Annotated in this window: 50 protein-coding genes and 1 pseudogene; 32 read left to right on the forward strand and 19 right to left on the reverse strand. The window is 63.9% G+C overall.

Annotated features, from left to right (window positions below; genetic code table 11):
* Both V3H18_RS09460 and V3H18_RS09465 read left to right on the forward strand, forming a co-directional pair.
* A partial coding sequence (locus V3H18_RS09460; RefSeq protein WP_332081779.1) for a L,D-transpeptidase family protein occupies positions 1–772 on the forward strand: 772 nt, incomplete at its 5' end.
* Between the two features lie 109 nt (positions 773–881).
* Positions 882–1259, forward strand: a complete 378-nt coding sequence (locus V3H18_RS09465) for a hypothetical protein (protein ID WP_332081780.1) — start codon at positions 882–884, stop codon at positions 1257–1259.
* Positions 1260–1318: 59 nt separating this feature from the next.
* On the opposite strand, the gene V3H18_RS09470 is transcribed toward V3H18_RS09465, so the two are convergent.
* Together V3H18_RS09470 and V3H18_RS09475 are read right to left on the reverse strand one after the other, a co-directional pair.
* Positions 1319–1651, reverse strand: coding sequence for a Kazal-type serine protease inhibitor family protein (locus tag V3H18_RS09470; protein WP_332081781.1), 333 nt, complete (start codon positions 1649–1651; stop codon positions 1319–1321).
* A 51-nt stretch (positions 1652–1702) separates the two neighbouring features.
* Complete coding sequence (locus V3H18_RS09475) at positions 1703–2026, reverse strand: Kazal-type serine protease inhibitor family protein (RefSeq protein WP_332081782.1); 324 nt, start codon at positions 2024–2026, stop codon at positions 1703–1705.
* A 268-nt stretch (positions 2027–2294) separates the two neighbouring features.
* Here V3H18_RS09475 and rplU point away from each other — a divergent pair, with 268 nt between their 5' ends.
* The 6 genes from rplU to V3H18_RS09505 all read left to right on the forward strand — a co-directional run bounded on the left by rplU (position 2295) and on the right by V3H18_RS09505 (position 5935).
* The gene (rplU, locus tag V3H18_RS09480) at positions 2295–2606 is read left to right on the forward strand and encodes a 50S ribosomal protein L21 (protein ID WP_332081783.1); all 312 of its coding nucleotides are present in this window, start codon (positions 2295–2297) and stop codon (positions 2604–2606) included.
* 66 nt (positions 2607–2672) lie between these two features.
* On the forward strand, positions 2673–2939 hold the full coding sequence (rpmA, locus tag V3H18_RS09485) for a 50S ribosomal protein L27 (protein WP_332081784.1): 267 nt from the start codon (positions 2673–2675) through the stop codon (positions 2937–2939).
* A 191-nt stretch (positions 2940–3130) separates the two neighbouring features.
* Positions 3131–3733: a GNAT family N-acetyltransferase gene (locus V3H18_RS09490; protein ID WP_332081785.1), complete on the forward strand. Its 603-nt coding sequence runs from the start codon at positions 3131–3133 to the stop codon at positions 3731–3733.
* A 7-nt stretch (positions 3734–3740) separates the two neighbouring features.
* A complete protein-coding gene (gene obgE, locus V3H18_RS09495; RefSeq protein WP_332081786.1) occupies positions 3741–4796 on the forward strand; it encodes a GTPase ObgE in 1056 nt (351 codons plus the stop codon).
* Positions 4797–4903: 107 nt separating this feature from the next.
* Positions 4904–5302: a hypothetical protein gene (locus V3H18_RS09500; RefSeq protein ID WP_332081787.1), complete on the forward strand. Its 399-nt coding sequence runs from the start codon at positions 4904–4906 to the stop codon at positions 5300–5302.
* Between the two features lie 186 nt (positions 5303–5488).
* Positions 5489–5935: a hypothetical protein gene (locus V3H18_RS09505; RefSeq protein WP_332081788.1), complete on the forward strand. Its 447-nt coding sequence runs from the start codon at positions 5489–5491 to the stop codon at positions 5933–5935.
* Positions 5936–5975: 40 nt separating this feature from the next.
* Here the strand turns inward: V3H18_RS09505 and V3H18_RS09510 are convergent, their stop codons facing one another.
* Positions 5976–6641, reverse strand: a complete 666-nt coding sequence (locus V3H18_RS09510; RefSeq protein WP_332081789.1) for an O-methyltransferase — start codon at positions 6639–6641, stop codon at positions 5976–5978.
* Between the two features lie 202 nt (positions 6642–6843).
* Here V3H18_RS09510 and V3H18_RS09515 point away from each other — a divergent pair, with 202 nt between their 5' ends.
* Positions 6844–7224, forward strand: coding sequence for a hypothetical protein (locus V3H18_RS09515; protein ID WP_332081790.1), 381 nt, complete (start codon positions 6844–6846; stop codon positions 7222–7224).
* Positions 7225–7287: 63 nt separating this feature from the next.
* Here the strand turns inward: V3H18_RS09515 and V3H18_RS09520 are convergent, their stop codons facing one another.
* A complete protein-coding gene (locus tag V3H18_RS09520) occupies positions 7288–9123 on the reverse strand; it encodes a M3 family oligoendopeptidase (RefSeq protein ID WP_332081791.1) in 1836 nt (611 codons plus the stop codon).
* Positions 9124–9431: 308 nt separating this feature from the next.
* Here V3H18_RS09520 and V3H18_RS09525 point away from each other — a divergent pair, with 308 nt between their 5' ends.
* The gene (locus V3H18_RS09525; RefSeq protein WP_332081792.1) at positions 9432–10214 is read left to right on the forward strand and encodes a hypothetical protein; all 783 of its coding nucleotides are present in this window, start codon (positions 9432–9434) and stop codon (positions 10212–10214) included.
* Between the two features lie 22 nt (positions 10215–10236).
* Here V3H18_RS09525 and mtnA read toward each other — a convergent pair whose 3' ends face one another.
* Positions 10237–11325 (reverse strand): S-methyl-5-thioribose-1-phosphate isomerase, encoded by a 1089-nt coding sequence (mtnA, locus tag V3H18_RS09530; protein WP_332081793.1) that lies wholly within the window; start codon positions 11323–11325, stop codon positions 10237–10239.
* 125 nt (positions 11326–11450) lie between these two features.
* On the opposite strand from mtnA, the gene V3H18_RS09535 reads away from it, so the two are divergent.
* From V3H18_RS09535 to V3H18_RS09545, 3 genes are all read left to right on the forward strand, one after another.
* Positions 11451–12644, forward strand: a complete 1194-nt coding sequence (locus V3H18_RS09535) for a GNAT family N-acetyltransferase (RefSeq protein WP_332081794.1) — start codon at positions 11451–11453, stop codon at positions 12642–12644.
* A gap of 452 nt (positions 12645–13096) precedes the next feature.
* Positions 13097–13855 carry a peptidase gene (locus V3H18_RS09540; protein WP_332081795.1) on the forward strand — a complete coding sequence of 253 codons (759 nt, stop codon included), beginning with the start codon at positions 13097–13099 and terminating at the stop codon, positions 13853–13855.
* Entirely contained in the window at positions 13852–14817 is a 966-nt protein-coding gene (locus V3H18_RS09545; RefSeq protein ID WP_332081796.1) for an L-threonylcarbamoyladenylate synthase, read from the forward strand. The genes V3H18_RS09540 and V3H18_RS09545 overlap by 4 nt, the downstream gene beginning before the upstream one ends.
* 72 nt (positions 14818–14889) lie before the next feature.
* Here V3H18_RS09545 and V3H18_RS09550 read toward each other — a convergent pair whose 3' ends face one another.
* The gene (locus tag V3H18_RS09550) at positions 14890–15930 is read right to left on the reverse strand and encodes an Ntn hydrolase family protein (RefSeq protein ID WP_332081797.1); all 1041 of its coding nucleotides are present in this window, start codon (positions 15928–15930) and stop codon (positions 14890–14892) included.
* Between the two features lie 173 nt (positions 15931–16103).
* Between V3H18_RS09550 and pgi the strand changes: the two genes are divergently transcribed.
* Positions 16104–17744, forward strand: a complete 1641-nt coding sequence (gene pgi / locus V3H18_RS09555; protein ID WP_332081798.1) for a glucose-6-phosphate isomerase — start codon at positions 16104–16106, stop codon at positions 17742–17744.
* A 10-nt stretch (positions 17745–17754) separates the two neighbouring features.
* Here the strand turns inward: pgi and V3H18_RS09560 are convergent, their stop codons facing one another.
* Positions 17755–18969, reverse strand: a complete 1215-nt coding sequence (locus tag V3H18_RS09560; RefSeq protein WP_332081799.1) for a lytic murein transglycosylase — start codon at positions 18967–18969, stop codon at positions 17755–17757.
* Between the two features lie 133 nt (positions 18970–19102).
* On the opposite strand from V3H18_RS09560, the gene irrA reads away from it, so the two are divergent.
* Together irrA and V3H18_RS09570 are read left to right on the forward strand one after the other, a co-directional pair.
* The gene (irrA, locus tag V3H18_RS09565; protein WP_332081800.1) at positions 19103–19585 is read left to right on the forward strand and encodes an iron response transcriptional regulator IrrA; all 483 of its coding nucleotides are present in this window, start codon (positions 19103–19105) and stop codon (positions 19583–19585) included.
* Positions 19582–19944, forward strand: coding sequence for a hypothetical protein (locus V3H18_RS09570; RefSeq protein ID WP_332081801.1), 363 nt, complete (start codon positions 19582–19584; stop codon positions 19942–19944). The genes irrA and V3H18_RS09570 overlap by 4 nt, the downstream gene beginning before the upstream one ends.
* Positions 19945–19949: 5 nt before the next feature.
* Here the strand turns inward: V3H18_RS09570 and V3H18_RS09575 are convergent, their stop codons facing one another.
* Positions 19950–20501: a peroxiredoxin gene (locus V3H18_RS09575; protein ID WP_332081802.1), complete on the reverse strand. Its 552-nt coding sequence runs from the start codon at positions 20499–20501 to the stop codon at positions 19950–19952.
* A gap of 157 nt (positions 20502–20658) precedes the next feature.
* Between V3H18_RS09575 and V3H18_RS09580 the strand changes: the two genes are divergently transcribed.
* Complete coding sequence (locus V3H18_RS09580) at positions 20659–22539, forward strand: PHA/PHB synthase family protein (protein ID WP_332081803.1); 1881 nt, start codon at positions 20659–20661, stop codon at positions 22537–22539.
* Positions 22540–22545: 6 nt separating this feature from the next.
* On the opposite strand, the gene lpdA is transcribed toward V3H18_RS09580, so the two are convergent.
* Positions 22546–23982 (reverse strand): dihydrolipoyl dehydrogenase, encoded by a 1437-nt coding sequence (gene lpdA, locus V3H18_RS09585; RefSeq protein WP_332081804.1) that lies wholly within the window; start codon positions 23980–23982, stop codon positions 22546–22548.
* A 133-nt stretch (positions 23983–24115) separates the two neighbouring features.
* On the opposite strand from lpdA, the gene V3H18_RS09590 reads away from it, so the two are divergent.
* The gene (locus V3H18_RS09590; protein ID WP_332081805.1) at positions 24116–24256 is read left to right on the forward strand and encodes a hypothetical protein; all 141 of its coding nucleotides are present in this window, start codon (positions 24116–24118) and stop codon (positions 24254–24256) included.
* A 280-nt stretch (positions 24257–24536) separates the two neighbouring features.
* Here V3H18_RS09590 and rplT read toward each other — a convergent pair whose 3' ends face one another.
* Together rplT and rpmI are read right to left on the reverse strand one after the other, a co-directional pair.
* The gene (gene rplT / locus V3H18_RS09595; RefSeq protein WP_332081806.1) at positions 24537–24902 is read right to left on the reverse strand and encodes a 50S ribosomal protein L20; all 366 of its coding nucleotides are present in this window, start codon (positions 24900–24902) and stop codon (positions 24537–24539) included.
* A gap of 45 nt (positions 24903–24947) precedes the next feature.
* Positions 24948–25148: a 50S ribosomal protein L35 gene (gene rpmI, locus V3H18_RS09600; RefSeq protein WP_014890449.1), complete on the reverse strand. Its 201-nt coding sequence runs from the start codon at positions 25146–25148 to the stop codon at positions 24948–24950.
* Positions 25149–25441: 293 nt separating this feature from the next.
* On the opposite strand from rpmI, the gene V3H18_RS09605 reads away from it, so the two are divergent.
* Entirely contained in the window at positions 25442–26557 is a 1116-nt protein-coding gene (locus V3H18_RS09605; RefSeq protein WP_332081807.1) for an amidinotransferase, read from the forward strand.
* Between the two features lie 51 nt (positions 26558–26608).
* Here the strand turns inward: V3H18_RS09605 and V3H18_RS09610 are convergent, their stop codons facing one another.
* Both V3H18_RS09610 and V3H18_RS09615 read right to left on the reverse strand, forming a co-directional pair.
* Complete coding sequence (locus tag V3H18_RS09610) at positions 26609–26932, reverse strand: DMT family transporter (RefSeq protein ID WP_332081808.1); 324 nt, start codon at positions 26930–26932, stop codon at positions 26609–26611.
* Positions 26933–27131: 199 nt separating this feature from the next.
* Complete coding sequence (locus V3H18_RS09615) at positions 27132–28670, reverse strand: YifB family Mg chelatase-like AAA ATPase (protein WP_332081809.1); 1539 nt, start codon at positions 28668–28670, stop codon at positions 27132–27134.
* 211 nt (positions 28671–28881) lie between these two features.
* Here V3H18_RS09615 and V3H18_RS09620 point away from each other — a divergent pair, with 211 nt between their 5' ends.
* The gene (locus V3H18_RS09620; RefSeq protein WP_332081810.1) at positions 28882–29703 is read left to right on the forward strand and encodes a DUF3800 domain-containing protein; all 822 of its coding nucleotides are present in this window, start codon (positions 28882–28884) and stop codon (positions 29701–29703) included.
* A gap of 202 nt (positions 29704–29905) precedes the next feature.
* On the opposite strand, the gene V3H18_RS09625 is transcribed toward V3H18_RS09620, so the two are convergent.
* Complete coding sequence (locus tag V3H18_RS09625) at positions 29906–30853, reverse strand: IS1595 family transposase (RefSeq protein ID WP_332081811.1); 948 nt, start codon at positions 30851–30853, stop codon at positions 29906–29908.
* 222 nt (positions 30854–31075) lie between these two features.
* Between V3H18_RS09625 and V3H18_RS09630 the strand changes: the two genes are divergently transcribed.
* Together V3H18_RS09630 and V3H18_RS09635 are read left to right on the forward strand one after the other, a co-directional pair.
* Positions 31076–31327, forward strand: coding sequence for a GCG_CRPN prefix-to-repeats domain-containing protein (locus tag V3H18_RS09630; protein ID WP_332081812.1), 252 nt, complete (start codon positions 31076–31078; stop codon positions 31325–31327).
* Between the two features lie 144 nt (positions 31328–31471).
* Positions 31472–32281: a lytic murein transglycosylase gene (locus V3H18_RS09635; RefSeq protein ID WP_332081813.1), complete on the forward strand. Its 810-nt coding sequence runs from the start codon at positions 31472–31474 to the stop codon at positions 32279–32281.
* Positions 32282–32308: 27 nt separating this feature from the next.
* Here the strand turns inward: V3H18_RS09635 and V3H18_RS09640 are convergent, their stop codons facing one another.
* On the reverse strand, positions 32309–33040 hold the full coding sequence (locus V3H18_RS09640) for a hypothetical protein (protein ID WP_332081814.1): 732 nt from the start codon (positions 33038–33040) through the stop codon (positions 32309–32311).
* A gap of 549 nt (positions 33041–33589) precedes the next feature.
* On the opposite strand from V3H18_RS09640, the gene V3H18_RS09645 reads away from it, so the two are divergent.
* From V3H18_RS09645 to smbP, 6 genes are all read left to right on the forward strand, one after another.
* Positions 33590–34357, forward strand: coding sequence for a Bax inhibitor-1/YccA family protein (locus V3H18_RS09645; protein ID WP_332081815.1), 768 nt, complete (start codon positions 33590–33592; stop codon positions 34355–34357).
* Between the two features lie 125 nt (positions 34358–34482).
* Positions 34483–35211, forward strand: a complete 729-nt coding sequence (locus V3H18_RS09650) for a cytochrome c biogenesis CcdA family protein (RefSeq protein ID WP_332081816.1) — start codon at positions 34483–34485, stop codon at positions 35209–35211.
* Complete coding sequence (locus V3H18_RS09655) at positions 35208–36401, forward strand: DUF1624 domain-containing protein (protein ID WP_332081817.1); 1194 nt, start codon at positions 35208–35210, stop codon at positions 36399–36401. Before V3H18_RS09650 ends, V3H18_RS09655 begins: the two co-directional genes overlap by 4 nt.
* Positions 36402–36553: 152 nt before the next feature.
* Positions 36554–39151 (forward strand): MMPL family transporter, encoded by a 2598-nt coding sequence (locus V3H18_RS09660; RefSeq protein ID WP_332081818.1) that lies wholly within the window; start codon positions 36554–36556, stop codon positions 39149–39151.
* A 95-nt stretch (positions 39152–39246) separates the two neighbouring features.
* A complete protein-coding gene (locus tag V3H18_RS09665; RefSeq protein ID WP_332081819.1) occupies positions 39247–39849 on the forward strand; it encodes a DUF2147 domain-containing protein in 603 nt (200 codons plus the stop codon).
* Positions 39850–40053: 204 nt separating this feature from the next.
* A complete protein-coding gene (gene smbP / locus V3H18_RS09670; protein WP_332081820.1) occupies positions 40054–40416 on the forward strand; it encodes a small metal-binding protein SmbP in 363 nt (120 codons plus the stop codon).
* On the opposite strand, the gene V3H18_RS09675 is transcribed toward smbP, so the two are convergent.
* On the reverse strand, positions 40409–40534 hold the full coding sequence (locus V3H18_RS09675) for a hypothetical protein (RefSeq protein ID WP_332081821.1): 126 nt from the start codon (positions 40532–40534) through the stop codon (positions 40409–40411). The two genes, smbP and V3H18_RS09675, sit on opposite strands and share 8 nt — an antisense overlap.
* Before the next feature lie 412 nt (positions 40535–40946).
* Here V3H18_RS09675 and V3H18_RS09680 point away from each other — a divergent pair, with 412 nt between their 5' ends.
* Genes V3H18_RS09680 through V3H18_RS09695 form a run of 4 tightly spaced genes read left to right on the forward strand, consistent with a single transcriptional unit; the run spans position 40947 to position 50045 of the window.
* Positions 40947–42521 carry an efflux transporter outer membrane subunit gene (locus V3H18_RS09680; protein WP_332081822.1) on the forward strand — a complete coding sequence of 525 codons (1575 nt, stop codon included), beginning with the start codon at positions 40947–40949 and terminating at the stop codon, positions 42519–42521.
* Complete coding sequence (locus V3H18_RS09685; protein ID WP_332081823.1) at positions 42518–43792, forward strand: efflux RND transporter periplasmic adaptor subunit; 1275 nt, start codon at positions 42518–42520, stop codon at positions 43790–43792. Before V3H18_RS09680 ends, V3H18_RS09685 begins: the two co-directional genes overlap by 4 nt.
* Before the next feature lie 17 nt (positions 43793–43809).
* A complete protein-coding gene (locus V3H18_RS09690) occupies positions 43810–46941 on the forward strand; it encodes an efflux RND transporter permease subunit (protein ID WP_332081824.1) in 3132 nt (1043 codons plus the stop codon).
* Positions 46938–50045 carry an efflux RND transporter permease subunit gene (locus tag V3H18_RS09695; RefSeq protein WP_332081825.1) on the forward strand — a complete coding sequence of 1036 codons (3108 nt, stop codon included), beginning with the start codon at positions 46938–46940 and terminating at the stop codon, positions 50043–50045. Before V3H18_RS09690 ends, V3H18_RS09695 begins: the two co-directional genes overlap by 4 nt.
* Before the next feature lie 86 nt (positions 50046–50131).
* Here V3H18_RS09695 and V3H18_RS09700 read toward each other — a convergent pair whose 3' ends face one another.
* The 3 genes and pseudogenes from V3H18_RS09700 to V3H18_RS09710 form a co-directional block, all read right to left on the reverse strand.
* The gene (locus tag V3H18_RS09700; RefSeq protein ID WP_332081826.1) at positions 50132–50410 is read right to left on the reverse strand and encodes a hypothetical protein; all 279 of its coding nucleotides are present in this window, start codon (positions 50408–50410) and stop codon (positions 50132–50134) included.
* 234 nt (positions 50411–50644) lie between these two features.
* Positions 50645–51385 carry a 5,6-dimethylbenzimidazole synthase gene (gene bluB, locus V3H18_RS09705; RefSeq protein WP_332081827.1) on the reverse strand — a complete coding sequence of 247 codons (741 nt, stop codon included), beginning with the start codon at positions 51383–51385 and terminating at the stop codon, positions 50645–50647.
* Positions 51375–51566, reverse strand: a pseudogene (locus tag V3H18_RS09710) (threonine-phosphate decarboxylase); the annotation flags it as partial. The pseudogene V3H18_RS09710 and the gene bluB, both read right to left, overlap by 11 nt.

The following is a 51566-nucleotide window of genomic DNA, read 5'->3' on the forward strand; positions in this document are numbered from 1 at the left end:
AGCCGCGCCAGAGGCGGCGCAGGCCCCGCAGGCCGAAGCCGCCCCCGCGCCGACGCAAGTGGCGCGCGCGGTCGAACCCACGCTGCGCCCCGCGCCGGACGACGCCTTCGATCAGCAGGCGCCGATCCGCTTCGGCATGGGCGATCAGGTCTTCGTGCGCATCTTCAAGAAGGAAGGCGAACTCGAACTCTGGCTGCGCAAGGGCGGCGCCCGCTTCTCCCTCTATAAAAGCTTCCCCATCTGCAAATGGTCGGGCCGGCTCGGGCCGAAGTTGCAAGAGGCGGATTATCAGTCGCCGGAAGGCTTCTACAGCGTCTCGGCGCGCCAGCTGCATCCGCGCTCCAACTATTATCGCGCCTTCAACGTCGGCTATCCCAACGCCTTCGACCGCCAGAACGGGCGCACCGGCGGCCTCGTCATGGTGCATGGCGCCTGCAAGTCGGTGGGCTGTTTCGCCATGACCGACCGGGGCATCGCGGAAATCTACGGCTTCGTCGAGGCGGCATTGCGCGCGGGACAGAAGGAAGTGCAGGTGCACATCTTCCCCTTCCGCATGACCGAGCAGATGATCGCGCGCGAAACCGGCGGCGGCTGGCTCGCTTTCGTGGCCGGCGGCGGAAACTACGCCCAATGGGCCGGCTTCTGGCGCAATCTCAAGGAAGGCTACGATATTTTCGAGCAGACCGGCGAACCGCCCGTCGCCTTCGCCTGCGGCGACCGCTACGCCTTCGGCGGCGGCGACTCCTCCTGCCGACGCATCGCCGGCTGGTAAAAGCCGCTCGATATCGCCGCGCCGTTCATCGCTCTTTCAGTCGCCGCGCGCGACCATCGGCGCGGTTAAGGCGCGACCCCCGCGCCGGTCGATAGGAAACAGCCCAGCCATGCGGCCAGCGATCCGTCTGTTCGTTCTCGCGGCTTTCGCCGCGTCCTTTTGCGCGCCGTCACTCGCCGAAGCGGCGAATGCGCCGCTCTGCTTCGCCATCGCGGAGAATTACAACAAATGCCTGCGCCAGCATCAGCGCGGCTGGCATGGCGGGCCTCCGGGCTTTGACGGCCCCCGCTATGACCACGACTATGACGATGACGGCGGCGGCCATTATGACGGCTATAACGGCGGTTATGGCGGCGGTTATGGCGGTCCTGGCGGTCCTGGCGGATATGGCGGTTACGGCGGCGGCTACGGGCGGCGCAATGGCCAGGCGCAGGCCCAATGCGCCATTTGGCTCGCCCAAATGCAGGCCAGCGGCTGTTTCAATTAAGCTCGAAATTTGCGTTTGAGACGGAAGCGCCTTCGCGCTCCGCCTCAAACGATCCAGCTTTAGCGGTAATGGCGCCTGCAGGCGCCATTGTGCTTTTTGCTGACCATCGCGGCCCGGCGCTCGCAATCATTGGCGTAAGTGCGGCCGTTGCAGCCGCAGACCGGCATAAAGATTTTCGGACAGAGTTGCGGCCTGACGGCGCAGCGGCCGAAGCCGTCGGCGATCCGACAGGCGCCCGTCGGCTTTTGGCACCACAAACCCTTCGCGCAGGGAATGCCGATCAAGCCGCCGCAGCGCTGGCCGACCCCGGCGACTGGCTTGGCCGCGGCGGGCGGCGTCGCGAGGGAGGCGAAAAGGGCGAAAGCCGCCACACACAGGAAAATCGGTCTCATCGTAAGAATCTCCCTTAAAAAAGGTTTTCAGGACAGAAGGATAAGCAAAGCTTACTTATAGGGTTTCGGGCATTCGCCGTCCGACTTTTTGGCGACCTGCGCGGCGCGCCGCGTGCAATCATTGCCGTAGGTCTTGTCGTCGCAACCGCAAACGGGGCGAAATTCCTTGGTGCAAAACTTCGGAACCTCGACGCATTTGCCGGCGATATCGGCCCCGCCGCAGTGGCCCGGATCGGGGTCGCACCATAAGCCCTTGTCGCAGGGAATGCCGGCGATGCCGCCGCACATTTCGCCGACCTTGGCGGCCGAGGCGGGGGCGCTCGCCAACGCCGACAGGGCCATAGCGAGAGCGAAGCTGTAAAGCATTTTCGTCATATCGAAATCCTCCGTAATGAACGGAGGGATAACGCTCCGGGACGCGGAGCGTTCCGGGGCGCGGGGGCGGCGGAGCCGCGCAGCCGCTCTCAGGCCCTTCGCGATTGACAGCGGCGCCCTCTCCGGGGTAGATGAATTTCGCTTCGGCGCGGCGGTTTCGCCGCGTTTTTCGTTTGCGCGTCATGCGCGACGGAAGCGAACACACCGGACAACTGCAAAGAAGCCGGCCGGCGGAAACGCCAAACGCCGGATCGAACACGAGGAAAAGATGTTCGCAGTCATCAAAACCGGCGGCAAGCAATATAGCGTCGCCGCGGGAGACGTCATCACCGTCATGGCGCTCGACGGCGCCCCTGGCGACTCCGTCACTTTCGACGAAGTGCTGCTGCTCTCGAAGGACGGCGCGGCCACGGTCGGCGCGCCGATCGTCGCGGGGGCCAAGGTTTCCGGCGAGATCGCCGAACAGACGCGCAGCCCGAAGACGCTGGCCTTCAAGAAGCGCCGGCGCCAGAATTCGAAGCGCAAGCGCGGTCATCGCCAGGATTTGACGCTCGTCAAAATCACCGCGATCGAGGGCTGATAGCCCTCTCGCCGGACATGGAATTTAAGCGGCCAAGGCCGCATTGAAACAGGTCGGAGCAGGACAATGGCTCATAAGAAGGCTGGCGGCTCGTCGCGCAACGGTCGCGATTCGGACGGCCGGCGCCTCGGCGTCAAGAAATTCGGCGGCGAAGCGGTCGTCGGCGGCAATATCATCGTGCGCCAACGCGGCACCAAATGGCGGCCGGGCCGCAATGTCGGCATCGGCAAGGACCATACGCTCTTCGCGCTTATCGACGGGGTCGTCGAATTCAAGTCGAGCGGCGGCCGCGCCAGCGTCTCGGTAAAACCGGCGGCGACGGCCGCGGAATAGGCGGAAGGAACGAGACCTCCCGCTGGTTCATCCCCCGGCGGAAGACGGTTGTCTCAGCCCGCTTGTGAAAGAGACACAGGCGGGACAAGTTCCAGGCGAGATGTCCGGAAAAAGCCGTAACGAGCCGATAGGGAGCGCGATCTCCTTAATGGCTTTTGGGGCAGTTATTTCGGATATCGCTTGGAGCTCGGATGTTTCCGGAAATCACCCACGACGACGTTTTCCGACTGGAGACGGACAGATTATGGCTGCGGTGGCCGCGCGCCGCGGACGCCGACGAAATTCGCCGCCATGTCGGAGATCCGGACGTCGCGCTGATGACGACGAGCATTCCGCATCCCTATGAGCCGCACGACGCGGACGCCTTCATCCTCTCGGCGCGGCAGGAAAACGCAGTCGGCGAGGGACTCCATCTCGTCGTCACCCCCAAAAGCCGGCCCAATGAGCCGATCGGCCTCGTGAGCCTCCATGGCGCGGACCGCCGCGGGACGGCGACGCTCGGCTTCTGGCTCGGCAAGCCCTATTGGGGACAGGGATACACGACCGAAGCGGCCAAGGCGCTGATCGATCTCGCCTTCGGCATCACCTCGCTCGACCGGATCCACTCCTCGGCGCGTCCCGACAATGCCTCCTCTTTGCGGGTCCATGAGAAGCTGGGCTTTTCCCGCATCGGCCGCGGCAAGCTGCCCGCGCCGGCGCGCGGCGGCGAGATCGAGGTCGAGCAATTCGAATTGAAGCGTGGCGAGGCGCATACCGTCTTTGGCGCGCGCCGCCCGCGATTCTCGTCAACGTGAGCGAAACATGAAATTTCTGGATCAGGCGCGCGTCCAAGTGCGCTCCGGCGACGGCGGCGCGGGATGCGTTTCGTTCCGGCGCGAGAAATTCATCGAATTCGGCGGACCTGACGGCGGCGACGGCGGACGCGGCGGCGATGTCGTCGCCCTTTGCGTCGAGGGGCTCAACACGCTCATCGACTATCGCTACCAGCAGCATTTCAAGGCGAAAACCGGCGGACACGGCATGGGCAAGAACCGCGCCGGCGGGCGCGGCGCGGACGCCGTGCTGAAAGTGCCGGTCGGCACGCAAATCTATGAAGAGGACGGCGAAACGCTCATCGCCGATCTCACCGAAGTCGGCCAGCGCGTCGTCATTTGCAAGGGCGGCAACGGCGGCTTCGGCAACGCCCATTTCACCACCTCGACCAATCGCGCGCCGCGCCGCGCCAATCCGGGCCAGGAAGGCGAAGAGCGCATCATTTTGCTGCGTCTCAAACTTATCGCCGACGCCGGTCTTATCGGCCTGCCCAACGCCGGCAAATCCACATTTCTGGCGACCGTAACGGCCGCCAAGCCGAAAATCGCCGACTATCCCTTCACCACCCTCTATCCGGGGCTGGGCGTCGTCGGGATCGACGACAGGGAATTCGTGCTCGCGGACATTCCGGGGCTCATCGAAGGCGCGCATGAGGGCCATGGCCTCGGCGATCGCTTTCTCGGCCATGTCGAACGCTGTCGGGCGTTGCTGCATCTGATTGACGCGACAGGCGAACACGCCGGCCGAGACTACAAAATCGTGCGCGGGGAGCTTGCCGCCTATGGCGCGGGCCTCGACGAGAAGCCCGAGATCGTGGCGCTTTCCAAGATCGACGCCGTCGACGCGGCGCATCTCAAGAAGCAGCGCGAACGCCTGAAGCGCGCCATGGCCTCCGCGGGAGGCCCCGGCAAGCAGGCGCTTTTGTCGCTCTCCTCGGCGAGCGGCGCCGGCGTCGCGGAAGCCTTGCGGGCGATCGCGGACATCATCGAGAAGCAGCGCGCCGAGGAGCGCGCGCCTCGAGAAGCGCAGCCCTGGACTCCTTGAAGCCGCCGCCGCAAGGCGCCGAACAGGCGGGGAGCGAGGAATTTCACCGGCCCGCGGCGCCCTCGCCCATTGACCTTGCCAGGCGCAGTGAATAGCTTCGACTGGTCATGAGCGCGCGCAGCGAAGCACGAAATTTGCGGCTAGGATCGACGGCGGCCACGCTGCTCGTCGCCTACCTGCTTGTTTTGCAAGGCTTCGCTGTTGGCGTGGCGGGTGGCGGACGCGGCGCTACGGGCCTCTTCGCCAACGCCATCTGCTTCAGCAAGACGTCAAGCCGGCTGGCGGGCGATCCGGCGACGCCGGCGCGCCCCGCGCGCCAGGGCGACGTTTGCTGCATCGCGCATTTCGCCCCGCTGGGCGGCGGCCCCGCCGCCTCGCCCTTTACGGGCGAAACGCCTCCGTCCGCGTCCTATGCGACCATCAAGCTCGCCTTCGACGAGACGCTTCTTCGCGCGGAAGCGGCGACGCCGCCGCTCGGCTCCCGCGCGCCCCCCGTCGCGATCTGACGCCCCGCCGCGAGCCAGCGGCGCAGCCCCCCGGCCAGCCTTAAAAGGGCCCGTCGGGGACTCGTCAGAACACCGCCTATCGATCGTTTGTCAGCATATGCGCCGTGAAAATCAGGCGCCGCGTCGTTCCCAAGAGGAGCGTCGCGGTCGCGGCGAACGATCGAAACGCCAAGCGACATCGGGACAATGGAACAGAAAAATCAATCGGCGCGGCGCCTTGCGAAGGCGACGCGATCCAGCGCCGAAGAGCGGCGCGGCGCCCCGAACGGGACCCTTCCCGCGCCGGGCAAGGCCGAAATTCGTCTTAACCCCAAGCCGATCGCGGCAGCGCCCGCGCGCGGCGGCGTCGAAGTCGTCGAGACCTATTTCGATGCGGACGGGCGGCCGATCAAACGCAAGAGCCTCGGCGCCGCGCGCATCGCCCGCTGCTATGACGCCAAGGGCAATCAGGTCGAAGAGGCCTATTTCAACGCCGAAGGCAAGCCGACGGCGTGCAAGGGGCTGGGCGCGGCGCGCATCTCCTGGCGCTATGACGAGCGCGGCAATCGTGTCGAGGCGGCCATGTTCGGCGCCGACGGCGCGCTTTTGCGGCGCAAGAGCGGTCGCGGCAAACGCGCCTTCGACAGCGTTTGACGCAGGTCGCCGACCGCCGGTTTGCGCGGCCGGCGCTTTCTCAATTGACGCGGGCGATCAGAAAGCCGTCCCACCCCTTGGCGCCGACGGTCTGCACCGCCGTCGCGTTGACGCGCGGCTCGGCGGAAACCGCTTCGAACAGCGCGCGGGCGCCAAGCGCGCTCTCGTCCTTAACGGCGGGATCGGCGACCGCGCCCGCACGCACGACATTGTCGACGATAATCAGCCCGCCAGGACGTGAGAGCTTCAACGCAATGGCGAAATAGGCGGCGTTATTGGCCTTGTCGGCGTCGATGAAGGCGAGATCGAAAGGCGCCGGGCGCTCGGCCTCAAGGACCTTCAACAGATCGAGCGCCGCGCCGATGCGCAGATCGACGCGGCCGCTCAGATCCTCGCGCGCTATATTGTCGCGGGCGACCTCGGCGTGGCGCGGATCGATCTCCATGGTGACGACCTTGCCGCCCTCCCCGACGGCGCGCGCGAACCAGATCGTCGAATAGCCGCCAAGCGTTCCGACTTCGAGAATGCGGGTCGCGCCGACCGCAAGTGCGAGAAGATGCAGGAATTTACCTTGCGGCGCCGAAACATCGATCGCCGGCAGGCCGGCTTGCGCGTTGGCGGCGAGCGTTTCCGCCTGCCCTTCCGCCCGTGGAATCAGAGCGGCGACGATATAATCATCCACCGCGCGCCAGTCCGCCTCACTCATAGCGCCGCCTCTTTTCCTTCATGGCGCCTTGACGCCTTCACGCCGAATTTTAATTGACATCGTGCAATAAATCACGCGTTCTTCGCGCTCGCGTTTCAAGCGCGCAGGGAGCCGAAAGGCGAAACTAGCCGCATTCTCATGCGCCGCAGTCGACGCTGCGGCGGAAAATGCTGCTCAAGAACAAATTGTGGGAGCATCAAAAATGATCAAATTGGCTTTGACGACCATGGCGCTTGCGCTTTCCATCAGCCTTCCGGCCCATGCCGACGCCTCGAAATGGAGCGTTTCCGAAATCAGTTCGGTCGGCATCAAGGCAGCTACGGGCACCTGGACGCTCAATAATGATGGCGGCAAGGTTTCCGGCACGGCGAGCCTGCAGTTCGATAATGGCAATCCGCTCAGCTACAAGCTCGAAGGCACCGCGGAAGGCGAAGGCATGACGCTGAAGCTCCTTGACCGCACCGACGGCAAGAAGAACTGCGTCTGGACGTCGAAGCCCGGCGCCTCCGTCGGCGGCAAGGTCCTCAAAGGCGACGTCGCCTGCGACGGCGGAAAATTCATGATCCAGGCCGGCCAGCAGTAATTCATCGTCCAAAAGAAAAACGCCGGCCTCGCGCCGGCGTTTTTTTTTGCGCGGAAAAAGAGGTTAAGCCGCCTCCATCGCCTCCAATTCGCCGATCAGCCCTTCGATCATTTCGAGGCCGATGTTCCAGAAGGCGGGATCGCGCGCGTCGAGCCCGAAGGGCTTGAGCAATTCGTCATAGGGCTTGGCGCCCCCCGCTTCGAGCAAGGCGAAATAGCGCTCGGCGAAACCCTCATGCGCCTTCTGATAGACGCCATAGAGCGAATTCACCAGGCAATCGCCGAAGGCGTAGGCGTAGACATAGAAGGGCGAATGGATGAAATGCGGAATATAGGCCCAGAAGGTCTCGTAACCCGGCCCGAGGCGAATGGAGGGACCGAGGCTCTCGCCCTGTACGCTCATCCATAAGTCGCAAATCTGATCGGCGGTCAGTTCGCCCTCGCGCCGCGCGAGATGCACTTTGCGCTCGAACGCATAAAAGGCCATCTGCCGCACGACCGTATTGATCATATCCTCGACCTTCGAGGCGAGCAGCGCGCGTTTCTGCGTCTTGTCAGTCGCCTGCGCGATGAGCGCGCGGAAGGTGAGCATTTCGCCGAAGACAGAGGCCGTCTCCGCGAGCGTAAGCGGCGTCGGCGCCATCAGCGCGCCCTGACGCGCCGCGAGCACCTGATGCACGCCATGGCCGAGCTCATGCGCGAGCGTCATCACGTCGCGCGTCTTGCCCTGGAAGTTGAGCAGAACGTAAGGATGCGCCGAGGGCACCGTCGGATGCGAGAAGGCGCCCGGCGCCTTGCCCGGCCGCACCGGCGCATCGATCCAGTTCTTGTCGAAGAAATCGCCGGCGATTTCGGCCATGCGCGGCGCGAAGCCGCTATAGGCGTGAAGCACGATGTCGCGCGCCTCGGGCCAGGAATAGCGTTTCGCGGGCGCGGTCGGCAGCGGCGCGGCGCGATCCCAATAGTCGAGCGCCTCCTTGCCGAACCATTTGGCCTTGAGCTTGTAATAGCGATGCGACAGGCGCGGATGCGCCGCCTCCACGGCTTGCGCCAGCGCCTCCACCACCTCGCGCTCGACGCGATTGGAGAGATGGCGGGAATCGGCGACATCCGCAAAACCGCGCCAGCGGTTGGAGATTTCCTTATCCTTGGCGAGCGTGTTGGTGATGAGCGAAAAGGTCCGCAGATTGTTGCGCAACGTCGCGCCGATCGCCTGCGCCGCCTCGCGCCGCGTCTCCTCGCGCGTATCCTGCATGAGATTCAGCGCGGGCTCGATCGCCAGCTCCTCGCCGCCAACCTTAAAACGCAACGACGCGATCGTCTCGTCGAACAGGCGGTTCCAGGCGGCGGCGCCGGAGATATATTTCTCGTGGAAAAGCTCTTCGAGCTTGTCGTCGAGCTCATAGGGCTTTTCCTTGCGAATGTCTTCGAGCCAGGGCTTCCAGCGCGACAGCGGCTCCTTGGCCGCCGCCGCCATCAGCACAACGTCGTCGAGCCGATTGAGTTCGAGCTGGAAAAAGAGAAGCTGCGCGGAGGCGTTGTTCACCTTCTCCTGCACGTCGCCGTAGAATTTGGCGCGCGCCGGGTCGGTCGTGTCGCCGCTATACAGCAACCCTGCGAAGGACATGAGCCGCCCGAGCAGATCCTGCAGCGCCTCGTAGCGCGCCACCGCCTCGCCGAGCTTCTCGCTCGCGTCCCCCGCAGCCGCGAATGCGGCGAGGCGCCCTCGATAATCCTTGCCGAATTGCGCGACGTCCTGCGCCGCTTTGGCGAGATCGGCCGCGACCTGCGGCGAGTCGGCGCCTACATAAAGATCGGCGAGATTCCATTCGGGAAGCCGCTCCGCCGTCTCGGCGGCGGCTTCGGCAAGCGAACGTGGCGTGGGGCGGGCTCTGAACATGGCGCAAAACCATAAATTTGCGCGCCTCAACGGATCAAGGCGCGAGGAGGAGGGTCTGCCTTCAATATGGCCAAAGACCGAGCGCGATCAACCCGAGCAAGAAGAGCCAACCGCAATCGCTCTTTAGCGTCCATGCAGGGTCGGCGCCGCCAGCGCGCGCTGCGAAAAAGCGGAATCGGGCTTTTCGCGTCAAGCGGGCTCTAATTTAGAGTGGGTCACGCGATTCCGCCCAAATGCCGCGCGATCTGGGCGTTGCGGCGATTGGAGCGTTCACTACAATGATCAAAGATTCGGCATAGACTGCGGCGATGGCGAGCGAACCCGATCTCCTCGAGTCAGTGACCTCGCGCTATGCGACGGCGCGCAAGGCCTTCGCGCGCCTCTCCAATATCCTCAACAAGGCGACTTTCAAGATCAAGCGCGGCGCGCCGGCCGAAACGATCGACGAGATCGGCGGGCGATTCAAACTCGACGATTACGAACGGCTGACGCTCAATGAACTCGCCGCGACGAAAGCCGGCGCCGCTTTCATCGATGAGAGGGCGCAGGACATCAACCGCGCGAGCTTCCATCGCTCCGCCTTTGCACTCAACGCCTTTACCCATCTCTTCTTCGTCGATATCGCGGCGCAACTGTCCTTCTCGCTGCCGCAGCTCAAATTCGGCTTCGCGCTCGCCAATCTCCTTCTGGCGCTGATCGCGCATGCCTCGGTGCGCCAAGCCTATCGCGCGCTGCTCGCGGGGCCGAACGCGCTGCCGCCCAAGCGACGCTTCGGAGGCATGTTCGCCAATCCAAAATATAACCGGGCGGTGAAGAAGAGCTCCCGCATTTACGCGCAAAGCGCTTGGGAGGAAAAATCGCTGTTTCGCCCCGCTTATTTCCTGAACGCCGCGCTGATCTTTCTTGGCGCGCAATTCATTCTCCCGCCGGAGCGGCTGATCTTTCCGTTGAGCTTCATCATTGGAAAAATCTCAGGGCTCTTTACGACCATGGTCATGGTCTTCGACATATGGCGCGGCCTTCGCGCCGGGGATGCGGCGCGCGTCGCCCGCGAAAGGGAAGTCGCCGTCTATCGCGATCTCGATATTTGACGCAGGCGTCGCGCCGAAAAACCTAACTCGCGAGATCCGGAAACAGCGCCTTCAACCCCTCCTCCGTCGCCGCGCAGACGCCGCGCTCGGTGATGAGGCCGGTGACGAGGCGCGCCGGCGTCACGTCGAAGCCGAAATTGCGCGCAGGCGAACCGTCCGGCGTGAGTTGCACTTCGACGGGCGCGCCATCCGGCGCGCGCCCGCTGATATGGGTCACTTCGCGCGGGCTGCGCTCCTCGATCGGAATATCCTTCACGCCGTCGGCGATGCGCCAGTCGATCGTCGCGCTCGGCAGACCGACATAAAAGGGCGCGCCATTGTCATGCGCGGCGAGCGCTTTGAGATAGGTGCCGATCTTGTTGCACACGTCGCCGGCGCGGGTCGTGCGGTCGCTGCCGACGATGACGAGATCGACGAGCCCGTGCTGCATCAGATGGCCGCCCGCATTATCGGCGATGACCGTATGCGACACGCCTTCGCCAATGAGTTCGAAGGCGGTCAGGCTCGCGCCCTGATTGCGCGGCCGCGTCTCGTCCACCCAGACATGGATCGGAATGCCCGCGCGCGCCGCCTTGTAGATCGGCGCGAGCGCCGTGCCCCAGTCGACCGCGCAAAGCCAGCCGGCGTTGCAATGGGTAAGGATATTCACCGGGCGGTCGTCGCGCGCCGCCTTACGGATAAGTTCGGCGCCGAAATCGCCGATCGCTTCGCAGGCGGCGATGTCTTCCTCGGCGATCCGCGCCGCCTCCGCATAAGCGAGATCCGCGCGCGCCGATTGCGGCGCCCGCAAAAGCAGCGCGCGCATGCGGTCGAGCGCCCAGCGCAGATTGACGGCGGTCGGCCGCGTCGCGAGCAAAAGCGCATAGGCGGCTTCGATCGCCGCGTCGCTCGCGTCGCGCCAGGCGGCGAGCGCCAGCCCATAAGCGCCCGTTACGCCGATGAGCGGCGCGCCGCGCACCTTCATCTCGCCAATGGCGCGGGCGGCGTCCGCGCAATCGAGAAGAAGCAGCGTCTCGAACCGATGCGGCAACAATGCCTGGTCGATCACATGGACGCGGCGTCCGTCGGCGTCGACCCAGATGGTTCGATAATCGCGGCCGTCGATACGCATGTTTGAAGTCCCAAAAATCCTATTTGGGCGAAATCGCCCCCGACGCCAAGTTAGAGGACGCCAAATTAGAAATTGGCGCGCTCTATGCTAGAAGACACGTCAAACGCGGCGACTTCGCTGGACGCATGACAGCCCGAAAATTCACCGTTCGCTTCGCCGCTTCGCTCGGATCGGTCGCCGCCGAGCGCTGGGACGCCTGCGCCAATCCGCCGGGCGCCGAATCTTCGCCGGACGACGGCGAGCGATATAATCCCTTTATCTCGCATGCTTTCCTTTCGGCGCTCGAACGGTCGAAATCGGTCGGCGCCGGGACCGGCTGGACGCCCGCCCATGCGCTCGTCGAAGATTCCGACGGCCGGCTTGTGGCCTGCGCGCCCGCCTATATCAAGACCCATAGTCTCGGCGAATATGTCTTCGACCAGAATTGGGCGCACGCCTATGAGACGGCGGGCGGCCGCTATTATCCCAAGGTTCAGGTCGCCGCACCCTTCACGCCCGTCACGGGGCGGCGACTCCTTGTCGCGCCCGACGCGCCGGAGGGCGCGCGCGAGGCGCTCGTCCTCGGGCTCAAGGGCCTGCGCGAGGCGAGCGGGTCTTCCTCCATTCACGTGACGTTCTGCACGCAAGAGGAATCCGATGCGCTCTGCGCGGCCGAATTTTCGTCCCGCGCCGGCGAGCAATTCCATTTCCTCAACGAGGGCTACGGCGATTTCGACGATTTTCTGACGAGTCTCTCCGCGCGCAAGCGCAAGGCGATCAAGCGCGAAAGGCGCGATGCGCTGGGCGAGGATATCGCGATCGACCTCTTGACGGGAAGCGACATCCGCCCGTCGCATTGGGACTCTTTCTTCGCCTTCTATATCGACACTGGCGCGCGCAAATGGGGGCGGCCCTATTTGACCCGCGCCTTTTTCGACGAGATCGGCGCCGCCATGGCGGACCGCATTCTGCTGGTGATGGCCCGGCGCGACGGCGAGCATATCGCCGGCGCGATAAATTTCCTCGGCGACGACGCGGTTTACGGACGCAATTGGGGCGCGCTCGAAGCGCGGCCGTTTTTGCATTTCGAGGTCTGCTACTATCAGGCGATCGAATTCGCGATAAAGCGCGGCTATAAGCGCGTCGAGGCGGGCGCGCAGGGCGAACACAAGATCGCCCGCGGCTATCGGCCGGTCATCACCCATTCGGCGCATCACTTCGCCGATCCGCGCCTTGCAGAGGCGGTCTCCGCCTATCTGTCGCGCGAGCGCGAGGCCGTCGCCGAATGGGTGGAGGAGCACGCCGCCGAGTTGCCCTACAGGCGCGAGGAAGGCGGATAAATCGCCAGATCGCTGCTTTTTTCCTAAAGTTCAGAGCGCGCTTTATGCAAAAGGCCGGGTTCCGCCTTTTCGCAGCCCTTTAAAGCGAGATTTTTCGTGATCGAAACGCGGCGCGCTTCCATCAAGAATATGATCTCGCTCTCATGAAAGAGCGAGACTGTGGCTTCGTTGCACTTGCGCCTTTTGGCCCGGAACTTGTAGACCTTGCGCAGTATTGGCGCATGGCGGGTCTGCCCTCCCCCTGATGGGAAGGGTCGGCGCGAAGCGCCGGGGCGGGGCGAGAATTCGCCTTCACTGCGCGGGTCGCCTCCGCCCAGCGGGCTCCGCCCGCCGACCTCCGCAGCCAAAGTCGGCTGTCGCCGACTAAGGCTGTTTTAAAGGCGCAGACCGGCGACGCCCGTTTTGCGAGGGGGACCTGGAGCACGCCTCGCGCCGATTGGTTGAGGAGCCTCATGACCTATTGCTGCGGCATTCTCGTGCGCGAAGGGCTCGTGATGGTCGCGGATACGCGCACCAACGCCGGGCTCGACAATATTTCGACGTTCCGCAAGCTGCATATTTTCGAGCAGCCGGGCGAGCGCGTGCTGATGCTCGCGACCTCCGGCAATCTTTCGGTGACGCAAGGCGTCGTGAATTTCATCGTCGAGGGAATGGAGCATCCCGAGAGCGGCGTGGTCGAAAGCATCATGAACACGCCCAATATGCTGCATGCGGCGCATCTTGTCGGGCGCGCCGTGCGGCGCACGCGCGCGGAAATCGGCGACGTCGAGGAGCAGGCCGTGGCCGAGGGCGTCAGCTTCGACGTGGCGCTTCTGCTTGGCGGCCAGATCGCCGGCGGCCCGCTGCGCCTCTTCATGATTTACACGGCCGGCAACAGCATCGAATGCACGCAGGACACGAATTATCTGCAAGTGGGCGAGCATAAATACGGCAAGCCGATCCTCGATCGCGCGGTGACATATGACACCGATATCTATGACGCGCTGAAGATCGGGCTCATTTCGATGGATTCGACGATCCGCTCCAATCTCTCGGTCGGCCTGCCGATCGACATCGCGCTGCTGCGACGCGACGCGCTGCGCCTCGAAGTGTCGGCGCGCATCGATTCGAACGACTCCTATTTCCGCGAATTGCGCGACAGCTGGTCGAAGGCGCTGCGCGCCGCGCATATGGCCATCCCCACGCCGCCCTATCGCGGCCGCGGCGCGTGACTCTCATTCTGTCGGCGGGCGCCGCCGCGATCGCGCAAGCCGCCGCGACGCTGCGCGACGGCGGGCTCGTCGCCTTTCCGACCGAGACCGTCTATGGCCTCGGCGCCGATGCGACGCAGGCCTGGGCGGTCGCGCGCATTTATGACGCGAAGGACCGTCCCTCTTTCAATCCGCTGATCGCGCATGTCGCCGATCTCGAAGCGGCGCGCCGCGAGGCATTGCTGCCGCAAACCGCTCTCGATCTCGCGCACGCCTTCTGGCCTGGCCCGCTCACGATCGTCGCGCCCGCCGCGCCGGAGGGGTCAGTCTGCGAATTGGCGCGGGCGGGCCTGCCGAGCGTCGCGCTGCGCGTTCCCGCGCATCCGGTTGCGCACGCGCTGATCGCGGCGCTGGGGCGTCCCATCGCTGCGCCCTCGGCCAATCGCTCCGGCCATGTCAGCCCGGTGACGGCGGCGCATGTCGCAGACGATCTTTCCGGCAAGGTCGATCTCATTCTCGACGGCGGCCGGGCGCCCGGCGGGCTTGAATCGACCATCGTCTCCTTCTGCGAGGCTTCGCCCGTCCTGCTGCGCCCCGGCGCCCTCGCCCGCGAAGCAATCGAGAAGATTCTCGGCGAGAAACTCACCGCCCCCGCGCGGGCGGAAATTCTCGCGCCGGGTATGAGCGCGGCGCATTACGCCCCCGCGGCCCGGCTGCGGCTCGAAGCGCATGAAGTGGTCGAAGGCGAGGCGGCGCTCGATTTCGGCGGACGCTTAACCGCGCGCGCGGAGCCCGGCGTCTTCGCGCTCGATCTCTCGCCCTCTGGCGATCTCGTCGAGGCGGCGGCCAATCTTTTCGCCTATCTGCGCGAATTTGACGCGCGCGGCATAGAGAATGTCGCGGTGGCGCATATTCCAGAGCGCGGACTCGGCGAAGCGATCAACGACCGGCTGCGCCGCGCCAGCGCGCCGAGGCTGGATTGAGCGACTTGTCGAATTCTGGCCGTGATGGCCGGCGCAAGGCCGGCCATGACATGCTGAGAGCTGTCTGGATCGTCAGGCCGCGAGCGCGGTCGGGGTCGCGACGCGCAGATGAAAATCCTGCGTCGCCGGTTGCGGTTCGCCGCCGACATAGGGGCATTCATAGCCGCGCGCGGCGAAATCTCCGGTCCCGGCGGAGCACATTTCCACCGCAAGTCGCGTCAGGCGATTGAGCACCGGCGCGCTGACCCAGGAGAAGCGCGGCGCGTCGGGCGCGACAAGGCGCATCGCGTCTTTGCGGTTGACGTTGTTCTCGACGCTCATGCGCGCCTGCCAGCCGGAGCGGGGCTCCTGCCAGTCGTTGACGACGACGACTGGCCCACGAACGATGCGCGCCTCGCGCTCGGTGCGCTCGATCAGCGCCATCTCGCCGCACCTGACGCCCGCGAGCGTGAAGAGCGTGGGGCGCGCGAGCGGCGCCGTGGCGATGAGCTCGACCGCCTCTTCGAATGTCTCGCAGGTGTCGAAGGCGAAGCGCAGCAGATGGTCCGGCGGCCAGTCGCCTTCGCTCGCGAGAGCCTTGTGCAGATTGAGCGCGGCGTCATAGGGGAAGCCGAGCGCGCCCTGCGTGCGGCGCTTCATCGGCGCCTGATTGATCACGGCGCAGAAGCGGCCCGGCGCCATCGCGCTGAGAACGCCGACGGCGCCCGGCCAGGTGGCGTTGTAATAATCGCCCGCCGTTCCCTGCTGCCACGCGATCTCCACCGCCCTGCCGAGGCCCTGAAAAGGCCAGTCGAGGGTGCGGCGGATCCGAGGCAGGCCGTATTCGTCCTCATAGGCCTGGGTGGTGCAGGCGAAGAGATAGGACATGTTCAGCGTCATCGCGCCGGGGGCGCCAAGAATGGAGACGATATGCTCCAGCTCAGCGCGATAGGCGGAGCCCGAACGCTTCAGCCAATTTGCTGCAATGCGGTCGATCGGAGTGAGGCAGATGCGGCTCATGGGCTCCATCATGCCCAGACAAGCCTTACGCAGCGCCGCCGCCGCGTCGATCCGCGTCTGCGCATGAGCGATGGGTCCGCCGTCGCGCACGTCGAGGAGAGGGATCGGGTTCATCGTCGCCCTTCTGTCAGAAAAACGTCATAGAACTTATACCGTTTTCACATCTCGTTGTCATAATACAGTTAAATTTTTGAGAGGCTCGACGCCCGCTGCAAATGTCGCGGCGTTGGTCTATGGGTCATGCTGGAAAGTCGGCCGATTCGGACGGCTTACGCGCCGAGAGCCTCATGTCAGACGCCGTCGCCGTCGCCTTCTCCGCCTTAAAGTTCCATGCGGACGCCCTGGCGCAAACGCGCACGCGCGATCTCTTCGCGGAAAACCCCGCACGCTTCAAAAATTTCAGCGTCAAGCTCGACGATTTTCTGTTCGACTTCTCCAAGCACAAGATCACGCGCGAGACGCTCACGCTCCTCGCCTCGCTCGCGGAGGCGCGCAAATTCGATGCGCGCCGCGACGCGCTCTTTGCCGGCGAAGCCGTCAACGCCACCGAGAGACGCGCGGCCATGCATATGGCGCTGCGCGATCTTTCGCAGCGCCCGCTCATCGTCGGCGGCGAAAATGTGCGGCCGCTGATCGAGGCCGAGCGAGAGAAGGTCTTCGCCTTCGCGCGCGCTGCGCGTTCGGGCGACGCGCGCGGCGCCACGGGCCTCCCCTTCACCGATGTCGTCAATATCGGCATCGGCGGCTCCGACCTTGGACCCGCCATGGCGACGCGCGCGCTCTCGCCCTATGGCGCGGGCGGCCCGCGCATGCATTTCGTCTCCAATGTCGACGGCGCCGATCTCGCGGACACGCTGCAAAATCTCGATCTCGCCCGCACGCTGTTCATCGTGTCCTCGAAAACCTTCACGACGCAGGAGACGATGGCGAATGCGGCGAGCGCCCGCGCGCGCGTCGTCGCCGCGCTCGGCGAAGCGGCGGTCAAATCGCATTTCGCCGCCGTGTCGACGCGGCTCGACAAGGTCGCGGAATTCGGGATCGATCCGACGCGCGTCTTCGGCTTCTGGGACTGGGTCGGCGGGCGCTATTCGCTCTGGTCGTCGATCGGCCTTGCGCTCGCGATCTCCATCGGATCGGAGAATTTCACCCAATTTCTGCAGGGCGGATACGACATCGACGAACATTTCCGAGACGCGCCGTTCGAGAGGAACATTCCCACGCTGATGGGACTTCTCGGCGTTTGGCATCGCAATGTGCTCGGCCGATGCGCCCAGGCGGTCATTCCTTACGATCAGCGGCTCGCGCGTTTTCCCGCCTATCTGCAGCAGCTCGACATGGAGTCGAACGGCAAATCGGTCACGCGCGACGGCGCGCCGACGCCATATGAAACCGGCCCCGTGATTTTCGGCGAACCGGGAACGAACGGACAGCACGCCTTCTTTCAACTGCTGCATCAGGGAACGGACGTTATTCCCATCGATTTCCTTGTCGCAGCGGAGCCCACGGCGGCGGATTCGCATCATCACGCCTTGCTCTTCGCCAATTGCCTCGCGCAGGCCGAGGCCTTCATGCGCGGGCGAACGCTAAACGAAGCGAAGGCGCAATTGCGCGCGCAAGGGTTAAGCGAAGAGGAAATCGAGCGACTCGCGCCGCATAAGGTCTTTCCTGGCGATCGTCCGTCGAGCGTCTTCCTCTATCGCCGGCTCGATCCGCGCACGCTCGGCCGGCTCGTCGCGCTCTACGAGCACAAGGTCTTCACCCAATCCGTGATCTGGGACATCAATCCCTTCGACCAATGGGGCGTGGAGCTCGGCAAGGAGCTGGCGAACCGGCTCGCGCCGATCGTCGAAAATAGAGACGCCTCGACGGCGGGGCTCGACGCCTCGACCACGGGCCTGATCGACTGGCGGCGTCAATTCGGGCAGTGAGGTTTAAGCGCTAATCGCCGCGCAGGCGCGCGAGCGCTTCTTTCGTCGCGAAGCCGTCGGCGGGTTGTATGCCTTCGTTCAATTGAAAGGCGTGCAAGGCGTTGCGGCTCGCGCGGCCGAGCTTTCCGTCGAAGGTCCCGCGATAGAAGCCGCGCTGCGCGAGAAGCTGCTGCATCGCCTTCACATCCGCCGTCGAAAGCGGGACGACCTTCGGCCAGGGCGCGAGCGGAATCTCGCGGCCGGCGATCCGCTCGGCGAGCAGCGCGACCGACAGCGCATAGGCGTCGGACGTGTTGTATTGGCGGATGACCTCGAAATTGTCGGTGATGAGAAAGGCGGGGCCGCTCGCGCCCGCCGGCAGATAGAGACTCGCGGCGCCGCTTGCCGGCAATGCTTCGCCGTCGGCGCGCGTCGCGCCGAGCTGGCGCCAACGCGAAAAATCGAGATCGAAGCTCGCATAGTCGAAACTCTGCGGCAGACGGATTTCGATGACGGCGGGCAGGCCCGCGACCCAGCCCGACTTCGCCAGGAAATTGGCGATGGAGGCGATGGAATCCGCACGCGAGCGCCAGATGTCGGACGCGCCGGCGCCATCGTCGCTCTCGGCGTATTTGAGATAGGCCGAAGGCATGAACTGCGGCTGGCCCATGGCGCCCGCCCAGGAGCCGCGCAATTGCGCGCGCGTCGCATAGCCCTTCTCCAGCATCACCAGCGCGGCGACGAATTCGTCGATGAAGGTCTCGGCGCGATGGCCTTTCCAGGCGAGCGTCGCGAGAACGCGCAACACGTCGGCGCCGCCGGAAGCGGTTCCAAAATTGCTTTCGACGCCGAGGATGGCGACGAGAATTTCTCCCGGAACGCCATGGCGCGCGGCGGCCCGGCGCAGCGGCGCAGCGAGCTCCGACGCGACCGCGCGGCCGCGCGCGACGCGGCCATTCGTCACGGTTCCGGCGAGATAGGCGGGAATGGAGATGGTGAACTCAGCCTGAGCGCGAGGCTTGGCCATGACGCCGGGCTCAGGCGCAAGACCCGCGACGGCGGCGTCAAACGTCTCGCGCGAGACGCCGGCCGCTTGCGCCGAAGGCCACAGATCCTGGAGAAAAACCTCGAAAGTCGCGGCTTTCGCGGCGACATTCGCGCGCCAGACCGTGCAAAAGGCAAGCGTTTGAAGGAAGCGCCTGCGGCCCAGGGAAAAGTCAAAGAAGTGCGCGTCGGGAATTCTCATTCGGACATCCTATGCTGCTTCTTTAGAAATATTACACTTTCCCCCATTTCGTTTGACAGGGGCTTGGCGCTGCCTTCTACTGAAGAAAGCTAGTGAAGGAATAGGGAGCGAGTAGTTCTCGCAGCAGGCAGGAATGACTCATCAACCTTCGACGACAAGTTTCGACCGTTCGATCAAGTTGCGCGAACAATCCAACGATAGCGGTACGAAATCTACCGAACTCAAGGCAAGGCTCCGCAACGCGGGTCTGCGCCCCACCGTGCAACGGCTGGCGCTGAGCCGGCTGCTGTTCGGCAACGGCGACCGGCATGTCAGCGCGGAAGCGCTTCACGCCGAGGCGCGCGAAGCTGGGCTGACGATGTCGCTCTCCACGGTCTATAACACGCTCAATCAATTCGCTGGAGCGGGACTGTTGCGCGAAATCGCCGTGCAGGGCCCGCGCACCTATTTTCATACGCGCACTTCGCCGCATCATCACTTCATGGATGAAGCGACGGGCCGGATGTTCGACGCGGTCGACGGATCGGTCGAATTCGCGCGTCTGCCGGCGCCGCCCGAGGGGACGGAAATCGTCGGCTGCGACGTGATCATCCGCATCCGCGCCAAGAAGGGGTGACGGAGCCCGCGCCGCAAAGTATATGGCGCAGCGCGGCGCGCAAATTCTGGCTCGCCTATGCGGCGATCGCCGTCGTCGGCTCCTTCATCGTTCTGACGATCTACGCCAACGCCTATGACGATTACGATATTTCGGATCGTCTGCGCGCGACCGGACGCTTCGCCCGGCAGGGGATGCGCCTCTTCTCCTTCCCGCTCGGCTTTCCCTTCGCCGCGGCGGCGAATGGCCCGCTCGAAACAAGTTTCGGCTGCGGAGACGAAAACGAGCCCTGCGCCGTCTTTGTCGACTGGCACACGCATTTCGCGGCGGTCCTCGCGCAAATCCTGCTGCTTCGCTGGCTGATCTTCAGGCGCGCGTGAACGTCTCATTTATTTTGCGCATCATGCCACTGCTTCACGACGGCGAGCGCGCGCTCGATATGTTTCGTCGCGCCTGAATCTTCCACGACAGACAGGATTTTTCCGTCAGGCGAAATGACATAGGAAATGCGGTTGGCGAAGATCGCGCCCGCGACAGGAACGTTGAAGGCGGCGTCATAGGCCTTGATGACTTTGAAATCGGGGTCGGCGCCGACCGGAAATTTATCGCGGCATTCGAGCCGTGAAAATTCGCGCTGCGTGTCGATCCTGTCGCCGGAAACGCCGATCACGCTCGCGCCCATGGCGGCGAATTGATCCATGGCTTCCGCGAACTCATGCGCCTCTTCGGTGCAGACGCGGGTAAAGGACTTCGGATAGAAGTAAAGAACCGCCGGCCCTTTCTCTAAAGCCTCCTTGAGCGAGAAGGAGAAATCCTTGCCGGCGCGCGCCGCCTGAAGGGAGAAATCGGGGGCCTGGTCGCCGAGCTTCAAGGCGGCCGCCGCCGCGTTCGCATGAAGCGCCAGAGCCAATGAAAGGACGACAAGAATTGCTTTCACGGCGATCTCCTAACCGTCAGCCTCCCTTCATTTGAGCAAGATAGCCCTAAATAACGAGCATAGGCTCTCGTATTTTGCATCACAATATATATGTTGCGATGCAGCATAAGCTCCCTGAATTCGGGCGCTCGGCCCGAAGCCTCCAAAGGATCCCGTAATGACGGATGACGTCGCCCAGGCGACCGCGGCGCGGACGAATGAAACTTCGAGCGGAAAAGAAACCCCTCCTCGCGATGAAAGCGCGCCCGCGCTCACGCCGAAACCTTTCGTCGACGCCCTGCCGAGCGCCTTTCTCGCCGCCGAACGCGCGACAGACGGCGGCTCCTTCGGCTATGCGGCTTTGGGCGACGTCATCGACCGCACCCTCCACGCGAGCGTCGCGCAGCTGACCGGCGGCCTGTCGCCCGCCGCCATGGCGGAGGCCTATGGAGATTGGGCGATCCATCTCGCCTCCTCGCCAGGCAAGCAGATGCAGCTTGTCGACAAGGCGGTGCGCAAATCTTGGCGTTTCGCCAATTTCGCCTGGCGCTGCGCCCTGCAGCAAAATGGCTCCTCGCCCTGTATCGAGCCCTTGCCTCAGGACAAGCGATTCGCCGGAGAAGCATGGCGGCATTGGCCGTATACGCTCCTCTATCAGGGCTTTCTGCTCAATCAGCAGTGGTGGCACAATGCGACGACCGACGTCGGTGGCGTCACCAAGCAGCATGAAAAGGCTGTCGACTTCGCCTCGCGGCAATTCCTCGACATGTTCTCCCCGTCAAATTTTCTCTTCACCAACCCCGAAGCGCTGAAGCGCACGATGGAGACCGGGGGCCTCAATCTCGTTCGCGGTCTGCAAAATTTCCTCGAAGACATGGAGCGCCAGGCCGGCGGCAAGAAGCCCTTCGGCGCCGACGCTTTCGCGCCCGGACGCAATCTCGCGACGACGCCCGGCAAGGTGGTCTATCGCAACCGGCTGATGGAGCTCATCCAATATGCGCCGACGACGGAGACGACGCGGCCCGAGCCCGTGCTCATCGTCCCGGCCTGGATCATGAAATATTACATTCTCGATCTCTCGCCGCATAATTCGCTCGTACGCTATCTCGTCGCGCAGGGCTTCACGGTCTTCATGATCTCCTGGAAGAATCCCGGCGCCGACGACCGCGACCTCGACATGGAGGATTATCTCAGGCTCGGCGTCATGGCCGCGCTCGACGTCGTTTCGCGGCTCATGCCGGGCCGCAAGATCCACGCGACCGGCTATTGCCTTGGCGGCACCTTGCTGTCGATCGCCGCCGCCGCCATGGCGCGCGACGACGACCGGCGTCTGCAGAGCCTGACGCTCTTTGCCGCGCAGACCGATTTCACTGAAGCCGGCGAATTGACGCTGTTCATCAATGAAAGCCAGCTCGACTTCCTCGAAGACCTGATGTGGGAGCACGGCTATCTCGACGCCAAGCAAATGGCGGGCGCGTTCCGTCTGCTGCGCTCGAACGATCTCGTCTGGTCCTATGCGCTGAAATCCTATCTCATGGGCGAGCGCGAGCCGATGACCGACCTCATGGCCTGGAACGCCGATGCGACGCGCATGCCCTACAAGATGCATTCGGAATATCTGCGCCAGCTCTTCCTCAATAATGATCTCGCCGAGGGACGGCTGCGCGTCGACGGACGCACCATCGCCGCGCATGACATTCGCGCCCCGATTTTCGCCGTCGGCGCGGAGCGCGACCATGTCGCGCCCTGGCGCTCCGTCTTCAAAATTCATCTGCTCGCGGATACGGAGGTCACCTTTCTCCTGACCACGGGCGGCCATAACGCCGGCATCGTCTCAGAGCCGGCGAAGAAGCGCGGCGGCTATCGGGTCGCGACCAAGACCGAACAGGCCCATTACGCCGACCCAGACGAATGGTTCAGGCTCGCGCCGATGAAGGAAGGCTCGTGGTGGCCGGCTTGGATCGCCTGGTTAGAGGCGCGATCCGGCGCGCCCGTCCCGCCGCCCGTCATGGGTCCCGCGCTTTGCGACGCGCCGGGAACCTATGTGCTGCAGGCGTGAAACGCCTCAAATATGGATTGCGCGGCCGTAAGCCGCGAGCACGCTTTCATGCATCGTCTCCGAGAGAGTCGGATGCGGAAAGATCGTGCGCATCAGCTCTTCCTCGGTCGTCTCCAGATTCATGGCGATGACGAAGCCCTGGATCAGCTCGGTCGCCTCGACGCCGAAGAGATGCGCGCCGAGCAGGCGTCCGCTCTTGGCGTCGAAGATCGTCTTCACCAATCCCTCGGGCTCGCCGAGCGCGATGGCCTTGCCATTGGCGAGATAGGGGAAACGGCCGATCTTCAACTCGAACCCCTGCTCCTTCGCCTTCGCTTCGGTGAAGCCGACGGAGGCGACTTGCGGATGGCAATAGGTGCAGCCGGGCACGCGCGATCGATCGAGCGGATGCGCCGCCGCGCCGGCGATCGCCTCGACGCAGGAAACGCCTTCATGCTCCGCCTTATGGGCGAGCATCGGGCCGCCGGCGACGTCGCCGATGGCGTAAACGCCTTCGACGGAAGTGCGCCCGAGACCGTCGATCTTGATGACGCCATGTTCGAGCGCGACGCCAAGTTGCTCGAGCCCGAGATGTTCGACATTGGCGACGACGCCGGCCGCCGAAAGCGCGCGCTCGACTTCCATCGTTTCAGTCGCGCCATCGGCGCCCTTCAGCGTAACGACGAGGCCGTCGGCCTTTTTCTCGACGCCCGCGACCGTCGTCGCGACGCGAATGTCGATCCCCTGTTTGACGAAGGATTTATGCGCGAGCGCGGCGATCTCTTCATCTTCGGCTGGAAGGATGCGGGGCAGCGCCTCGACCAGGGTCACAGCGACGCCGAAAGTCCGGTAGAAGGAGGCGAATTCGACGCCGATCGCGCCAGCGCCGACGATGAGCAGCGATTTCGGAAAAGCTTCGGGCTTCATCGCTTCGAAATAGGTCCAGATCAATTTCCCGTCCGGCTCCAATCCCGGCAATACGCGCGGGCGCGCGCCGGTCGCGAGAATAATATGCTTCGCGTGATAGACGCCCTCGCCGAGCGTCGCCTTCGGCGCCGGCAATTGCGGCGTCATGGGGGCTTTCGTCGGCGCGCCGACCCGGACTTCGCCCTTGCCCGCAAGCGTCGCCTCGCCCCAGATCACATCGATCTTGTTCTTCTTGAGCAGAAAGGCGACGCCGGCGTTAAGGCGCGCGGCGGCCGCGCGCGAATGGGCGACGATGCCGGCCGCGTCGAACGCAGGCGCGACGCCGACGCCGAATTGCGCGCCTTCTTTCGCGAGCCGATAGATTTCCGCCGAGCGCAACAGCGCCTTGGTTGGAATGCAGCCCCAGTTGAGGCAAATGCCGCCGAGATGCTCGCGCTCGACGACCGCGGTCTTGAGGCCGAGCCGCGCGGCGCGGATCGCGGCGACATAGCCGCCGGGGCCGCCGCCGATGACGATGAGATCGTAATTCTCGCTCATTGCGCGTCCTCGCCGCGGCCCGACTGCGTTCATGAATCATGAACGCGCACTCGAATTTACGCATTTTCCGCGCGGAAGCGGAATCCCTTTCGGCGGAAAACGCGACATCGCGTCCCGCTCTTTTCGATTATGCGTGATCGAGATGAAGGCCGTCAGAGGCGTGGGCGCGGAGCCGATGAAAATGATGCGCGGCGCTGAAGGGCATTACGTTGACGCCAACCACGACGCAGACGGCAAGCTGATCAAATCGGGTCGTAAGAAAAATGCGCGATGACGCGCCCCTCAAGCGCTGCTAGCGCAGCCGTCGATGGTCGTTGACGCGAACGGGGATGGGCCGGAGTTGCGGCTCGGGCGTTTTGACGATGGCCCCCAGCGCCGCACAGGCGCGGTCCAGCAATTTCGCCGAAATTTGGCGCACTCTCGACTTCGATGCCATTTCATCCTCCTGGATGCATGAAATGCATGCCTCGAAGATGAAACCGCCCCGGCGGGAAATTGATCCCGCCAGAAGACGAAAAGTTTGGCGATCGAATCGGCGGGAGGCCGATTGAGGCTTACGCCGCCTGCGGCAGCGCCGACTTCGCCTGCGCGACGATGGCGGCGAAGGCCTCCGGCTGATGAATGGCGAGCTCGGACAGGACCTTGCGGTCCACCGTCACGCCCGCCTTGGCCAGCCCGTCGATGAAGCGCGAATAGGTGAGGCCATGCTCGCGCACGGCCGCGTTGAGCCGCTGGATCCACAGAGCGCGGAAGGTGCGCTTCTTGGCCTTGCGGTCGCGCGTCGCATATTGCATCGAGCGGTCGACGGCGGCCTTGGCGGCGCGGATCGTATTTTTGCGGCGGCCGTAAAAGCCCTTGGCGGCCTTGAGGGTCTTCTTGTGCTTGGCGTGCGAGGTGACGCCGCGTTTGACGCGAGCCATGACGAAACTCCTTAAGAAAGATGCGCGGACAGGTCCCGAGGGCGATTAGCCGTTGGGCAGGAAGTATTTCTTGACGTTGTCGCCGTCGGTCTTGAACAGCACGTTCGTCCCGCGCAGATTTCTAATCTGCTTGTTCGTCCGCTTGATCATGCCATGGCGCTTGCCCTGCTGGGCGTAAACAACTTTTCCTGTGCCGGTGATCTTGAAGCGCTTTTTCGCGCCTGATTTCGTCTTCAGCTTGGGCATTTTGCTCTCCTGGGCCTTGGCCCGTTGTTCTTAAAGCGCCTGCCTCATCCGGCCGGCGCCGCTTCGCGCGAGCGAAAGAACCGCCACGGCAGCCCATCACTGGCCGGGCGGTTCTATGAAGCGGGCCTTATGTCGCAAGGCGCAGGAAAAGGCAAGCCGCCCGCGCCGCAGGCGCTTACGCAAAGCGCAGGTTCACCCGGGATGGGGCGGCCCAGCGTTCCCTGCCGGTTTGAAGCCCAGCGGAAACACGGCTAATAGTTGGGCAGGAAAGGACCTAGGGGCGGGATCAACATATGAATATACATACGTCTGCGGAAGCCGCGGCCGTTGCGGCCGAATGTCCGGTCAATTCCCATAATGAATGGGATCCTTTGGAAGAAATCATTGTCGGTCGCCTGGAGGGCTCGACCATTCCATCCGACCATCCGGTCGTCACCTGCAATATTCCCGGCATGGCCGCCCGCGCCCAATCGCTCGCCGCGGGTTTTCGTTTCCCCAAATTCATGATCGAGCCCGCCCAGGAGGAGCTCGACAATTTCATCAAGGTGCTCGAATCGCTCGGCGTCACGGTGACGCGGCCGGAGCCTTTCAATCACAAGGCGAAATTTTCGACGCCCTATTGGTCCTCGCGCGGCTTCTGCAATTCCTGCCCGCGCGACTCCATGCTCGTCTTCGGCGACGAGATTCTCGAAACGCCCATGGCCTGGCCCTGCCGCTATTTCGAGACGCACAGCTATCGACCGATCCTGAAGGACTATTTTAAGCGCGGCGCGCGCTGGACCTCGGCGCCCAAGCCCCAACTCACCGACGAACTCTTCGACCCCGATTTCACGCTGCCCGAGAAGGGCGAGCCGCTCCGCTACATCCTCACGGAATTCGAGCCCGTCTTCGACGCCGCCGACTTCTTCCGCTGCGGCCGCGATATTTTCGTCACGCGCTCCAATGTGACGAACGCCATGGGCATCGACTGGCTGCGGCGGCATCTTGGCGACGGCTATCGCATCCATGAGATCAAGAGCCGCTGCCCGAACCCGATGCATATCGACACGACGATCCTGCCGCTCGGGCCTGGACGCTTGCTCATCAATCCCGAATATATCGATCCCGACGAATTGCCCGACATTTTGAAGAAATGGGACGTTCTCGTCGCGCCTGAGCCAGATCCGATCAACGACCGCATTCTCAAGATCACGTCCATGTGCGGCAAATGGCTCAGCATGAACATTCTGATGGTCGACGAGAAACGCGTGATCGTCGATCCGCATCACACAAATATGATGCGGCAGATGGAGCAATGGGGCTATGAGCCGATCCCCGCGCCGTTCCTGCATTACGCGGCTTTCGGCGGCGCCTTCCATTGCGCGACGCTCGACGTGCGCCGGCGCGGAACGCTCGAAAGCTATTTCTGACTCGCCAGTCATTCCCGATCGCTTCAACTGAAGCGATCGGGATTTGAACGATTACGGATCGACGCCCCCAAGCCGCAAGCCGACGATCCCGAGCATGATAAAGCCGATCGAGCCGAGCCGCAGCGCCGTCGCCGGCTCGTTGAAGAGATAGACGCCGACGAGCGTCGCCGCCGCGATGCTCGCGCCGGTCCAGGCGGCGTAGGCGGTGCCGGCCGGAATGGTTTTGACGGCGATGCCCAGACAGCCGACGCTCGCCGCCATGAAGAACACCATGACGACCGAGGGCCAAAGCCGCGTGAATCCGTCGGCGTATTTCATGCCGACGAGCCAGCCGACTTCGCACACGCTGCCGATAAAGAGGATGACCCAGTCCATCTAACCGTCCTTCTCTCGCTGTCCCGGCGCCTGCGCGCGTCGCCGCCTTCGATCTCGCGCCTTGTGGGTTCCGGGGCGGATTTCGTCAAGCTCGTCCGCGCAACGCGCCGCCATTTACATAGCGCGGCGAAGATCGAAGCGGCGAGCGACAACGCTATGAGCGGCGCTGCAAGAATCGCGACGCTTTTCGACGTCGTCGTCACGCCGCGAGCCGCCCCGCGGCAAGGCCGGCGCGATAGGACAGAGCCTCGGCGAGATGCCGGCGGCCGACCGCTTCGGCGCCGTCGAGATCGGCGATGGTGCGCGCCAGCTTCAACACGCGATGAAAGCCGCGGGCGGTGAGCGCGAAACGCTCCGAAGCCTCGCGAATGAGCGCCGTCCCCGGCGCATCGAGCTTCGCGACGCGCTCGATCACAGCCGCCGGCGCGCCGGCGTTGGCGCCGATATGCGGCAGGCCGATCGCCTCATAGCGCGCGCGCTGAATTTCGCGGGCGATCGCGACGCGGGCCGCGACCTCGCGCGAGCCTTCCGCGGGCGGGGGCAGCACGAGATCGGCGGCGGTCACGGCCGGCACTTCGATCTGCAGATCAAAGCGATCGAGCAGCGGGCCGGAAAGCCGCGCCTGATATTGCGCGACGCAGCGCTCATTGGGCTGTCGCTTGCAGGCATAGCCAGGATCGAGCGCATATCCGCAGCGGCAGGGATTCATCGCCGCGACGAGCTGGAAGCGCGCCGGATAGACGGCGCGATGATTGGCGCGCGAGATGGCGATCTCGCCCGTCTCGAGCGGCTGGCGCAGACTGTCGAGGACTTGCGGCTGAAACTCCGGCAGTTCGTCGAGAAACAGCACGCCATTATGCGCGAGCGAAATCTCGCCGGGCTTCGCATGCGTTCCGCCGCCGACGAGCGCCGGCATGGAGGCCGAATGATGCGGCGCGCGAAAAGGGCGACGATCCGTCAATTCGCCGCCCGCGATTTGTCCGGCGATGGAATGGATCATCGAGACTTCGAGCAATTCGCGCGGGGTGAGCGCCGGCAGGATCGAGGGCAGCCGCGCCGCGAGCATGGATTTGCCGGCGCCGGGCGGCCCGCTCATCAGGAGATTATGGCCGCCGGCGGCGGCGATCTCCAAAGCGCGCTTGGCGCTTTCCTGTCCCTTGATGTCGGAAAGGTCGGGCTGGTCGGTCGCAAGCTTGCGCGTCGCGGGCTCCGGCCGCGCCAGAACCTGCGCGCCCTTGACGTGATTGACGAGCTGAATGAGCGAGCGCGGCGCGATGATGTCCATGTCGCGCGACGCCCAGGCCGCTTCCGGCCCGCAGTCGCGCGGACAGATGAGTCCGAAGCCCCGCGCATTGGCCGCGACCGCCGCCGGCAGCACGCCGGCGACGGGCGTCAGCGTGCCGTCGAGCGCAAGTTCGCCGAGCGTGACGAAGCCGTCGAGCGCGTCTGAAGGAATCGCGCCGATCGCCGCCATGACGCCGAGCGCGATGGGGAGATCGTAATGGCTGCCCTCCTTCGGCATATCGGCGGGCGCGAGATTGACGGTGATGCGCTTGGCCGGCAAAGCGAGGCCGGAGGCGATGAGCGCGGCGCGCACGCGCTCGCGCGACTCGGCGACGGCCTTGTCGGCGAGGCCGACGACGTTGAAGACGACGCTGCCGCTCGAAATCTGCACTTGAACGTCGACGGGGCGCGCCTCGACGCCTTCGAAAGCGACTGTCGCAACGCGCACCGCCATGACCGTCTCCTCAAAAAATAAACCGCCATCGGCGAACGCCGGCGCCCAGCGAAAATCCTCGCGCAAGCCTAATCGCCCAGCCCGGGCGTAGGCGATGTTACACTTTACGTACCAAGAACGAGGCGTTATAGAATTTGGCCGTCACGCCCCCGTTGATTTGAGCGAACCGTTTAAGTCGCTATTCGGGGGGAATTTGGCCCCTGGAATACCTATGCGCTACATATATCTTGACGAGGCTGGCACTTCAGCGCGGGAGCCGGTCACTGTCGTCGTAGGGGTAATTACGAAGCCGGATGATCATTGGGCAGCTGTCCGCAAAGAAATTTCTGATTTAGTAACTACTGTTCCTGAGAGATACCGCCAAAATTTTCATTTCCATGCAAAGTCTATCTGGGGGGATAAAAAATATCGCGAAGACTGGGCAATAGAGGATCGTCTGAAGCTCATAGCTGCATTCGCGGCGATACCAGTGAAGTTTGGATTGAGTATAGCGCTTGGTAAAATACGCAGGGATGCTGGGGACCAAGATATTATTGATCAAGTTGGGTTGAATGGCCATTTTTCATTATCGCAGTGGCACCACGCGCGGGCGTTCATGCAATGTGCGCTGCAAGCTGATGCCTATTTAAGAGAGAGGTGTGACAAAGAAGAAATTGCTACATTAATTGCAGAAGATGTTCCAGATATGCGATCTAAACTCAGGGGTATGTTCGAAATTACTAAAACTCTTTATGTTCCTCCGCATCTTCTTGAAATTAACGGCAGATACCGGCAAGGTATTTCACAAATACAGGACGGGGTTCAATTTGCTGAAAAGTCACAAGCCCCAATTTTGCAGGTGGCCGACGCGTGCGCCTTTTGCTTCAGAAGATTCTTCTCAGAGCAGAGCTATGGCGAAGAATTGACCCGTTCCATGGGTGTTCAATTGAATTTGAGTGAATGGTCGGGCCCATGCAGCTCCGCCATTTTTACAAAGGACCCTATTAAGCGCATCTCGCCTTATCCTCTCAATTTTCCGGGCGGTGAATTATGAGACATAATGCTAGATTTTGGAGTGGTCGTCACGCTCTTGAAGGCCCTATCAAAATCGCTAGGATTTTCTGATGCTTCAACTTCGCGTGCCATCGCGACGAAGCACTTATACTGCGCTTCGTCGCTTAATTTGGCCTTAGGCTTTGGCTTTCTTCGCGGCTTTCCATCGCCGCATTTGGCGGCTTTCGCCATAGAGTGCTCTTTCAGTAGCGAGCCGTTTGATAGGTGAGCCGCTTGCCCTTGAAACCTTCTAGGGCGAGTTCGGCCCGCGCCACATCATCTATGCCGACTTTTTCGCGATTGGAGTAGCGAAAGTCAAATTCGGCCAGATAGCGATGCAGGTGGCGTTCGCTGCAATGCTGATAGACGCCTTTCATGCCGCGCTTGAAAATCGAATAGTAGCCCTCGACGGTGTTGGTGGTGATGATCTTCGCGCCATCGCGGCGAACATATTCTTCGGCGGTGTGGTTCACGCTGTCATGGCTAGAGAAACCACCATCCTTGTTGAGGTTCTTATACCAGCTAGCAGTGTCGGTCATGACGGCGGTTTCGCGCGCAACGTTCGCGCGAATGATCGGCATGAGGGTGCCAACGGTAGTCCCGTCCACATGCCAGCTACGGGCGCGACCGCCGCGCTCGACAAGGGTCAGGACGATGTTGCGGAATTGGAAGCCGTGAAGACCCTTGCGTGGGGGCGAGCCCTCTTGGCGGCCGATAAGAGTCTCGTCAATTTCGATGGTGACGCCATTGCCGCCCAGCGGCGACAAGTCGCCAGATCGCATCGCCTCACGGATGCGATGGGTCAGGAACCACGCGGTTTTCATGCTGCAAGATAGCATCCGCTGAATTTGGCGGGTCGAAATGCCCTTCTTACTGGCGCACATCAGATGGATGACCTGCAACCAAAGATGCAGCGCCAGATGAGACGACTCGAAGATAGTCCCCATGCGCACGGTGAACGGCTTGCCGCACTCGTAGCACTTGATAAGCCCCTTGCGGGTGGTTTTGCCCTGCATCCGGCGCATGCGCTTCTCATCGGCGTTTCCGCAATGATGGCAAACCGGGCCGTTCGGCCAAAGGCGCGACTCGACGTAAGCGAAAGCCGCGTCTTCGTTCTGAAATTGCGGGGCATTGAGAACCGAGGCGGCCATAGCTTTGAACTCCGATGCTCAAAACCTACATCTTGGCGCTTGGTATGTCAAGTGTAACATCGCCCGGGCGTAGCAAGAACAATGTGAGAACATTTGCCATATTCGCGGCTTGGCGAAATATAATTTGCTTCTCTCGCCAAGTCGGTCGGATATTCGGCGAGCGCGTCTTCCACGACCCGCGCCTTTGAAAGAAATAATGACGCCAAGGAAAGTGAGAGATAGATGAAAAAGAGAATGCTTCTTGCGCTCGCCCTGGCGGCGGGCCTTGCCGCGCCGGCCTACGCCCTGCCGGTCGCCCCGGTCGCGGGCGACTCTCCGATCGAACAGGTTTACGGCGGCTGCGGCCCCTACGGCCATCGTGGACCCTATGGCGGCTGCCGGTGGGGTGGACAATGGGGCGGTTATCGCTTTGGACGTCCCTGCCCGCCCGGCTTCCATCTTGGACCTTACGGCCGCCGCTGCTGGCCGAACTAATCCGTTTTTGACGAAACCTTGCCGGGGCGAAGCGCTCGCCCCGGTCGCGTCGCCACATTTTCGCGGACGGTCCGCGGATCGCCCGCCAGGCTTGAAAGCGTTTAGGCTCCCGCCAGAATCTCTTTAAAATGAGAGGCTCGCCCCATGTCCCTTCCCCTTAAGAAAACGTCGGCTCTCGCCGCGCTGGTCTTCCTTGGCGCGTGGACCGCGTCCTTTTCCGCACAGGCCGCGAGATGCGGTTCGGGCCCCGGCGGCTTCGAGACATGGAAGCGCGAGTTCGCCGACGAAGCGGAGTCGCGCGGCATCGGCCAGGCGGGGATTTCGGCGCTGATGAACACGCATTACAACGCCCCGACGATTTCCGCCGACCGGGGTCAGAAGAGCTTTCATCTTTCGCTCGACCAGTTTCTGGCGAAGCGCGGCGGCTCCGCCATCGTCGCGCGCGGCCGCGCGCTCAAGCAGTCTCAGGCCGCGCTTTTCTCATCCATCCAGCAGCGCTATGGCGTGCCGCCGGGACCGCTCCTCGCGATCTGGGGAATGGAGACCGGATTTGGCGCCGTGCATGGCAATCAGCATGCGCTCTCGGCCGTCGCGACGCTCGCCTATGATTGCCGGCGTTCGGATTATTTCGCCGACCAGCTCTATGCCGCGCTGACGCTGGTGGACCGCGGCGCGCTGTCGCCGAATGCGCGCGGATCCATGCATGGCGAGATCGGCCAGACCCAGTTCCTGCCCAAGAATATCCTGAACTACGGGGGCGGCGGCAATCTCGACAACTCCGCCGCGGCGCTCTACGCCACGGCGAATTTCCTGCAGGCGCACGGCTGGCGCGCGGGCGGCGGCTATCAGCCGGGCGAATCCAACTTCGGCGCGATTCAGGCGTGGAACGCCGCCACGGTCTATCAGCGGGCGATCGCGCAGATCGGCCGGCAGATCGACGGCGGTTCGGAATAGCGACGCCCCCGAGGGGCGCCGCGTCGCTCATTCCGCGGGCGTCGCCTCGGGTCCCGGATCGTGATCCGGATCGCTCTTTGGCGGCGTCGGCGCCTTCTTCACAGGCTCGGGCGTGCGGCGGCGATGCACGAGATAGATGAAGAACGCCGCGATCGTGCCGAGCGTCAGGCTCGCATAGATAGGCAGGTCGCGCATGAAGCTCATGCCGACCGAGAAGGGGAAGCGCGACACCCAGCGCTCGCCGTGATCGCCCGTCACCGTGACGATGCCGACGAAATATCCCGGCTCGGTGAAATTGTGCTCGAAATTGACCGTGCCCGTCGGATAGCTCTTGGGCGGCTGATAGGCGATGGTGACCGCTTCGAGATTTTCGTTTTCCTTATCCTCGCCGCCGACATCCTTGACGATGCGCAGCTCGATCTTCATGTCGCGCAGCTCGTCCTGCTCGGCGTCGAGCGCCATGATCATCGGCCCCGTGGCGGGAATGTCCTCGCAAAACTCGTTCTTCGAGGCCTCAGGCAGATAGCCGGTAAAATTCATGATGTCCGGCCCGACGAATAGCCGGCAGCGGCCCTCCGCCGCGCCAAGACGCCCATGCGCCTGCGCCGGGACGCTCGCCCCGAGGCAAAAGGCGGCGATCGCGGCGGCGCAAACGAGTTTCAGGCAGGCGCGGCCAGCCGGCCGAGCGGGGACGCGCAAAGCAGAGATCGCAACTCCCGCGACCGGCCTCGAAGAGGCGTCGGGATCGCCATCACGCATATTTCCCTCCTGGGTTCATGCGAAAAGGACACGCAACGCTCGGGGACGAGCTTGCGCCGCACGAGCTCCCGGAGCCGAGCAAGGGGGTCGGACGACGCCCTTTTGTTTGATGTTAGCGGATTTTGCGGCGCCGGCAAGCGTGCGGCGATCAGCCGCTATGCCGTATTGCAAAAAAATATGCGACTCTGGCTGACAAAGCAGGCCCTATCGGCCCGGGGCGCGCGCGAAGGCAGGGAGGCAAGCTTTCGCTGCGGCGCAATAAAAGACGCGAATCGGGCGGAAAACGCCCAAAAGCACATGAACACAATGGCGTTTAATGAATGCGCCCCGTTTGATAAAAGCGCGCGGTGTTGCGAATAACGCCGAACCGGCGCCCCCGCGCGTCGCCGTAAAATGCTAAATAATCGTCTTAAGAACACCTTAACAAGAGTTCATCCACAGACGGCTTGCCACGCAATTGAAGCGAAGCCATATTCCGGGCGAGGCTCGAAGCCGCGCGACCCTGTCCTTACGCGCGATAGCAGAGCCATGAGAGATCGAGAGGATCAAATGTCCAATTTCGACCGCAACACCAGCTTCGGTTACGGGCGCGGGGTCGCGCGGCCGACGACGGCCGAGATCGACCAGGGCCTGCGCGCCTATATGCTCGGCGTCTATAACTATATGACGCTCGGCCTCGCCGTGACCGGCGTCGTGGCGCTCGGCGTCTATATGCTGGCCGTCGAGAAGGTCGCGCCCGGCGCCATCGCGCTGACGCCCTTCGGCCACGCGCTCTATGCGACTCCCCTGCGCTGGGTGGTGATTCTGTCGCCGCTCGCCTTCATCTTCTTCCTCGGCGCGCGCGCCAATTCGATATCGGCGGGGACGGCCCGCAATCTCTTCATCGCCTTCGCCGCGGTGATGGGACTGTCGCTCTCTTCCCTGCTGCTCGTCTTCACCGGCGTCTCCATCGCGCGGGTGTTCTTCATCACGGCGGCGGCTTTCGGCGGCCTGAGCCTCTATGGCTACATGACGCAGCGCGATCTGTCGGCCTTCGGCTCCTTCCTGGTGATGGGCGTCTGGGGCCTCGTGATCGCCGGCCTCGTCAATCTGTTCCTGCAGTCGAGCGGCCTCCAATTCGCGCTCTCGATCATCGCGGTTCTGGTCTTCGCCGGCCTCACGGCCTGGGACACCCAGAACATCAAGGACATGTATTACGAGAGCGACGGCTATGAGGTCGCGCAGAAGAAGAGCATATTCGGCGCGCTTTCGCTCTATCTCGACTTCATCAACATGTTCCAGTCGCTGCTGTTCCTGTTCGGCCAGCGCAACGACTAAATCTTTCGCCCCGCATGACGGAGCCCCGCTTCGGCGGGGCTTTTTTCTGTCTGAGCGTTCGGCCTCTCCCGGCGCGCCGCGCTAGGCGCAGCGAAGGACGCCAGACCCTTATAACGAGGATTGAAATGGCGGACGTGACATTCCCGGCGGCGGCGGCGGCGGGACTCCTGTCCTTTCTTTCTCCCTGCGTGCTGCCGCTGGTGCCGCCCTATCTCACCTATCTCGCCGGCGTCAGCATGGAGGACCTCGAAATCGAGACGCGCTCGGCGGCGCGGCGAGACATTCTCTTTTCCTCCATCCTCTTCGTGCTGGGCTTCACCACGGTCTTCGTCGCGCTCGGCGCCACGGCGAGCGCCTTCGGCGGCGTGCTGCGCGCCAATCTGCATATCCTCTCCTGGGCCGCGGGCGCCGTCATCATCCTGATGGGGCTGCACTTCATTGGCATCTTGAAAGTCGGCCTGCTCTATCGCGAGAAGCGCGCCGAGATCACCAAGCCCATGGGGCTGTTTGGCTCCTATGTGATGGGCCTCGCCTTCGCCTTCGGCTGGACGCCCTGCATCGGTCCCATTCTCGCGGCGATCCTCGCCGTCGCCGGCGCTCAAGAGACGGTGCCTCTGGGCGCCGCCCTGCTCGCGACCTATTCGCTCGGACTCGGCCTGCCTTTCATCGCCGCCGGCTTCGCGCTCGGACGCTTCCTCGCTTTCGTCGCGCGCTTTCGCAAGCATTTCGGCAAGGTCGAAAAGATCGTCGGCGCGGCGCTCATTTTGACCGGCGTCGCATTCCTGAGCGGCGGCGTGCAGGACATGTCCTTTTGGCTGCTCGAGACCTTTCCCGGCCTGGCGAAGCTTGGATGAACGCAGGGCCAGCGGACGCCTTACACGACAAGCACCGCCTGCCGGAGATCGACCGGCTGCGCGGCCTCGTCATGGCGCTCATGGCGCTCGATCACATACGCGATTTTTTCGACGCGGACACTCTGCGCTTCTCGCCGACCGATCTCGATCACACTTATCCTTTTCTCTTCTTGACGCGCTTCGTCACGCATTTCTGCGCGCCGACCTTCACCCTGCTCGCCGGCGTCGGCGCCTATCTCTATGGCGAGAAGGTCAAGGACGCGGGCGCGCTGTCGCGCTTTCTCGCGACTCGCGGCCTCTGGCTGATCTTTCTCGACGCCTTCATCGTCAGCCCCCTTTGGAGCCTGGGCTTCGGGCGCATTGAACTTGGCACGCTCTGGGCGATCGGCTGCGGCCTTCTTGCCCTCGCCGGCTTGTCGCTTCTGCCGCTGCGCGCGACGCTCGGCGTGGGCCTCGCCATCATCTTCGGCCACAATCTCCTCGACGGCGTCCACGCAGCCGATCTTGGCGCCTTCGGCCCCTGGTGGAGCCTGCTCCATGACCGCGGGCCGCTGCCGCTTGGCGTTCCTGGCTCCGTGCTCTATCCGGCATTGCCATGGATCGGCGTCGCGGCGCTGGGCTTTGGCATGGGCCCGCTGTTCCTCGAGTCGAAGAAGCGGCGCGACCATGCGCTGCATCTCGGCGGCGCGGCGGCGCTCGTCCTCTTCGTCCTGTTGCGCGCCTCAAATATTTACGGCGACCCGCGCCCCTGGAGCGCGCAAAGCGACGCGCTCTTCACCCTGCTCTCCTTCCTCAATGTGACGAAATACCCGCCTTCGCTGCTCTATCTACTTGTCACGCTCGGCGGCGCGGCCCTCGCCCTGCCGGCGCTGGAGCGCATGGGCAAAGGGCTTTTGGGGCGTCTGGGCGGCGCGCTCGATCTTTTCGGACGCACGCCGCTCTTTTTTTACGTCCTGCATCTTTACCTCGGCGCCGCCGCCGCCCTCGCGCTGGCTCTGGCGCGCGGCTATACGCTGGCGGACATCGGCGCCTTCGTGAAGTCGAGCGCCCCGCCGGCCGAGTTCGGCGTCGGGCTCCTTGGCGCCTATGTCGTCTGGATCGCAGCGGTTTTCGTCCTTTATCCCGCATGCCGCTGGTTCGCGGGCGTCAAGCGCCGACGGCGCGACTTGTGGTGGCTCAGCTATCTTTGAGGATCGATATGCGTCAAATTGTCGCAAATAACGATCATTAAACTTGGCGCAGAAGCCGCCTTGGTTGCAGCGCGGCGCGCCTGTATAGAGGACTCGACCCGAGAGCGTTATTCCCCGCTCCTACAGGTCTCGTCCCAGAAACGGGAGATTAAATGCTCGAAAAACTGGTCGCCTTTTGCCTCCGCTGGCCCTGGGCCGTGGTTTTCCTCACGCTCTGCCTGACGGTCGGCGGCGTCTATGTGACGATCGAGCGATTCGCGATCAACACCGAGACCGGCGATCTTTTCTCGGCCGACATCCCGTGGCGCAAGAACGAAGCGGCGCTTTACAAGGCCTTTCCGTCGCTTCTCGACGTGATCGTCGTCGTCATCGACGCCAAGACGGGCGAGGAGGCGGACGACGCGGCCAAGCGCCTCAACGACGCGCTGCAAGGCAAACCGAACGTCGCCCGCGTCTGGCGGCCGGATGACCATGAATTCTTCCGCCAGAACGGACTTTTGTTCCTGCCGCTCGCCGACATCGAGAAACATGTCGGCGTGATGATCGGCCAGCGCTCGGTGCTGCAGCCGCTCGCCGAAGACCCCACCCTGCGCGGCCTGTCGAATGTGCTCGTCGGCAATCTCAAATCGGCGTCGGGCGGCGAGCGCACGATGAAAATGTATCTCGCCGGCGTCGAGGAATTTTCGCGGGTGTTCGAGGCGACGCTCGCCGGCCAGAAGGCGGAGGTCGACTGGAGCAAGCTGCTTGCCTCGGGCGGCGGCGCTGCGCCGACCGCGCCAGAAATGGACAAGCGCCGCATCGTGATCGTCAAGCCGATCATCCAATATTCCGATCTTCAGCCCGGCGGGGAACAGATCCGTCTGGTGCGCGACGCCGCGGCCGCCCTCCATCTCGACGAAGAACACGGGATCAAGTTGCGCCTGACCGGTCAGGTGCCGCTCGCCGACGACGAATTTTCCACCATCTCGGAGAATATGGCGTTCAACACGATCGGCATGCTCGCCGTGGTGACGCTCATTCTCTTCGCGGCGCTGCGTTCGCCGAAGCTTATTCTCTCGGTGCTCCTCACGCTGCTCGCCGGCCTCGCCATCACGTCGGGACTCGGCATTCTGATGATCGGGCAGTTCAACCTGATCTCGGTCGCCTTCATGGCGCTGTTCATCGGTCTCGGCGTCGATTTCGGCATTCAGTTCGCGACCCGCTATCGCGAAGAACGGCATGGCGACAATGATCTCGAACGCGCGCTGCTTGCGGCGACGCGCGGCATCGGCGGTTCGCTGACGCTCGCGGCGGTGTCGCTGCTCGCGGGTTTCTTCTGCTTTCTGCCGACCTCCTTTCGGGGCGTCTCCGAGCTTGGCCTCATCGCCGGCGTCGGCATGATCGTCGCCTATATCGCGACGCTCACCTTCCTGCCGGCGGCGATCAAGCTGTTGCGTCCGAGCGCCGAACATGTGCCGATCGGCGCCGCCTCGCTCGCGACGGTGGACCACTGGATCGCCCATCACAGGCTCTTCGTGCTCATCGCCACCGCCGTCGTCGTGCTCGCTGGCATGCCGGCGCTCATGCATCTGACCTTCGACTCCAATCCGATGAATCTGCGCGACCAGAAAGTCGAATCGGTCGCGACCTTCCTCGACCTCACAAAGGACCCCAAGACCGCGCCGAACAAGATCGAGGCGCTTGCGCCCTCGCTCGACGCCGCGCGCGAATTGGAGAAGAAAGTCTTGGCGCTTCCGGAAGTCGATCACGTCGATTCGATCGATTCGCTCATTCCCAAGGAGCAGACCGAAAAGCTGGCGCTCGTCGACATGGCGGTCTCGCAATTGCGCGGCGTCCTCGACCCGAAAGTCAAACCCGCGCCGAGCGACGCCGAGACGGTGAAGGCGCTGACCGCCGCCGCTAAGGCGTTGCGGCGCGCCACGGCGAAAAGACCCATTCCCGAACTCAACCGCTTCGCCGACGATCTCGACGCGCTCGCCAAGGCGAGTCCGGAGACGCGCGTCGCCGCGCGCGAGGCGGCATTCGACGGCTTCAACAAAATGGTCGCCGAAATCCGTCAGGCGCTCGACGCCAAGCGCGTCACCGTGGATAATCTGCCGCAGGATTTGCGCCGCGACTGGATTTCGGACACGGGCGCGGTGCGCGTCGAAGTCACGCCCAAGGGCGACAGCAACGACCGCGTCGTGATGACCAAATTCGCCGCGGCGATCCAGACCATCGCGCCGGACGCGAGCGGCCCGCCGGTGATCGTGTGGGAAGCGCAAAAGACCATCACCCGCGCCTTCCTCGAAGCCGGCCTTTACGCCTTTGTCGCGATCTTCATCATATTGGTGGTGGCGCTGCGCAATCCGATCGACGTCGCGCTCACGCTCGGCCCGCTGGTGCTTGCGGGCATTATGAGCCTACAGGCCGCCGATCTGCTCGGCATGTCGCTTAATTTCGCCAATATCATTGCGCTGCCGCTGATGTTCGGCGTGGGCGTCGCCTTTCACATCTATTACGTCATCGCCTGGCGCAAAGGCGTCGTCGATATGCTGGCCTCGAGCCTGACGCGGGCGATTTTCTTTAGCGCCCTCGTCACCGGCGTGGCCTTCGGCAGCCTCTATCTCTCGAGCCATCCCGGCACGTCGAGCATGGGCGCCTTACTTACGATATCTTTGTTCTTCACGCTGCTCGCGGCTTTCATCATCGTGCCGGCCTTCCTTGGGCCGCCGCGAGCGCCATCTCCTGATGCGCGCGAGACGACTTGACTGAGCAGGCGACCTGCATTTTGACGATACCGGCGAAATGCAGCGTGATCTCAGAGTCGAATCGGATGGCCGCAACCAAGAAAAGGGCCGACGGCATGAAAAAAGCACTTCTTTGCATCGCTGCGGCGGCGACCCTATGCGCGCCGACGGCCGCGCACGCCGTCGACGCCATTTATGGCGTCTGGGTGCGCGAGGGCCATCCCGACGACAAGCTCGAATTTTATGACTGCACGGGCAAGCTCTGCGCCAAGGGAATCGAGCCGATGCCCGACGGTTCGCCGCCGCCGCAAGTCCTGCGCAACGCCGCCAAATCCGCGCCCAATTATTGGGAGGGCGAAATCTTCGATCCCGAAGGCGGCAAGACCTACATCGGCAAGATCAAGCTTGATACGCCCACGTCGCTGACGATGACAGGCTGCCTCGTCGCCTTCCTGTGCCAGAGCGAGACATGGACGAAAGTCTCCGGCCCGACGAAGCCCGCGGCGGAAGTCAAGCCCGCCGCGCCGGCACAGCCCGCGAAGCAGGAGGCGAAGGAGCCCGCCAAGGAGCCGGCCGCTGCCGCCAAGGAGCCAAGCGAGCCTGCCAAGGAGGCGCAAAAGCCGGCGGCCAAGGAGGCCACCAAGCCGGCCGCGAAACCGGCGGCCGCCAAAGCCAAGCCCGCCGCCCATGCAGCGCCGCCCGCTGGCGAGGCGCAATAGCGCGCGATCGCCAATCATCATTTCGCGCGCGGACGCGCGCGTTGGACCTGGTGAGGCTTTGAGACCGCCGCAGCGCCGCCGCCGCGGCGGAAGAGGTTGCTGGCGTCCCGCCCCAATGGCTCCGCCTTGTCCGTAAGTCCGGATTGGGGCATATTTTTCCGCCTCGCCGGCAACTAATAGAGAAACGGCGGCAATTGGGGAGAGATGGCGATGATTACTCGACGATTGACAATTGCTCTCATGGGTTTTTGGCTCGCGCTATTCGCCGCGCCGCAAGTCGTTCTCGCCGCCAACGAACACCTCGAACAGGCGATCAGCGAGACGAAAAAAGCTATCGAATATGGGGAAGAACCGCATCACGCCTCGTCGTTCATCGAGCACGTCGAGAACGCAATCGGTCACGCCGAATCCGCCCAGAAGCAGGAACCCAGCCTCCACATCGAGCGCGGCATCAAGCATTTGCGTAGCGCGAAGAAAATCGCCTACGACACCCACTCCACCCGACGCCTGAAGGCCGCCGCCAAACATGCCAAGAAAGCTCTGAGCGAGTTCGAAGCGGTCAAATAAGCAGAAGCGCGACGGCGACGCCTGGCTCCGCCAATAATACGATCATCAGGATGTCCGGCGGATTGGCGCTGCGCTTTCCATAAAGCGCGGCGCCAGCGCCAAACGCCCGCATCGTCATAGACGCGCCAGAGACGTTAGCAATTTCACGCCGGATTCTGGACGATCCGCCGCAAGCGATAAAGAAACGTCGTGGTCAATCGCGACGCCTTCACGGGAAAATTGGGAAGTCCCAAAATGATCTTCGTTTGGCGCCGCCTGGCGTGTCGTCGCCGGGGGCGCCTTAACGATCGGTAACTTGACGCTCGCGCCGACGCGGGCGAGCTTAGAATTCACAGTTTTCGGAAGCGTTGACGGCCAACGCCCATTCCCACTTCGGCGCTTTAAAAGGCTTGGGACTCGCCGGTCTTTGACGATCGGGGCGCCTTCGGCCGGCTGCGCGGCCGAGCGTTGAGCTCTTTCCGCGGCGGCGGCGGGCGCTTAAGGAAGAGGGACGCTCGGCCGTTCGCCGTTTTGTTGGGACCTCAGCTCAATTGACCGCGTCCGCCCTGTTCCGTCTTTTTCAAAGCCCCGCCCTGCTCGCCGCGTGCTGCGGGGCGCCGGTTCTCTCGGGCTGCGACCTCGAATGGAATAAGCCCGACATTTCGGCGCCGCCGCCGGCGCGGTTTCGCGAGGCGAAGCCCCAGCCCGAGCCGCCCATTCCGAGCGGACGCGACTTCGCGGTGAAGTTCGGCTCGAAGGAGCTGACGAAACTTGTCGAGCGCGCGGTCGACGACAATCTCGACCTCGCGGCGGCGGTCGCCCGGATCGAACAGGCCGACGCGCAGTCGCGGGTTTCGAGCTCGGCCATGTGGCCCTCGATCTCGATGACCGACATTGTCCGCACGACGCGCACCCCCGGGACGACGATCAACGTCGGCTCGGCGAGCTCCGGGTTCAACGCCGCGACGACAAGTTCGAGCTCGAGTTCAAGCTCGACGTCAAGCTTGACGAGCTCCGGGTTCCGCCCCCGGAATTTCGGCTTTTTCCAGCTTGGCCTGACGGCGAGCTATGAAATCGACTTCTGGGGCAAGAACGAGGACGCTTCCAAGGCCGCGCGGATGCTCTCCAATGCTTCGCGCTTCGATCGCGACGTTGTTGAGATTTCGACCGTCGCCGCCACGCTCAACGCCTATTTTCAGGTTCTGACCGCCCAGGATCGTCTGGCCATCGCCAATCAGAACGTCGCCATCGCCCAACGCGTCTATGACGCGGTGGCGGCGCGCCTCGAGGTTGGCACGGCGACCGTGCTCGACACGTCCCAGCAGGAGTCGGTGCTGGCGCAGGAGCGCGCCACGATCCCGCCGCTGGAGCAGACCCTGCGCCAGACCCGCAACACGCTCGCGGTGCTCATCGGCGAGCGGCCGGAGAACGTCAATGTGAAGGGCGGCTCGCTGACGCGCCTGACTTTTCCCCGCGTCGCGCCGGGTCTGCCTTCAGAGGTGTTGCTGCGCCGCCCCGATGTGGCGGCGGCCGAGGCCAGGCTCGCGTCGTTTGAATTCTCGGTGCTGCAGGCGCGCGCCGCGTTTTTTCCGTCGGTCACGCTCACCGGCCTCCACGGCTTCCAGAGCGCGCTTTTGTCGACCCTCGTCATGCGCCCCGACGCCATCGCCTATCAGGTCGCCGGCACGCTTACCCAACCGATTTTCGACGGTTACAATTTACAAGGACAATATGAGTTACAAAAGAGCCGCTATGCCGAACAGGCGGCGCTCTATCGCAAGCAGATTCTGACCGCGCTGTCCGACACGGAGAACGCCCTGATCGCGGTCAAGGAGACGGAGCGTCAGGTCAAGCTGCAGGGAGACGCCGTGGCGGCGGCGCGGCGCGCCTTGGAGGCCGCCGAAGTGCGGCTCGCTGAAGGGACGATTGACATCGTGACAATGTCGACCACGGAGACGACCTTTTTCCAGGCGCAGGACCAGCTCGCCCTCGCCCGGCTGGCGCATTTCCAGGCGGCGACGAGCCTCTATCAGGCGCTTGGCGGCGGTTGGTCGCCGACCACCCGCGAACTTGAGATTGCGCGCGCCAACGCCGTTTATGAAACCGACAAGGGACCCTGGCCATGATCCGCGCGAACCGGCGGCTGATCCTGGCTGTCGGCGCGCTGGCGCTGGTCGTCGGCCTCGCTTTCGCCTATCGGGGCGGCTGGCTGCCGGGCTTTTCTGGAGGCGGGACGGGCAATCAGTCGGGCCGCGACGGGCCGCGCCGCGAAACGACCGTCACGGTGACCACCGCCGAGGTCCGCCTCGCCGACGTGCCTGTGACGATCGACGCGGTCGGTACGGTGCAGGCGCTCAATACGGTGACGATCCGCACCCAGGTCGACGGACAGTTGCTCCGACTCCGCTTCTCGGAAGGCCAGGATGTGCGCAAGGGCGACATCCTCGCCGAGATCGATCCCGCCCTCTATCAAGCCCAATACGACCAGGCGGTCGCCAAAAGGGCGCAAGACGAGGCCAATCTCGCCAACGCCCGCGTTGACCTCACACGCTATGAGAAGCTCGTCGTCAGCCATTACGCCTCTAAGCAGCAGCATGCGACGCAACAGGCGCTGGTCGCGCAGCTCGAAGCGCAGGTGCGCGCCGATCAGGCGGCGATTGAAAACGCCAAGACGACGCTCGATTACGCCACCATCCGGTCGCCGATCGACGGCCACGCCGGCATCAGGCTCGTCGACGTGGGCAATATCGTCCATCCCTCCGACCCGACCGGCATCGTCGTCATCACCCAGTTGAGGCCCATTTTCGTCGTCTTCACTCTGCCGCAGCAGACGCTGCCGGCGGTGCAGAAGGCGCAGACGCAGGGAGCGGCCAAGGTCGCCGCGCTCGGCCCCGATAACGCCAGCGTGATAGAGACCGGCGAATTATCGGTGATTGACAATCAGATCGACCCGCAGACGGGCACGGTGCGCTTGAAGGCGACCTTCCCCAATCCCAATCTCTCGCTATGGCCGGGCCAGTTCGTGAATGTGCGGCTGACGCTCGACTTGCTCAAGGATGTGGTGACGGCGCCGAGCCCCGCCGTGCAGCGCGGGCCGAATGGGGCTTTCGTCTATGTGCTGGGCGACAATAACGTAGCGCGATTGCGCATGGTGACGACGGGCCGCCAGGACGAGAAGATCGCCGTGATTACGTCGGGGCTGGAGCCCGGCGAGACCGTCATTACCAGCGGCTTCTCGCGGCTTTTCGACGGGGCCGAGACGCGGGTCGTTAACGCGCAAGCCCCGCCAGCGGAGGCTCCGCCCACCGCGGGCGGCGTCCCGCCGCTGGATCGCGGCGCCGGAGAGAGCCCGCGGCGCGAACGCGGCGCGCGCAGCAATGGCGCGCGCATAAGGTAAGGCGAGCAAACGCAGCGATGAATGTATCGTCGCCCTTCATTCAACGGCCGGTGGCGACGTCGCTTATGGCGTTCGCCGCTCTGCTGTTTGGCGTGCTGGCCTATCTGCGGCTTCCTGTCTCGCCGCTGCCGCAGGTCGATTTTCCGACCATTCAGATCACGACGCAGCTTCCCGGCGCCAATCCCGACACCATCGCTTCGCTGGTGACGGCGTCGCTCGAACGCCAGTTCGGCCAGATTCCCTCGCTGACGATGATGTCGTCGCAAAGCTCCTTCGGCCTGTCGCAGATCACGCTGCAGTTCGATCTCGACCGCGACATCGACGCGGCGGCGCAGGACGTGCAGGCGGCGATCAACGCCGCCGCGTCGACGCTGCCCCGCAACCTGCCCTACCCGCCGGTTTACGCCAAGGTCAATCCCGCCGACACGCCGGTCCTGACGCTGACGCTGCGCTCGAAGACCGCGACGCTGCGCGACTTGAGCGATCGCGCCGATACGCTGATCGCGCCGCAGCTTTCGCAGGTCACGGGCGTCGGGCGCGTTTCGGTGCAGGGCGGCGTGCGCCCGGCGATCCGCATCCAGGCCGATCTCGCCCGGCTCGCCGCCAATCGCATCGGCATGGAGGATCTGCGCGCCGCCGTCGCCGCGGCCAATTTTGCTGGCGCGAAGGGCTCGCTCGACGGCTTACGCCAATCCTACACGCTCGACGCCAACGACCAGATTCTCGACGCGCGCCAGTATAACGACGTGATCGTCGCCTGGCGCAACGGCGCGCCGGTGATGCTGCGCGACGTGGCGAAAGTCGTCGAGGGGCTGGAGAACGCCCACGTCGGCGGCTGGCGCAACGGCGAACAGACCGTGGTCCTCGACGTGATGCGCCAGCCCGGCGCCAATATCATCAACACCGTCGAACTGGTGAAGCAGGAGCTGCCGCTGCTTCAGCACGCCCTGCCTGGCGGCATGTCGCTCGAAATCGTCAACGACCGCACCGAGACGATCCGCGCCTCGATTTCGGAGGTCGAGATCACGCTGGTCATCGCCGCCGCGCTCGTCGTGCTCGTCGTGCTGATGTTCCTGCGCAGTTGGCGGGCGACCGTCATCGCCGGCGTCAGCCTGCCGCTCTCCATTATCGCCACCTTCGCGGTGATGTGGGCCGCGGGCTTCTCGCTCGACAATCTGTCGCTGATGGCGCTCACCATCGGCACCGGCTTCATTGTTGACGACGCGATCGTGATGATCGAGAACATCGTGCGCAACATCGAAATCGGCAAGGCGCCGCGTCAGGCGGCGCTCGACGGCGCGCGCGAGATCGGCTTCACCGTCGTGTCGCTGACCGTCTCGCTCATCGCCGTCTTCATTCCGCTGCTGTTCATGACCGGCGTCGTCGGCCGCATGTTCCGCGAATTCGCGCTGACGCTGACGATCGCCGTCGTCATCTCCGCGCTGATCTCGCTGACGCTGACGCCGATGCTCTGCGCGACCATATTGCGCCGCGCGCCGCCGCATCGCCGCTCCAGCTGGGAGTCGTTCTCTCTCGCGCTCGACCGCGCCTATCACGTCTCGCTCGACTGGGCGCTCAAGCGCGAAACCTTCATGCTGGCGCTTACCGTCGCGACGCTCGCGCTCACCATCGCGCTTTATATCGTCATCCCGAAAGGCTTCCTGCCGCGCCAGGACACGGGCGCGCTGTCGGTCGTGATGGAAGCCTCCGCCGACGCCTCCTTCGAGAGAATGACGGCGCTGCAGGCGCAAATCTCCGAAGAGTTCCGCCGCGATCCAGACGTCGCCGGCGTCATTTCGGTTCTCGGCGCGGGTCCCCTCAACGCCACGACCAATGTCGGACGGCTCGCGGTGACGCTACGCCCCCACAGCGAACGCGAGGCGAGCGCCGCCGTCATCGCCGACCGCCTCAAGGCCGCAGGAGAGAAGGCGGCGGGCGTCGCGCTCTTCGTTCAGCCGGTTCAGGACATTCAGATCACGACGCGGCCGAGCCGTTCGCAATATCAATATACGCTGACGTCGGCCGACGGCGGCGAATTGAGCGCCTGGACCAGCCGGCTCATGGACAAGCTGCGCGCGGCGCCGGGCCTGCGCAATGTCGCGTCGGAGACGCAGGAGGGCGGCCTGCGCGCGCTGATGCGCATCGACCGCGACAAGCTCGGACGGCTCGGCCTCACCGCGCAAATGGTCGACGACACGCTGAACGACGCCTTCGGCCAGCGCCAGATTTCGACGATCTACACGCAGTCGAACCAATATCGCGTCATTCTCGAAGCCGCGCCGCAATATCAGCGCGATCCCTCCGCGCTGGAAAAGCTCTATGTCTCGCCGCTCGGCGGCGGACCGCAGACGCCGCTTGCGACCGTGGCGCGTATCGATAATGTCTCCGCGCCGCTTTCGGTCGCGCATCAGGACCAGTTTCCGGCGGCGACGATCAGCTTCGATCTCGCCGACGGCTTCTCGCTCGGCGACGCGGTGAAGCTCATCGGGAAGACGGAAGCCGCGATCGGCATGCCGTCGTCGATCATCGGCGCCTTCAGCGCCGACGCCGCGGAGTTCAACAAGTCGCTCGCAAGCGAACCCTGGCTCATTCTGGCCGCGGTCGTTTCGATCTATATCGTGCTTGGCGTCCTCTATGAGAGCTTTGCGCATCCCTTCACCGTGCTCACGACGCTGCCCTCAGCGGGCGTCGGCGCGCTGCTCGCGCTCATGCTCCTGCGCATCGAGATGACGCTCGTCGCGCTCATCGGCGTCATCCTGCTGATGGGCATCGTCAAGAAGAACGCGATCATGATGATCGACTTCGCGCTCGACGCCGAACGCGACGAGGGCCTCTCCGCGCGCGACGCCATCGTGCGCGCCTGCCATCTGCGTTTCCGGCCGATCATGATGACGACGCTCGCCGCGCTTCTTGGCGCCTTGCCGCTGGCGCTCTCGCATGGCGTCGGCAGCGAATTGCGGGCGCCGCTCGGCGTCGCGATCATCGGCGGCCTTTTGGTCAGCCAGGCGCTGACGCTCTATACGACCCCGGTGATCTATCTCGCGGTTGAGCGCCTGCGGGTGCGGCTCGGCGCGAAGGCCAAGCCGCGATCCGCGTCGGAGGCCGAGACGGAGGCGGAGAAGCAAGCGCCGCGGGAGGCGGCGGAATGAATATCTCCGCGCCCTTCATCAGGCGGCCGATCGCGACGACGCTTCTCGGGAGCGCGCTGTTCCTGGTCGGCGCCGTCGCCTATTTCTTCCTGCCGGTCGCGAGCCTGCCGGCCGTCGATTTCCCGATCATCGGCATCTCGGCCGGACGTCCCGGCGCCGATCCCGAAACTATGGCGGCGTCGGTCGCGGCGCCGCTCGAACGGCGCCTCGCGAGCATCTCCGGACTGAACGAGCTGACCTCGTCCAATTCGCTCGGCTCGACGCAGATCATCGCGCAATTCGACATTTCGCGGCCGCTCGACGCGGCGGCGCGGGACGTGCAGGCGGCGATCAACGCGGCGCTCACCGATCTGCCGAGCGATCTGCCGATGATGCCCACCTATCGCAAGGCGAGCCAGTCGAGCATGCCGGTGCTCGTGCTCGCGCTCACTTCCGACACGCTGCCGACGAGCGTCATTTTCGACGCCGCCGACTCCGTTATCGCGCAGCGCATTTCGCAGGTCGCGGGCGTCGCGGAGGCGCGCATCGCAGGCGCCGAGCAGCCGGCGATTCGCGTGCAGGTCGACAGCGCGCGCCTCGCCTCCATGGGTCTTGGCGTCGACGCCGTCGCCAGGGCGCTCAACGCCGCCAACGCTCATTCCGCCATCGGCTCGATGGGCGGCGCGGTGCAGGAGATTACGCTCGCGACGACCGACCAGCTTTCGACGCCGGAAGACTACCGCAACATTGTCATCGCCTCGCGCGGCGGCGCGGTCGTAAAGCTCGGCGACGTCGCCAAAGTCGAGCTTGGCGTGCGGAACCGCATGGCGGCGGGCTGGTATAACGGCAAGCCGGCCGTGCTCATCATCGTCGCCAAGCAGCCCAACGCCAATGTGATCGAGACCGTCGACCATATCAAGGAGCTGCTGCCGCGCATGCAGCAATGGATTCCGAGCGGCGTCAAGATCAGCGTGCTCTCCGACCGCACCCAGACGATCCGCGCCAGCGTTCACGACATTCAGCGCACGCTGGCGATTTCGATCGGCCTCGTGATGATGGTCGTCTATGTGTTTTTGCGCCGCGCGACTCCGGTCATCGCCGCCGGCGTCACCGTGCCGCTTTCCCTCGTCGGCGCCTGCGCCGCGATGTGGCTTGCGGGGTTCTCGATCGACAATCTCTCGCTGATGGCGCTCACCATATCGGTGGGCTTCGTCGTCGACGATGCGATCGTCATGATCGAGAATATACAGAGCAACGCCGAGCGCGGGCTCGGCCGAATCGAGGCCGCGCTCATCGGTTCGAAGCAAATCGGCTTTACGGTCGTCTCCATCAGCCTGTCGCTCATCGCGGTCTTCATCCCGCTGCTTTTCATGGAAGGCGTGATGGGACGCCTCCTGCGCGAATTCTCCTATACGCTCGCCTTCACCATCGTCATCTCGACGGTCGTGTCGCTGACCGTGACGCCGACGATCTGCGCCCGGCTTCCGGCGCCGCGCGAGAAGACGCCGTCGCGCTTCGATCGCTTCATCGAGGGCGGGCTCGACAGGATTCTGGATTTTTACACGCGCAGCCTGCGGCCGGCGATCGACCATCCCTGGGCGACGCTCGCCGTCATCATCGGCGCCATCGTCTGGACCGTCCATCTCTACCAGACGATTCCGAAAGGCAATCTGCCGCAGGACGACATCGGCCTCATCAATGGCGTGACGGAGGCGTCGGCCGACGTTTCCTTCGCGGAAATGGCGCGCTTGCAGAGACTCGCGTCCGACACGCTTCTCGCCGACCCGGACGTCGCCAATGTGGGCTCCTTCATCGGCGCCGCCAATCTTACCGGCTCAAGCAATCAGGGACGTCTTTTTGTCGCCCTGAAGCCCGCCGGCGAACGGCGGTCCAGCAGCAAGGAGGTGATCGCGCGGCTACGTCGCGAATTCAGAAAGATTCCGGGCCTGAGCGTTTTCATGACGCCGTCGCAGGATATGCGCGCCGGCGGACGCCAAAGCAAATCGCAATATCAGTTCACGCTGTCGGGCCCCTCGATCGAGGACCTAGAAATCTGGCGCGAAAAAGTGATGGCGCGCCTCAAAAAGGCGCCGGAGCTGATCGACGTGACCTCCGATCAGGAGATGGGCGGCCTGCGCGCGAGCGTCGTTATCGACCGCAACGCCGCCGCGCGCATGAATGTGCAGATCTCCGCGATCGACGCCGCGCTCAACAGCGCCTTCGGCCAGCGGCAGGACGCCATCATCTATACGCAGCGCAATCAATATCGCGTGATTTTCGAAACGCCTCCAGAGCGCCAGCGCGACATTCGCGACCTTGCCGGCGTCTATGTCTCCTCGACCGGCGGCGAGCAGGTTCCGCTCACCTCGCTCGCCCATATCGAACGCAATTCCTTGCCGCTCATCGTGCATCATCAGGGCGTCATGCCGGCGACGACCATTTCCTACAATGTCGCGCCCGGCTACAGTCTCGACGGCACCGTGAAAGCCATCGAGGCGGCGATTGCCGAACTCGATCCTCCAAGCAGCCTGCGCGCCGAATTCTCGGGCGATGTCGCGGATTTCCGCAAGGTCGCGGCGGGCATGGCGGCGCTGATCCTCGCGGCGCTGCTTTCCGTCTACATCATTCTCGGCATTCTCTACGAAAGCCTGGTGCATCCGATCACGATCATCTCGACGCTGCCGTCCGCTGGCCTTGGCGCGCTTTTGTCGCTGGAGCTCTTCAACGTCGAATTCACCATCATCGCCTTCATCGGCATTTTGCTGCTGATCGGCATCGTCAAGAAGAACGGCATCATGCTCGTCGATTTCGCGCTTCAGGCCGAGCGCGAGCGCGGAATGTCGGTGCGCGAGGCGGCGATGGCGGCGGCGCGAGAACGCTTCCGCCCCATTGTGATGACGACGCTCGCCGCGATGTTTGGCGCGCTGCCGCTCGCTTTCGCGACGGGCATCGGCGCCGAATTGCGGCGCCCGCTCGGCATCACCATCATCGGCGGCCTGCTGCTCAGCCAGGCGCTGACGCTCTATACGACCCCGGTGATCTATCTCATGATGAGCCGGCTGCGGCGCAAAAAGCCGAACGCGGCGCGCACGCCCATGACGCCGGCGCGCATCAGCGGCGTTTAGTCAGATTCGCGGCAGGTTCGTTCGCTTTGCGCCTTCCCGATCGCGCGCCTGGAATGACAATCCGAGTCGCTTGACCGAATCGAGCGTCAATTCGCCGTCGTCTTCGGCGCCTCGAAGAAGAAGCGCAGCACCTGCGCGGCGCCGCAATCCTCGATCGGCACGTGCCAGAACTTCGAATCCATGTCGGGAAAGCGCTCCATCGGCAGATGGATTTGCGTGAGCCGCGCATGATTGTCGAATCCGCGCCGCATGGCCCCTTCGAGCAGCTTCAGAAGCTGCTCTTCGCATTCCGGCACTTCGGTCACGGTGAGGATTGTGTCGTTAGCAAGCGGAAAAGCCTTGTCGAGGAACCCTTCTAAATTCATTCCGCGTCTCCGCCGCCCTAAGAGGGAGCCTGTCAACCAGAGCATATTCATGAATCGCCGATCGATGAATAGACTCTAAGCGATTGAATTAACGCACCTTCTACGTCGAACCGCCATCCGTCTCGGCAAAAATGCGCCCGCCGCTCTCTTGCCGACCCGCCCCGCCTTCTTAAGCGGCGCCGCTTGAACGGTCAGTGAACGGACCCCACGGACCCCGCAGCATCGCCCAATTTATTAAGTTTCATCGATATTTAAGGCGGAGTTATGGAGGCTCCCCCGTTTTCCCCAGGATTCTTCAAAGATCAGTTCCTCCAGGGGCAGGCGCGACGCCCAACGTCTGACTTCAAGTTCGGGCGCGGCATAGGCCTGCGCGACATAGCCGACGCAGAGATAGGCGACGATCGCGATCTCTTTGGGAATATCTAGAATCTGGCGCAGATCCTCGTCGCGCATGATGCTCACCCAGCCGACGCCGACCCCTTCCGCGCGGGCGGCGAGCCAGAGATTCTGGACGGCGCAGGCGGTGCTGAGAATATCCGTATCTGGCTGCTGCGTGCGCCCCAGCCCCGTCGCGCCGGAACGCGCGCGGTCGCAGGTGACGCAGATGTTGAGCGGCGCTTTCAGAATGCCCTGGAGCTTCAGGCTTCGATAATGAGCGCGCCGCTCCGGCGCGAGCGCCTCTTCCTCCGCCGCGCAGGCGCGCTCGAAGGCCGCGTAAACGGCGCGGCGCTTTTCGGCGTCGCGGACGAGAATGAAATTCCAGGGCTGCATGAAGCCGACCGAAGGGGCGTGATGCGCGGCGTCGAGAATGCGCAGGATCACGTCGCGCGGCACGTCCCCCGCGAGAAATTCGTCGCGCACGTCGCGGCGCGCATGGATGACGCGATAGATCGCGGCGCGCTCCGCCTCGCTGAAAGGCGCGGCGGCTTCAAGCGCGTCTTCCGGCGCGGCGCGATGCTCGGCGTCAGTCGCCATTAAAGCTCTCCAGCGCCGAGGCGAGGCGCGCCCAAGCCGGCTCGTCGCCCGCCAAGCCGAAGCGCAGCCAATTGGGCCGCTCGGCGAAGACGCGCGTCAACACGCCCTGCGCCGCGAGGCGCGCGAAGCGGCGGGGCGCGTCGGGATGCGCGGCGAGCCGAAAGAGCGTCGCGCCGCCGAC

Source organism: Methylocystis borbori, from assembly GCF_036576025.1.
Taxonomy (GTDB): Bacteria; Pseudomonadota; Alphaproteobacteria; order Rhizobiales; family Beijerinckiaceae; genus Methylocystis; species Methylocystis borbori.

Excerpts from the sequence above, each read along its gene's own strand:
- V3H18_RS09465 (WP_332081780.1), top strand. The coding sequence starts at position 882 with ATGCGGCCAGCGATCCGTCTGTTCGTTCTCGCGGCTTTCGCCGCGTCC.
- V3H18_RS09470 (WP_332081781.1), bottom strand. The coding sequence starts at position 1,651 with ATGAGACCGATTTTCCTGTGTGTGGCGGCTTTCGCCCTTTTCGCCTCC.
- V3H18_RS09475 (WP_332081782.1), bottom strand. The coding sequence starts at position 2,026 with ATGACGAAAATGCTTTACAGCTTCGCTCTCGCTATGGCCCTGTCGGCG.
- rplU (WP_332081783.1), top strand. The coding sequence starts at position 2,295 with ATGTTCGCAGTCATCAAAACCGGCGGCAAGCAATATAGCGTCGCCGCG.
- rpmA (WP_332081784.1), top strand. The coding sequence starts at position 2,673 with ATGGCTCATAAGAAGGCTGGCGGCTCGTCGCGCAACGGTCGCGATTCG.
- V3H18_RS09490 (WP_332081785.1), top strand. The coding sequence starts at position 3,131 with ATGTTTCCGGAAATCACCCACGACGACGTTTTCCGACTGGAGACGGAC.
- obgE (WP_332081786.1), top strand. The coding sequence starts at position 3,741 with ATGAAATTTCTGGATCAGGCGCGCGTCCAAGTGCGCTCCGGCGACGGC.
- V3H18_RS09500 (WP_332081787.1), top strand. The coding sequence starts at position 4,904 with ATGAGCGCGCGCAGCGAAGCACGAAATTTGCGGCTAGGATCGACGGCG.
- V3H18_RS09505 (WP_332081788.1), top strand. The coding sequence starts at position 5,489 with ATGGAACAGAAAAATCAATCGGCGCGGCGCCTTGCGAAGGCGACGCGA.
- V3H18_RS09510 (WP_332081789.1), bottom strand. The coding sequence starts at position 6,641 with ATGAGTGAGGCGGACTGGCGCGCGGTGGATGATTATATCGTCGCCGCT.
- V3H18_RS09515 (WP_332081790.1), top strand. The coding sequence starts at position 6,844 with ATGATCAAATTGGCTTTGACGACCATGGCGCTTGCGCTTTCCATCAGC.
- V3H18_RS09520 (WP_332081791.1), bottom strand. The coding sequence starts at position 9,123 with ATGTTCAGAGCCCGCCCCACGCCACGTTCGCTTGCCGAAGCCGCCGCC.
- V3H18_RS09525 (WP_332081792.1), top strand. The coding sequence starts at position 9,432 with ATGGCGAGCGAACCCGATCTCCTCGAGTCAGTGACCTCGCGCTATGCG.
- mtnA (WP_332081793.1), bottom strand. The coding sequence starts at position 11,325 with ATGCGTATCGACGGCCGCGATTATCGAACCATCTGGGTCGACGCCGAC.
- V3H18_RS09535 (WP_332081794.1), top strand. The coding sequence starts at position 11,451 with ATGACAGCCCGAAAATTCACCGTTCGCTTCGCCGCTTCGCTCGGATCG.
- V3H18_RS09540 (WP_332081795.1), top strand. The coding sequence starts at position 13,097 with ATGACCTATTGCTGCGGCATTCTCGTGCGCGAAGGGCTCGTGATGGTC.
- V3H18_RS09550 (WP_332081797.1), bottom strand. The coding sequence starts at position 15,930 with ATGAACCCGATCCCTCTCCTCGACGTGCGCGACGGCGGACCCATCGCT.
- pgi (WP_332081798.1), top strand. The coding sequence starts at position 16,104 with ATGTCAGACGCCGTCGCCGTCGCCTTCTCCGCCTTAAAGTTCCATGCG.
- V3H18_RS09560 (WP_332081799.1), bottom strand. The coding sequence starts at position 18,969 with ATGAGAATTCCCGACGCGCACTTCTTTGACTTTTCCCTGGGCCGCAGG.
- irrA (WP_332081800.1), top strand. The coding sequence starts at position 19,103 with ATGACTCATCAACCTTCGACGACAAGTTTCGACCGTTCGATCAAGTTG.
- V3H18_RS09580 (WP_332081803.1), top strand. The coding sequence starts at position 20,659 with ATGACGGATGACGTCGCCCAGGCGACCGCGGCGCGGACGAATGAAACT.
- lpdA (WP_332081804.1), bottom strand. The coding sequence starts at position 23,982 with ATGAGCGAGAATTACGATCTCATCGTCATCGGCGGCGGCCCCGGCGGC.
- rplT (WP_332081806.1), bottom strand. The coding sequence starts at position 24,902 with ATGGCTCGCGTCAAACGCGGCGTCACCTCGCACGCCAAGCACAAGAAG.
- rpmI (WP_014890449.1), bottom strand. The coding sequence starts at position 25,148 with ATGCCCAAGCTGAAGACGAAATCAGGCGCGAAAAAGCGCTTCAAGATC.
- V3H18_RS09605 (WP_332081807.1), top strand. The coding sequence starts at position 25,442 with ATGAATATACATACGTCTGCGGAAGCCGCGGCCGTTGCGGCCGAATGT.
- V3H18_RS09610 (WP_332081808.1), bottom strand. The coding sequence starts at position 26,932 with ATGGACTGGGTCATCCTCTTTATCGGCAGCGTGTGCGAAGTCGGCTGG.
- V3H18_RS09615 (WP_332081809.1), bottom strand. The coding sequence starts at position 28,670 with ATGGCGGTGCGCGTTGCGACAGTCGCTTTCGAAGGCGTCGAGGCGCGC.
- V3H18_RS09620 (WP_332081810.1), top strand. The coding sequence starts at position 28,882 with ATGCGCTACATATATCTTGACGAGGCTGGCACTTCAGCGCGGGAGCCG.
- V3H18_RS09625 (WP_332081811.1), bottom strand. The coding sequence starts at position 30,853 with ATGGCCGCCTCGGTTCTCAATGCCCCGCAATTTCAGAACGAAGACGCG.
- V3H18_RS09630 (WP_332081812.1), top strand. The coding sequence starts at position 31,076 with ATGAAAAAGAGAATGCTTCTTGCGCTCGCCCTGGCGGCGGGCCTTGCC.
- V3H18_RS09635 (WP_332081813.1), top strand. The coding sequence starts at position 31,472 with ATGTCCCTTCCCCTTAAGAAAACGTCGGCTCTCGCCGCGCTGGTCTTC.
- V3H18_RS09640 (WP_332081814.1), bottom strand. The coding sequence starts at position 33,040 with ATGCGTGATGGCGATCCCGACGCCTCTTCGAGGCCGGTCGCGGGAGTT.
- V3H18_RS09645 (WP_332081815.1), top strand. The coding sequence starts at position 33,590 with ATGTCCAATTTCGACCGCAACACCAGCTTCGGTTACGGGCGCGGGGTC.
- V3H18_RS09650 (WP_332081816.1), top strand. The coding sequence starts at position 34,483 with ATGGCGGACGTGACATTCCCGGCGGCGGCGGCGGCGGGACTCCTGTCC.
- V3H18_RS09655 (WP_332081817.1), top strand. The coding sequence starts at position 35,208 with ATGAACGCAGGGCCAGCGGACGCCTTACACGACAAGCACCGCCTGCCG.
- V3H18_RS09660 (WP_332081818.1), top strand. The coding sequence starts at position 36,554 with ATGCTCGAAAAACTGGTCGCCTTTTGCCTCCGCTGGCCCTGGGCCGTG.
- V3H18_RS09665 (WP_332081819.1), top strand. The coding sequence starts at position 39,247 with ATGAAAAAAGCACTTCTTTGCATCGCTGCGGCGGCGACCCTATGCGCG.
- smbP (WP_332081820.1), top strand. The coding sequence starts at position 40,054 with ATGGCGATGATTACTCGACGATTGACAATTGCTCTCATGGGTTTTTGG.
- V3H18_RS09675 (WP_332081821.1), bottom strand. The coding sequence starts at position 40,534 with ATGACGATGCGGGCGTTTGGCGCTGGCGCCGCGCTTTATGGAAAGCGC.
- V3H18_RS09685 (WP_332081823.1), top strand. The coding sequence starts at position 42,518 with ATGATCCGCGCGAACCGGCGGCTGATCCTGGCTGTCGGCGCGCTGGCG.
- V3H18_RS09690 (WP_332081824.1), top strand. The coding sequence starts at position 43,810 with ATGAATGTATCGTCGCCCTTCATTCAACGGCCGGTGGCGACGTCGCTT.
- V3H18_RS09695 (WP_332081825.1), top strand. The coding sequence starts at position 46,938 with ATGAATATCTCCGCGCCCTTCATCAGGCGGCCGATCGCGACGACGCTT.
- V3H18_RS09700 (WP_332081826.1), bottom strand. The coding sequence starts at position 50,410 with ATGAATTTAGAAGGGTTCCTCGACAAGGCTTTTCCGCTTGCTAACGAC.
- bluB (WP_332081827.1), bottom strand. The coding sequence starts at position 51,385 with ATGGCGACTGACGCCGAGCATCGCGCCGCGCCGGAAGACGCGCTTGAA.